Here is a 41,032-nt window from a genome sequence, read left to right on the forward strand (position 1 = left end):
CCGGGGTTTTCATTTTCACAATAAAAAGGCTGAACCAGCACCTTACCTGGTTCAGCCTTTTCTTGCTAGAAGCCGTTTTCAATTAGCTAATATATATAAGCCAAAAACTCCAATAAGAACTCTGATGGGGTCAACAAATACAAGGAAGCATGGGACGTACCTTTGCTACCTATTTACTGAAAAGTTCCATTTGATTCCTTTGTGATTTTTTGGTCACTAAAATCTCTAAATTTGTTCGTTTTTACAATTCACGTCCTGCTACTTTCTCCTGACAGCCTACGTAACAGCTACCTAAAATGCTACATTTATTCTGCTAAACTAAAGATCATTCTTAAAAGTAATAGTGTTTTTACTTTTTAATCCTGTGTCCAGCTAACCATATACTCTGTCACACTGTTCGGGATCTCTAGTCCGGGGTCTGCAATTTTCCAGTGACCCTTGATATCCAGTTCCTCACATGCCAACCCAAACTGAGCCATTGCGATGCCAATATCGAGTATTTGCATGTCATATCCTAGCCTTGTGCTGTAATTCGGGGTGTGTTCAATATAAAAATGGCACTTTTGCCGATCTTCAGACAACACTAGTCTCCATGGCTGTTTGTTCGATGCTGAAGGCCCCAGCCTCACCATCTCGATGGGAATCTCTAATTGTGCGGCATTTGCTTTATCAAGCGGATCTGCAAAACTCCCGTCAAAAAACAACTGATCCCAAGGTTTTTTATTATCGGCTTTCACTACATAACGAAGCGCTTTATCAAATACTCTTTGCTTTTGTTGAGGATAGCCTGATGGCGTGATACATGGAATGAACTCTCCTTCTGCAAGCTGAATTTCTCTTTCAAAGGAATTCCTGCTGAAGGTGCCGCCCATCCAGCATGTTCCCAGCCCAAGCTCTGTCAAATAGAGCACCAGCTTATGAAAAGTAAAGGCGAATTCCAGTAAGGAGTATTTCTTATTTTTACACAGACCGACCAGATAGACCTGCGGATTTTTAATAAATCCATAGGTTCCAAGCTTGATTCCTTTTTCTGAGACATTGTTGGTAATCTGAACAAGCTCAATTCGCCCTTTATTGCCAAAAGGTCCTATTAAATTGTCTTCAGTTGCTATGTATTCTACGATCCTATTGTAATCAGATTTAGAAAGCTTTTTTGAATCGTATGTTCTGATAGACTGACGATTTTTCATCGTTTCAATAGCCGACTTATTATTACTCATTATGCACCTCTTTCAACGTGAGCAAAGGGACGTACCTTACGCTTCCAAACAGAATAAAAGCAAGACTTCCATACTTTGTTCCAATGAAGGAAATTATCGTCTATTTGCATAACTAAACTATATGCAGATGATACGTCCCCTGCTTCTCCCTATCTTCCATTCAATCCCCAAGCATTTATTTCGCCACTAAACCCTTCAACACCAGATTCAAATTTTGCGGCCGTTCTGCCAGTCTTCTCATGAAATATCCATACCAGTCATTTCCATAGGGTACGTAGGTACAGAAGGAATATCCTTCTTCTACTAGTTCATGTTGCATATCTGTCCGGAAGCCATACAGCATTTGGAATTCAAACTTGTCTTTCGGAATATCATTTTCAATCACAAATTGTTTAACTGCATGGATGATATTATGATCATGTGTCGCGATTGAGGTGAATCCTGGATGCAGCAATCGTTTCTTGATTAGTTTCACGTAATTCGCATCGATTTCCTCTTTTTTCTGCAGAGATACTTGAGCATTTTCTTTATATGCTCCTTTTACAAGTCGCAGCCTCATATGCTTTAAATTCTCAATATCGTGTTCTGACCTGTAGAGATAGGCTTGAATGACTGTACCGATGTTATCGTATTCAACTTGAAGCTGCTTTATTATATCAAATGTCATTTGGAGATGACTGTAATCTTCCATATCTATATTAACAAATATTCCGTATTCTTTTGCTGTTTTCATTATATCGCGCATGTTTTTCAGGCAAAATTCTTGATCAACATCTAATCCCAGTTGTGTTAACTTAATTGATAAATGTGCGTTTACACCTGATTGTTTAATGGCTTGCAGTGTTTTTAGGACAGTCTCTTTGGCTTCTATTGCTTCATGTTTAGAATAAACAAATTCACCTAGATGGTCTACTGTTGCACTAATACCATGAGAGTTTAAATTCTTCACTGATTGGATCATTCCATCTGTGTCAGTTCCTGCTACAACCTTTCCCGCCCCGAGTTTGAATCCCCATTTTTTTGCACTAGCATTAAATAACTGATTTTTTGACAACGCTATGAAAAAATCTCTCGCTATAGCCACTGCACATTATCCTTTCTGTTTTTTATTGAGATGCTTCCTTATATGGTAGATACCCTTTTCATTTTCACAATAACTTTATTATTTGCTGCAATACACAAAAGAAAGCTCAGAGCATTTTATAACTCTGAGCTTCTTGTATGCTAATTTAACTTCCTAAGTACCGTCTAAATCAACTGAGAATTACTGTGCAATAAGCACTGTTAATTTGCACTTAAATGGCGAACCCTTAGTTTCTGCCACTTTCCGTTCTAACAAGCTATAAAAATGCAATCACGGCAACAAACCCAAAACCGCAAAAAAGTGCATGATCGATCCTGCTAATACAAATAAATGCCATATTGCATGGTGGTAATGAAACCCGCGCCAGACATAAAAGATGGCTCCGACTGTATACAGGACTCCTCCGATCACCAGAAATACCAGTCCTTCTGATGATACATTCTGTGTCAGTGGTCCCCAGGCGAATACTATTAGCCAGCCCATGACGACGTATAACACAGTGGATGTATGCAGGAAGCGTTTAACGAACAGAGATTTGAATACTGTTCCGGCGATGGATAGTCCCCAGACGATTCCGAACAGCGTCCATCCTAAAGCTCCTTTTACAGCGATGAAAAGGAATGGTGTATAGGTGCCGGCAATGAAAAAATAGATGGATGAGTGATCCATGATTTCAAAAAAGTCCTTTGCTTTGCCGGGCGGGAAGCTGTGGACGAGGGTTGACGATGTATATAACAGCACCATGGTCACGCCGAATAAGGTGAAACTCACGACATGCCAGGCTGTTCCGTACAGGGAAGCGAATACGATTAGGATGACGAGGGCGGCGATGCTTAACAGTCCACCGATTCCATGGATGATTGCGTTGGCGATTTCTTCTCTCTTCGTAAAGATATGTACATTGGCCATACTGTTGACTCCTTTTCTCTTGTTGTCGCTTTCTTCTATTATAGTAGAACATGAGCAGTTCATGAAGGATTCTGGTTGCTGTTCAATAAGAAAAGCGCAAGCGCCTTGGTCAGCCCCGACAAGCGCTGGAGGGCCGACCGGTGAAGTCGTTCTTTGACTTCATTGGGCGGACCGAAGCGACTCGAGGGGCTAGGCGCTGGAGCTGGACAATTCTCGAAGAAATATATACATTTTTATCTTTTAAAAAAGGAGCATTTTCTGTGAAATGCCCCTTACTGTCTTTTCTAGATCAAGGTTTGTACATAGCTTTGCTTCTTCTGAATCAATTTCTGTTGTAGTTCGTGCATCAAAGAGATGACTTCTTTTGATACTTCGGTGATTTCTTGGAGTGTATGTTCTGCTTTTAGCTTATTGCCTTCATTGATTTCTTTTACAGCTCTTCTTGCCAGTTCATGGACCTTGATATGTGGTTCTTCGAGCTTTTTGTATGCCGGTTCATGACCGATCAGCTTTTCAGCGAATCCATAATACCATTTGCCAAGGCGGCAATTTGTGTGCGAAGCAACATCTTTTTCTGTCAGATGCTCGAAGCCGAGGATCATGTTGTACACTCTCCAGCGCCACAATAAATGGTCGGTGATCGATAACTCGATCAAGTCTTCCTGGCTGTATTTCATATTTTGCGAAATGGCTGTGGTTCGGTATTTGTCTATCATTTTGCTAAGGTCATAGACAGCCTGGCCTGTTTTTCTTGCAATGGCTTCTCCTTTTTCAATGGCCTCGACAATATTCTGATTGCGATTGACCACATCATCGGCAGTTGCTGCCTGTTCCTCTGTAACTGCAGAAATTTCACTGAAGCTTACCCCAACCTTTTGCAGATTGCCATTCAGCTTTTGCAATTCTTCTTCTACATTCGTGGAATACTTGACCCCTTTATGCAGGTTTTCAGTAATGGATTGGAAATGATTCGTGATGGTTCCTGAAATATTGCTCAGATCGACAATGTCTCCGTTGATGGAAGACAAAGAGTTCTTTGTGTGGTCCGCAAGCTTGCGGACTTCTTCTGCCACAACGGCAAATCCTTTTCCGTGCTCGCCCGCCCTTGCAGCTTCAATCGATGCATTCAGCGCAAGTAAATTGGTCTGCTCTGCTATTTCATGAATGAAGGAGATGACACCCTTCATGCTCATCACTTTGCTATTCAATTCATTTACAGATTCAACCACATGGGACTGCTGTTGATCAATTTCCTTGAATGTAGATGTGACGGTTCCCAAATGGCTGATTCCCTTATTAAGATCATCCAGCTTTTCAACTGTAAGACTATTAACCTCACCAATAGAGGAGGCTATCTCTTCAGTGGACGCTGCCAATTCCTCCATGGACGCATTGATGGCCTGTGCTTCACTCACCTGTTTAGCCTGATAGTCCAGCAGTTCTTTCGTCTCGTTAATATTCGCATTGAATTCTATGATTTCAGACAACCCGTTGATAAAATCACTCGCCGTGTGCTCCATATAAGTTTCCACAATCAGCTGCTGATCGACGGTGACCAAAGCCTGGAAAGCAGCGATAGCATTAAGCATCTGCTCCGGCTTTTTCATCAGCTTCCCGGCAATTTTATCGGTGATTTCTTGGCTTAACAAATGAAAAGCTGGAATCATCCAATCCGGAGTCAAACCGATTTTTTCATGGATGTCCGCAATTGCCCGTCGCTTGAATATGTAATGTAAATCAAGATCGTCTTCAAATAGACTGATCAGATACACGTGAAAAACTTCCGTCAATTTTTCCCGGGACATTTGTTGCTCCACTTTCTCGCTGAGCTGCGGAATCTCCAGGAAACGATCGATAAATCTTGTCAGAATTTCCTCATGGTGCTGATGATAGATCGCCTGCAATTCCTTTACAGCTTCGCGATTCTCCTGTGTGATTCCCAGGAATAGAAGCTTCTCTCTGAATCTTTCATTCGTTTCAATATCCGTGATTCCTTCATTTTTAAAAAACGCTGCATTCTCTCTCTTCTTCAAAAACATCAATGTTGGCACCTCATAAAAGTATAGTGAATTCATAGGTAGTTTTTACCCGTGTCAATATGAATATCTTACCATGATGCAGTGATGGATTTAACAATTTCTTGAAGAGAAACCTTTCACATTTGTCAGAATTGTGAACAAACTGAAGTGGGAGTGTCCCCACTCTTTAGATGAATGAAAAAAGCAGTGCATACATCTCCCTGCTGCCATCCATCATAATCTTTTATTGCCTTATCTTCTTTTTCCTCTCCAAACGCCCATTTGAAAAATAATCCATGAATAGACAGTAAAAATCGATAGCGGTATGATAATCTTTTGATGATTGGACCAGAGGTTTAGGATTGTTTTATGAAGGTTGCCTGTAAGATACAGATAGTAGATATACACCAATAAGAAGGAAAGAATTAATAAGAAGACAAAGCGGAGCATACGAAAAAAAGAACTTCCATCGAAAATCGTTCTAGTAACCTTACTTTCTTTGTTAGAAAGTATTGTTTTAGCCATCAACCACACACCCCCTGCTTCATATCCATTAATATTCTTTCTCTGCAGGGCAATTTCCTTTGATTTCAGTAATAAAAGACATTTGAACACACCAATTCTTCGTACTATAATGAAGAAAACGATTACCAGGGAGTTGTACCATGGCTAAACATAAAGTCTACACAATGAGTTTCGCAAGTGTCTATCCACTTTACGTGAAAAAGGCGGAAAGAAAAGGACGGACGAAAGCAGAAGTGGATGAAATCATTACCTGGTTGACAGGGTATAGCCAGGAAGATTTAGAAGCAATACTGGAAAAACAGACAGACTTTGAGACCTTCTTTGCAGAGGCTCCTAAAATGAATCCTTCGAGAGATTTGATCAAAGGTGTGATTTGCGGTGTCCGAATTGAAGAGATCGAGGAACCAACGATGAGAGAAATCCGCTACCTGGACAAGCTGATTGATGAGCTGGCAAAGGGGAAAAAGATGGAGAAGATTTTGCGGAAATAATTAAACAGCACTGACCTTATATTGTAATGAATACAAACTGGTAAAGGCCATTGTTAATGTATGAAACCACTCGGTGCATACCTTCTTTAATGAAGATATGCACCCGCCAGTTCTAGATAAGAAAACCTTTTACATTACCGATTCATCAATGGTTATTACTTCTCCTTGCAGATTCGAATTGCTCAAGGGATTTTTCAAATCCCATTAATTTTGTATTCCTTTCTATACAATCCACAATTTCCTTTGCACATTCCACCATTGAGTTGGAGAACGTATTCACTTCAATATCATATATTTCTTGCTTATGTACAAAACTGAGCTGAGAGTTTGCCTGCCCGATTCGGCGGTCTCCTCTTAACTTTTCTCTACGTGTTAGCTCTTCGACAGGACAATGAACCCCCACAAGAAGAATTGGGTAAGATTTGAACGTTTCATAAAAATTCTGTAACGTAATGGGGTCATGGAGGATTTGATCTAATATCAAATTAACTCCTCGATCTGAGAACATTGCCACATTTTTATAATAAAAATATTCTGTTTCTATGGGTATTAGCCGCTCGTTTTCCCTATCTTCCATCTTTTCTATGACTAAATCATAATCATCCACGCTAAAAGAAAAAAAGTCAGGAAGTAACTTTGTCAGTTCCTTTGCTAAAGTTGATTTTCCTGAACTTGATACACCGTTTAAAACAACTATCATTCCTTTTTCCACAAAAGCACACTCCAATTACCTCAGATATAAACCATACTCTATAAAATTCAATGTCTATATTTAGATTCCTGCTTAAGTCAGTAACTGCTTTGTTAACAGGACCCATTGACCCCTTAGCTCTCTTTACTCCATAAACTCAATTATTCCTGCCGGGACTTGTTCAAAAATGTAAACTTCAGGATTATTATAAGGTTTGAGCTTCAAGTACTCTGAAAGAGGAATCATACTTTTCCAGTATTCTTTAATTAATTCCTCTTTTGAAGGTAATCCTTCAACAAAGTTCCCTTTACCCCCATCATATAGATCTTCAAGATGAGCGAATAATTCACTTGATATATCGAAATTAAAAACTAAAATTTTCTCACTGAACATTGGAAAGCGATAGTAAGGTTTTTCATGTGGTTCTAAATCTGCACCGAAAGCAACTTTAAAATCAATCCATTTCGGTGAATTTTCCGGCCTGAAACGTTCTGTCAGTTCTGGAAAGAAATTAGCACCTCTTGAATACCATCTTGTTGCTGTTGTACGATTTAATCCTTCTTTTAAAACCCTTTGCGGGCGTATACCTAAGTCATCATCATCTTTAATAACCCTATGGTATAAAAACAATAGCTTACCTCCATTCATTAATACAAATCTAACCAATACCCTTACAACACTTTAATAAATTCGCTAGCAACTCTGGTCGTTTACCAGGGATAAAAACATCTTCAATTGGCACCACTGCATACCACGGACGTTCGCTTCTGCCAGTTAATACGGTTTTGTCATAAACCAAATGAATTCTTAAGCGTTTATCGATTTTTATCGATGCAGATAACTCTTTGTAAACCTCTTCCATTCTATCCAAGTCAAACATGCCCTCAATGGCCATCTTTCCATATAGCCCGTTCCACCAGGCTAAAAAGAACTTCACACTTTCTGAGTAGCCGAAAGAACCCGATTCATTTTTCTTAAACAACTTTTGATATATCGCTTTATCAAATTCAAGTGCTCCATTGTGGTCATACATATGATTCTGAGAGTTCTGATCGACAGCTTCCTGCCAAACTGCAGCAAAGGTCTCTTCAAAATCTTCCTCGAGAATCCCCCAATTTGAACTATCAACATAGGGAAACAAAGGTCTTTCACTCTCTTTATTTTTGCTGTTTAAGTACAGGTTTTGAATAGTCATTAAATAATTTAACGAATAAGGTGCCGTAACTTCCATTTCAAATCCGCTATTGTATACTTCCTGTATATCTGGCATTTGCCTATTCCTCTCTTATTTCTTTTATTGTTATGACCACTCCTGGCTAAATCCTCAGAGCGCCAATCCTTTTTAATATCCCAAGACACTTCCGCCTTAAATCACTACACCACTCACTTTTGAATGCCTCATCAAAGCACCAAAAGAAGAAAGCAGACAATACCGCGTAAAAAAATAAGAAACCATTGTTCCGTATACTGGTGAGCCAGTTTGATTGTTCTGTAGCAAATATCAAAGTTGGCACTACAACAAATAACGCCCCAAGGAACACATGAAGCAATCCTGCAGCAGCCATTCTTTTTAGCCCACCTGTTCTTCTGGTAAGAAAATCAGACAAGATCGAGGATGGAATTCCATAGATTAATACAATGGGCAGGATGTACATCCCGAAAAAAAGCCCTACCCCGGACTGATCAAGTACTGACAACAAGATCACCATCACCATCGTTGCGCCAAAGGCAGAAATCAATTTTCTTAGAATCATAGTCATTCCCCCATCCTCATTCATCTTTTGCAAAAAAATGGTCCGATCCATCCTCTTTCATGGGTGACAACATATGTCCATTTATACTCTTGTTCAACAACGTATAAATCCGCATACTCCCCATCGGCCAGTAAAAGGTCTGCCGTATTCAAATCATATGCATTCTCTACTAGTAATACATCATCAGAATGCTGAAAGAAAATCAGGCAAGTATCTTTATATTGTTTTTCGAATGCCAGCTCTGCCTGTTCTTCCTTTTCACACTTTCTTTTATCATAGCTGAACACATGCCACAAATACCCGCTCGCTCCACTGCCTGAATGCAAATAGATTTGCTTTTTTTCCAAAGGACTTAAATGCGATGCAAATACATCTTCCCACTTCTTTCGCAAATCATATCCGAAGTCATCTGTCTTACTGACTACTATTTTTTTGCTTTTTAGTTTTTGATAGAAGTCCATACTCCGCCTCCTCTGAGACTACCTTATTATTGATTCTCCTTTATAAGGTTTTATTCCTTTAAATCAGTACTTGTCATAAGCATAAGATTGTACCCTGAAAAATCAAAGAGCTCCCGGCTTGGAATCGGAAGCTCTTTTGACAGCTAGATGATTCAATTGAAGTTTCCATTAGAAGAATTTAGAAATCACCTGCACAATGATAGCTGCAGGATCGCTCTTTTTTTACGGAAAAATACTAACGCAACCGAGAGTTAACGATTTTGAAGTTCGATAATGCTTTTTCCGCCTAAAAAGGCATGGCCAGTCTTCAGTGTCATGACTGTATCAAAACCATAGCGATTATATACCTTTTCAACCCTTTCATTAATAGGAAACACCCATAGGTTCTCAAAGCCCTGTTTTTCTACTACTTGTTGAATATGTTGAATGATGTAGCCAATTAACCCTTTTCCTCGGTATTCCTCTAATGTCGCTACACTCTCCATTCGCGCTTGTCTGCCATGAGCGAAAATACAGGCAGTGGAACAGGCGACACCATTGTACCTTAATAAGAAATGTTGATATGCAGGATGATCGAATTCTTCCTTTAAAGCCTTTTCTCGAACTTCACGGCCGCCAATCTCTTTGATGCTGCATTCGATTTCTAATGCTTCTTGATAGTTTGCTTCCGTAACTTCTTCAATCGCAATAGCATCATTTCTCTCAACGTTCATCACTTTTTGATCCCATAATTGGACAGGGCTTGGCAATTCCTCATATCCAAATCCTTTTGATTTTAATTCGCGCAGTAAAGCAGGTTGTTCATCTGGACTGTAAATGTAAAACCGCGGAATGATGTTCTTTTCCTGATAAAAGGAAATAACTTCTTCCACAACATTTGCTGGATGTTCAACTGGTTTGCGAATATGGGCATGATTCGCATCATAATAGGCAGGCTGATTTTCATTTAAAAATAGAAAACCCCACTCCCGGTCGTGACGAGTAGTAAAGGTAGCAAGGTAAGCAAAGTCCAACTCAAGTATTTTATCTAACATGTAACTCATTCCCCTCATTCAATTGTCTGAAAAACGCAGCTATCCAAGATTGATTTTAGCATAAATATCCAAGTTCAGAAGTTGTTTCATTATATAATAGTATAGGACAATCAACACATAGCTCTTTACTATCCGGCTCTTGCAGGATTGGACTAAAGTAAAACTGATTCAGTTATTTTTTTGCAAAAAATGAAACCAACATACCCTTTTTGAACGACATACTAGTGAAAATAACTTATGGAGGTGCCCAGTGAGTGAGGAACAGAAATTAATAAAACAAATCCGGACAGGTAATGGAGAAGCGTTCAGCCAGCTGGTTGAAAGTCTGCTTTCTTCGGCTTACCGGACGGCTTATCTCATACTTGGTTCACGGGAGCTGGCTGAAGATGCTGTCCAGATTGCCCTCGAAGACTGCTATCTAAGTATTATGCGAGATGTCGAGATTCGCCATTTTAAAGCATGGTTTTACCGGCTCGTCTATACTCGTTCGATCGACGTTTATCGAAAGCAAAAACGAAATCATGTTATTGATATAGAAGATAATCCAGAAGCGATCGACAAGATGAGATCAGAGTCAGCTCAGGAAAAAGCTGAAGAAATGGAAACAAAGCAGGAACTGTTGCAGCTAATTACCTCTCTAAAGGATGACCAGCGAGTCCCTTTACTGCTGTTTTATTACGAAAACTTGTCGATAAAGGAAATCAGTCTCATCCTCAATGAAAACAGCAATACGGTAAAAACAAGGCTGTCACGTGGCAGGAAAAAGCTCGGAGAAATGGTGAAAAAGAATAAGCACTTTCAAATGGAGGAGAATTCATATGGGATATGATAAGGATAAAAGGCAGATCCCTGATTCGCTGCAGAAGTTCACAAAAGAATTGCCAGGGAGATTTGCAGCTGGTGAATTTGAAGATGAGCGGAGCAATCGAGTTGGCCGTGATCTTGAAGGGTTCAATAAAGCATTAAAAAAGCAGTGGACATTTTGGAAAAAAGCAGGTGTAACAACTGCTGCGATCGCAGCCAGCTTCATGTTATTTGTTGGTTCAGGGTTCGTTTCCCCGACGATGGCTAAAGTGGTATCAAAGATCCCACCGTTAAGCGCAATTTATAATGACCCCGAGCAGGACTTGTCAGAAAGACTGACTCAGGCCTTGAAAAAAGAAGGATACCCTGTGAAGCAAGTGAACGAGTTTGTCGGAGGTGGCGATGAAGGCATCATAATTATATTGGATACCCCAGAAAAACAGTATCAGGATATGCAACATAATGTTTTAAAAATCGGATATGAAATGGTTAGGAGCAAGGAATTCAAAGGGACGAGAATCGAGGATTATTTTGTAAAAGTAAAACCGCATCGCGAACCTTCTGAAGAATGGAAACAGGAACAAGCTGAAATCGAAAAGGAAACGGACGAAGTGTTCCAAATCGTCCAGGCGGCCCTGGAACCATTTAATTATCAGCACTCTGTCGGTTATATGAAAGATGAAGTTGAAATTGAAATCCCCAATAACGAAACCCAGGAAAAAGTGGATCAAATCAAAAAAGCTGTAGAGAATGCCCTCGCAGCAAACGGCAAAGATCATGTTGGGGTCAAAATCAGGAAGTTTGATGTAGTCAAACGAGACCAATACGCCCGCTGGAGTGATGCAGTTTCAGGAATGGGACATGAATTCATGACCTATAAAAAATACAAAGTCTCCGGCGTCGGCTATAAAAGTAAAGATGGGTTGATGACTATTTTCATCACCATGAAAATGAAAAGCACCGACAAAGAAGCAGCCTCTCTCGCCACAGACCTTTATACAATGGCCGAGGAATTCATCAAATCAGATGAAATATGGCCAAAAGTAAAGCAAGACCCATATAGAATCGTTGTAAGGACAAAGGATAAAAAGGAATTTAATATGGAGGAAAAGCAATTTAAATAAAAAAAGCAAAGGGATCATTCCCTTTGCTTTTTTTGAGAAGTTTAATGTTTTACAAGAAGCTTAAGGTACGTCCCTGTGCTTCCCTCTAATAGACAATCACTCCGTCTTTTATCATCGCTTCCCTTAATAAGCGCGTGCAAACCAGACTGTGTGTTTTGATTCGCTGCCACAGTGGATGCAAGTGTGTTTTTCTGCTGGTGGGTTGAATGGGATGTTTCGTGTTGTGAATTTTGTTTTTTCTTTTACGCTTGCTTCACAAGCATCGTCTCCGCACCAGCCAGCTAAAACCCATCCAGGGATGGTTTCATTTGCCTGTGACTCTGCAATATGCTGTTCGAGCTGTTCAAGGCTATCGATATGAGTATGTGAATTCTGCTCACGGAACGCTTTTGCTTTTTCGAACAGACGAGTCTGCATTGTTTCTAGTTCGTTTTTGACTTTTTCGACCATGGATTCTAAAGGCACAGAAACTTTTTCATCCATATCCCTAGCCTTCATCAAGCCTTGATTTTGATCTAAATCGCGCGGCCCTAGTTCAATCCGGACAGGAACACCTTTCAGCTCCCACTCATTGAATTTATATCCTGGTGATTGATCTGAATCATCAAGTCGAACGCGTATGCCTTCTGCTTTTAAAGCGGCAAAAATCTCATCCAATTTCTCGATGATGGCCGGGTTCTTTTTCCACGGGCCAACTGGGATCAGGACCACTTGAGTTGGCGCGATTCTTGGCGGCAGTACCAGACCCTGTTCGTCTCCGTGCACCATGATAACGGAACCAATCAAACGAGTAGACGTCCCCCATGATGTTGTATGCACAAATGTGTGTTTGTTTTCTTTATTCAGGTATTTAATATCAAATGCTTCCGCAAATTTCGTACCCAGGAAGTGGGATGTTCCTGCCTGAACGGCTTTTCCATCCCTCATCATTGCTTCAATTGAGTAAGTATCAACAGCACCAGCAAATCGTTCAGACGGCGTTTTTTGTCCGTCATAAACTGGAATGGCAAGCAATCCTTCGACCACTTCTTTATAAATATTCAACATTTGCATCGTTTCCTTGCGTGCATCTTCCTCGTCAACATGAGCTGTGTGACCTTCCTGCCATAAAAACTCAGAGGTGCGGATGAATGGAAGTGTTTTCTTTTCCCAGCGGAATACATTTGCCCATTGATTAATCAATACTGGAAGATCCCGATAACTCTTAATCCAATTAGAATACAAATGCCCAATCATCGTTTCAGAAGTTGGCCTCAATGCCAGACGTTCTTCTAATTTCTCTCCTGCAGCTTCCGTAACCCATGGAAGTTCTGGCGAGAAGCCTTCAATATGATCCTTTTCCTTCTGGAAGAAGCTTTCTGGAATTAACATTGGGAAATAAGCATTTCGGTGGCCTGTTTCCTTGAAACGCTTGTCCATTTCCGACTGAATGTGCTCCCAGATTTCATAGCCATCCGGCTTAAAAGCAATACAGCCGCGAACCGGTGTGTAATCAAATAGTTCGGCTTTTTGGATCGTATCAATATACCATTTTGTAAAATCATTTGTTTGCTGTGACATGTTCTTTTCCTCCTGAGTATTCAAATGTAAAAATAAAAAAGCATAAAGAGTCCTTAATAAGGACGTCTTTATGCTAATAGACGTGGTACCACCTTAGTTCGACATTCATAGAATGTCCTCTAAAGTTTGTATCGGAACGACCCGGTTAGTTTTTCACTAACATCTCCGTGGCAGGTTTCAATAAGGAGGGGTGATATAGCTTTCAGCCAAGGCTATATTCTCTGGAATCACAATCCTTATTTACTTGATCACATCATAGATTTCATATTTATTAATAATATATCAAGTTTCTTTCAGGAATTCAAATAGAAGTGCAGGGACGTATCTTTTGCTTACAAACCATGACAGCAGTAACTCCCAACGGATGACAAGTTAATAAGAGGCAGTTTTCCCGAAAAAGTATACGTTCCTGATCAAAGGCGACAGTTCTTCAACTGCCGCCTTGTCTGCAGGTGTTTATTTTTCATTAGCCAAAATGGCCTGCTGTACTGTTCCATATGTGTTCAATTTCGAGAAATCGACTCCCGTGTTGATGACATCGACTGCAAGTTCTGGGCGAATGCCGGTCAGCATTGTCTCAATTCCAATCAGCCTTAGGACTTTATTGATATTGAAGATGCGCGCTGCGATTTCTGCATCGATCATGGCGATTCCTGAGAAGTCGATGATCAGTTTCTTGATTCTGAGTTCACTGATCTTTGGAATGACATGGGTCATGATATGGTCGCTGCGTTCGAAATCGAACTCTCCGATAAGTGGCAGAATGGCCATGTCCTGTTCGAGCGGAACGATTGGCGATGACAGCTCGGTGATGATTTTTTGGTTCCTTTTGTTCTGCTCGTTTGCGAGCTTTTCCCGCTCCATCATTGTTTCCGTGATACTTAAGTCGAGCAGGTAGCTGATTCGATTATTGACAAAGACCACTTCTTCGGTGGACAGACCTTCACCGACTGAAATTTTCGTCAGCATTTCAATTAGCTGAAGGCGTGTTTCCGCGTATGGCTTCAGAATACTGGCGAGCTCCTCATAGCTGAATTGATATTCTCGTTGATTCTGTTGTTTTTCTTTATGCCAGGCAATGAACCTCTCAGCCACATCATCCTTAGAAAGGTTCAGTGTATTACCGAGGAATTCCATGAATGCTTTATTCGTTTCCCTCGATTGTTCGATTATTTCTGCAGGCAGATCAATTTCAAGTTTTCTCAAATTATAATCGGTAATCTCTTTACTAATTTTATCTGCATTATCTTGAAGATATTTAGAAAATCTTTCGATTGGATTCACAAATTCAGCTCCTATAAACAGATCCGTTTTTTCTTTTTATAAATTATACCACTTTTATTTGGATATATATAATTTCAACCATTGAGATCAACTTATTGGCATAAAAACAAAAAAATAAAAAACGGCAGTTATAACTACCGTTTAAGTTTTCATATAAAGTTAGCACTAAACTAGTGTGATGCTTCTGCTTTTGCATCATGTCGGGAAGGTATAACCTCCGCTTTTTCTTCCCTTCCCTCGCTCCACTTAAAGACAATGGCTCCAGCTATTATGACGAGTACACCGAGGAGTTGCTGGAAGGTAAACGGTACCTTCTCCAATCCCATCCAGCCTAATGAATCCCATAATACCGCGAAACCGAGCTGTGAAGTCAACACGATTGAGATTGCGAAGGTCGGCCCGAGATACTTTATTGCCTGGACGATGCCAGCAACGACCCCGATTCCAAGCAAGCCGCTGAACCAGTACCAACCTTTCATTTGCTGCAAATCGAACATCTTGCTTCCTTCAAAGAACAGGCCGAGGATGAATGATGCCAGAAATCCTAACCCTAATACTAAAGTCGTTGTCGTCCATGAACCCGCTTTTTCATTGACCTTGCTGTTAAAAATATTCTGCAGGCCGACAAGCGTGCCAGCTATTAATGCAAATACTAAGCCTAAAAGCATGGTTTTCCCTCCTATTCATAAAGATCTTCTTTAGCAAGAGACTTGAGTCCTTCCAAATCCTTGATTACGATTGCTCCTTTGTCCCGCTCCACCAGGCCATTCAAGGAGAATTCCTTTATCACCCGGTTAAGATGGCGGTAGCTCGTGCCAATTAAATTGGCAATGTCGGTGAGATTCGATGTACTGACCCTCCCATTGACCAGCGCTTCATTTTCATCATAAGCGACAGACACGAGATAGCTTGCCAATCGTGTCTCTACCGGGTACAGAATGTTATGGCGCATGAATTGTGATTTGATATAGAATTTCCTTGTAATGATCTTCAGCAAAAATTGCAGGAATGGAGCGTGATCTTTTAAAAATCTCCGCAGCACACTTTGCCGGACTCCAATCATGACGACAGGAGAAACAGCCTCAACGGTGTTGATCGTATCAATTTCCTGCACATATTCAATATCCCCTATCACTTCAAGCGGTGTTTTAAAAGAAAGAATCAATGTCTTACCCTCTTCACAAGTGGTAAAAATCTTCACTTTTCCCTTAACCAGTATATATAAATACTCAACAGCTTCACCCTGGGAACAGATTTGCTCTCCTTTTTCAAATTCAAATAAAGTGAGGTAGGGAAAAATCTCCTCAATAAATAATGATTGTATCTGGTGAGCTTGCAAATACGCTTCTATCTGTTCTGTTGCTTTTAATTCTTTCATTAGCTTTTCCTGCCCCTTCGATCTTGTTAATCCCTTCGATTACCAACCCAGGATCATCACACCTGCTACCATCATTGTAATCCCAATCAGCTGCGGCATCCTCATTTTTTGTTTTTTTACCCCGAACCATCCATTCCGGTCAATCAGGAACGTCATCCCAAGCTGGGCGATCAACATCGCAGAAACTGTCAGAGTGACACCAATAAAATGGATCGCAGTAACGTTACTAAAAACAACAACCGCCCCAAACGTACCGCCAATCAAATAAAGCGGCCTCACTTTTCTGAGCCCTTGCCATTGTCCTTTTACAGCAAAAAGCAAGACCAAAAGAGCAGCTAAAAACCCGGTAAGTTGGGTAATCGAAGCCGTCTGCCATGTACCGATATCCTGGCTGATCCTCGCATTAGCCACACCCTGAAGCGTGATAAAAGCTCCCCCTAAAAAAGCAAAAATTAAACCTTTCATTTCTCTCTCCCCAAATCTAATGTTTGTATTAATTAAATGACAGAACAAGAGGGTTCGGGAAGGACATATGTCCTAAAAAAAGCTATATTTGTTTTTTACAAAAAAAACACCTGTACAATGACAGGTGTTTTCCTCACTACTAATTATTATCCTCTTCACTAGGCTCTTCATCCAAATCAGGTTCTTCTTCGTCTGGATTTTCTTCACTAGGCTCTTCAGTTACGTCAGGTTCTTGGTTATCTTCCTGCTCTTCTATGTTTTCCATGTTATTTTCATCTTCCGGTGGCGGCTCTTCTTCCGCGGCACAGCCGGCCAACAAAATTCCTGCACCTAGTGGGATCGATAATAATGCATTTTTTAGTTTCATCTACTATCATCTCCTATTCTAAGTTGTATGTTCCTTCATTTCTTTCCCTTTACAAGAAGAACATAAACTTGCTGCATTAATCGCGTTTGTTTGAAGAGGTGTAGCAGAAAAGATTAATAGATTGTTCACTTCAAATTGATTGCGTAGAAAGGTTACAGAACTATATAAAAAAGCTGAACCCGGAATTTTCCAGTTCAGCCCTATGGTTAATTCTTTTTCACCAATTCATACCCGTTCTGCTGGATAGCGTATTCAACGCCCTGCTGCAGGTTTGAGAAGGATTGGATACCCTCGATTTTAACATTAGAACTTAAGATTTGGATGCTTAGTTCCGCTGACACACCGACAATAAAACATTGACCACCAATCAAGCGGACTGACTGGATTAATTTTTGAATACCATGAATTGTGTACGGGTCGACCTGCTTAATACCCGTTAAATCAATTAATAAGTATTTAGCTTTCAGCTTGGTGAGTTCCACTAATGCTTTTTCCATCAAGTTGCTGATGCGCTCTTCGTTATATTTACCAATCAACGGGATGACGAGAATGCCATTCAGAACCGGGATAACTGGAGATGAAAGCTCTTGTACCAGAGAGTTCAACTCTTCCGTCCGCGCCTCTACCTTCTTTTCTAATTCCATGATGCTTTCCTGTTCTTTCTTTCTTGCAAGTTCATGGATGTTATGCGAAATGGTCACTGTTGATGGATAGATCTCAATTTCATCATATTCATGGCCCTCCTGCTGGCTTTTCGTCATTTTATACCACATGTCTTGTTTGAATAATCCGCTGAAAATGCCGGCCCAATGGCTCGGCAGCAATACTCCGGCCTTATTTTTACCAGCCAGCTTGAATATGCGGTGTTCCCAGCTATTGCGGATTCTCACGACAGCTCTTTTCTCTTCATAAGAGTAATCATGAATTTCAAATATCCCCCAGCCCGCGCTTTTGTAGATATCACTATATTCATTCAGCAATTCGACCACATCGGTCCTGCCCTCATAGTAAGAGCTGACAAGATGACCCATGCGGAAGCCGGTAACTTCATATACCGTAGTTGATACATCACTTCCGGAAATTTCTTCAATCGTGTTCAGGAATAACTCAATCGCTGAATCCCAGAAAAGCAAAGCCGGGGCTCCATCAAATGTAAGCTCCCCTTCCTGGCTATTCCAAACAAACTCATTTTTGTTCACTTTTATCTGATGGTTAGAATGTCCCATTTAAAACTCCCTCAATAGTATGAATTAGTTTCATTCTAACTAAAACGATAATAGAATGCCAATTTGCTGGTTTAAAAAACAGATGGAAGGGATAAGTACGTTCCATTAATCTAAATTAACTAGCTTCAATGAATTTTCTAACACCAGAACACTTAGTTAATTTCTGATATTTCACTTTAATTTATTTCAACAAATTAGCGATCATGATAAAGAGGATCGATAGAGTGAAGAAGCCAATCATGAAATAGCCAAAATACCTTAAAGGCTTAGGCAACTTCTTCAGATTTACATCAGTTGGGATTCCTTCAATTTTGCTCATATGTTCCATTGCATCATTTATAGGCTTTTTATCCGACATGTTAGCCCTCCTAGATATATAAAGTTCCCCATCAAGTTTTCGACACAGCTTAAATTTCAAATGACACATCAACGATAAACTCAACTACAATTTATACTAAGAATACGGCAATTAAAATAATGGATATCCCTGCAATAGTAAGGACATCCTGTCGCTGACTGCTGCCTTGATTTTGACCGATTTGTTCTTTCTCGTATTGTTTGTGGATCTTATGATGCAGATGTTCATCGCCAGGTATCTCGGGGGACTGCACACCCATTAGCCCTCTACCTCCGAAGTAAACGAGCTTGTGAAAAGGCAAGGCAGCAAATAAGAGGATAAAACCTAATATGAATCCGCAAATCCCAACCATATTACCATCAAATTTCCCGAGCATAAGAAATGATATTAGGAAAAGAGCTGTATAACTCCCGGCCACTATATAGAAGCTGAGCTTTAACCTTTTCTTCATCTGAATTCACCCCTTTTTACATACGACATTCCTCTGCAAAAAGTTCCTAATTCTTTTTCAGCGAACAAGGGAATTATTGTTGGTGAATCCAACCGAGTGACTTGCAAATAACGTTTAATCTAATTAAATTTGCTGATCAAATAACAAGTCCTATAACAATAGCAACCAGTGAAGACTAGTTAACTCTCATTACCGTAGAAAATCGCCAACCCTTTCTTTCATGGCCATATAGAAGTACATCTTATATGTATGAATGAAATTACTGTTGGAGGTAGAATTAACATTACCCTGGATAGAAATGAATGATAATAAACCTTTCTCTTTCGCCTTTAACTACTCGGTGCATATCTGCTTTTAAGATACGCACCCTATAGTTTAGCCTTTTAAACGAATATTCTTTATCACTTTATAAATGAGAACAATAGCTAATATACCCACAACAGAAAATACAATGGTTTTATTAAACCCTTGTTCTCCATCAAAGAAACCAGCAAAAGGACTTCGCAGTTCATATTCAGCTTCTCTAAATGCCTTTATATATTGACCATCTGATTTCTCAACTGCTATTGCTTGGTCTGTATTTATTCCCTGAATTGAATAGTATTTAGTACCCTTCTTATAAGCGTTAGAGAAGTTACCAGAATACTGTTTCATATCCGAATGCCTTGTGACATGTCCAATTTCATTACCAATATCCGTTACATATTCATCACTTATGACATAAATATATCCATCCCAAACTACGAACGAATATGCCCAAGAAGTTGATAATGTCTTACCGGGGTAAAAGGAAAATAATAAAACAAATAAAACTACAATAGAAAGTAAATGCTTACTTTTCATACAAGTCCCCCTTTCCTTTAATTTGACGGTTGATATTTAGTATAAGTTCCAAGGTTTTCCATGTAGAACTATTCTGCATCTTTACTTCAATAAGTAAAAAAGCATTTTAATTAAGAATACCCCTTGCTCTTTCACTAATATATCTTGATCTATGTGTTTCACCAGTGCACTTGGAGTTTATTTCCATTTAAATCGAAAAAGTGGAAATAGGCATGTCCGTTATCTTCTTTTATATCCTCAACTTTTACACCATTTTCAATAAGGTGTGTATGAAACTTAGATAATTCTGGACTTGTAAAACCAATGCTAAAGGCTGGGACATTACCAACTGTAAAATGTGCAAATGTATCATCTTCAGTAGGAACTAAGATAAGCAAAAATGGTCCCTCATTAACTTTTAAAATGGCAAATGGATCCTCAGTAATGGTTAATAATTGAAGCCCTAATATATCTCTATACCATTGTGCAGACTGCTCCAAATTTTTTACCGGAATTCTAATATAATGAACTTGTTCAATAAATGATTTACTCATAACCAACCTCTCCTTTATATAGTATGGTTTCTCAAGTAATTCCCTTTTTATATCCCTTTCCCCTTCCGATTTATTGAAATAGCCAGCCCGTTTATTTTGTAAGGATTTAATAAATAAGAAGTCCTTTTATATTTATAGGAGATATTTTCTAATCTATTTTATAGATTAGTAAGTTATCTTTTGGTATTCTGCCAGCACGGAATGAACAATATGTAGGGAATCCCATTCACCGGAGGAAAAGCGAATTATAGGATATTTTTTAGGAAAGAGTGTTTCATTAATTTGCTTGGGTGTCCTGCCCTCATCATACAGCTTTAAAATATTTTCCTGCAGGTCCAAAAGATACTCCAGCTTTCGCTTTAACGCAGAACGGCCATCATTCAAGTAACCAGCATGGCTGCAAAATACATCAGTAAAATCATGGGTTAGTACTTCTTGCAATGACTCGATAATGTCCGGAATGCTTTCTTCCTCTAAGATTACCTTTGTCTTCTCCTGGCAATAGAGATCGCCTGTAAAAAGCTGACCGGTTTCACTGTTTAAAAATGCCAGGTGATCTTGAGAGTGCCCCGGGGTTCTAATCACATTCCATATGGCCTTTTCAGAGGCAAACGAATCTCCAATCGATTCTGCCCGGAACGGCCTGCGCCTTCCCCAGTATAATTGGCGATACAGCGGATAATCCGCCCTCTTCGTGCAATATTCAATCATCTTGTCATTCATCAAAAGCGGCACTTGAAGCTCTTTCTGCAATAAAGCGGCACAGCCGGTATGATCCTCATGATAATGCGTCATCACTATTTGCTGAATTTCTAGTTTCTTAAAAAATGGGATAAACTCCTTCTCCAATGACCTTGCCCCGGTATCAATGAGCACTCCGTCGAGGGAGAAACAATGGACATTTAGTTTTACACCTTGAAATAAGATGGATCCATTGCCCATCCGCACTCCATTTACTGATTCTTGGGTAAAGTTCTTTTTAAACAGCATAGTTTCATCCCCCTCTGATGTCTTTGTTGAAATTTGTTATCAGGATACGTTCTCCTAATCTCCCTTATGTATAAGAACAAGCTCGATGAAACAGTAATCCTTCCGGGATTCTCACACATCCTACTTTAAGCCAAGTTTTTTATACTATTAGCTCATGGACGACGCCGCCTAGATACATAAATAAGCCTATTAAGGCCAAACAAAAACCTATAAAAAAAGTCCATGGATTGTCTTCTTTTTCTCTATCATAAGTTCCATAAGTTAAGAAACAAAAAATGATCGTTATTATGGGAAAAGCAACATAAATAGGTCCAAAGGCAAAAGATATCCCACCTAAAAGCATTGATAAGATACCGAAAGGGTTTTGTCCCTTAATACGACTTATATATTCCCTATCTGCTTCTGTAATCCCCGCGCGATCTTTATAAAATAATTTTTCTTTTAGTTTGGTAGTTCCAAAGAAATCACTTACTTTGTTAAAGAATTTCATAAGTTCCCCCTAAATCTTGAAGCTTTAGATTTTTAACCCTGGCCATTTTAGTTTAAATTTCTTTATCTCGCATAAATACTCTCCTCTCTTCAGCTATATAAAGTACACTATTTATTACGCTAACTTGCATCGGTAGTTCAACATATAATCACCTTGTATTTAGTGAAAAGTTTTTTGCAATTATTTTGCGTTATCTAAAAAACTGTTTTCCCATCATGCTTATTACAGAAAGTTTCTTCATTCACCTGCTTTGGTTACATAAAAGAAAAAGCATTTATCCGTCGCTGGATCAATGCTTGTTAATTGCTTTTATTAAATTCGGCGCACCTTTTTTAACTGTTGAACACTTATCATAAGACCCGTGAGTCCAGCAAAAAGTGAGGGAATCATGCTATATATTAAATAATTCCACTCTCCAGTCAGCAGAGAAGTAATTAGAAAAATAACTGGAAGTCCTGCTAATACCATTAAAGATACAGATAATCCAAGCTTAGGATTATTTTTCATTTAACATCACCCCGGCCCTCTTTTATTATCCATATTATACCATACTTACTAACTTAATAAAATAACCCATTTTGTAATTAGAAGGATTTATATAGTCTAATAAATATTTTTAATTCATTAAAGGAATTTACTGGAATCTGCTACAATAAAGTTGATTAATCGTCTAATTAGAAAAAGGAATAGTTGTCAGGGAGGTAATCCAATGACCCAAAGACTTATAACACTCATTTTAATGCTAACAGTTATCTTACTTGGCGGTTGCATGGAGGAAGTTAGTTCGAAGCTTGGAGGCGAAAGATTGAAGTTTAATATAGAAGAAAGTCTTGTAATCCAAGAACTTATTAATCAAAATCAGGGTGAATATCAACAAATCAAAGAAATTACTGATAAAGAAAAAGTGGAAATTTTCTTTAGCGTCTTAAATAACGCAAATTGGGAAAACGATAGCGGCAAAAGTAGTTATCCCGATTTGATGATAAACAATAAGTATTCGATATGGATACTATCTCCTGACAATAATATAAGGATCGGGGTTAATAACCTCGAAAAAAATACTTTTCTTTCCGAGAAAGACTCAAGGATAATTTATAAACTCATTGTCGATGAAGATTAATTGATTGTTCAACCAATCTCCGTTTGTGAAAAAAAGGTCGTTAATCAATTGGGATCAACAAACCAAGTAGTTGACATAGATTGTTTTTTTCTTACTTAAAAGACTCGGCTATTTCAACCATACTATCCTTGGTCCCATTTTCGTCTGAATAGGATGTCAAGATGTAATGATAATCGCCATCAGTCCAATGAATCGAGGATCCAGGCCCATCCATAAAGAAGCCTTTGTTTCCATTAACTGTAACATCCTCTTCCTCATCATTGATGTATTCAACCGGGGGTGGTTGGATCGTCAATGAAAACTTCATTCCTCCATCTTCCCCATTGAATATCACCTCGTGTATATTTGACTCATGAGGAGGAATAACTCGTTCGTACCCTGCTATGGCCATTGGAAATTCCGTCGGAAGCTTAGGTTCGATCCCTTCCTCTTTCAATTCATCTTTAAGTGCCGTATGATCAAACCTTTCCTCATTTTGACTGCATCCCAATAAGAGCATAGGAACTAATAATAACAACATAGACAGTAACTTTTTCATGAACATCCTCCTTCCTTATAAAATTAATTACGTTTTATTTTATAAGATGTTTCAGTTTCATACAAAAAATTACAGATTTTTCTCCTTTACTTAAAATTAAAACAAATATTAAAGAATAATTTTAAATTAAAAATCGTTGCAACCACAATAAAAGCGCAAATGTAAAACACTCCTATAAACGGTAATAAAATATAAAACAACCCAGAAAAAGCAGCATATTTTTTAACCACGATGTAATGAGTTAATACATAAGCTAATCCATTTGCAATTACAACAAATACTACTGCTATATATGCGCCGGCAATTCCTCTATTTATATAATCTCCATCAGAATAGAAATAAGAGTAAACAAAGATACTCGATAAAATAAAACTTCCAAATAGGTATATATAAAAACCTGGAAGTAATTTTATTAAACTAAGTTTCTTAGTGACTAACAATAAAAAATACGAAACCACACTGATTATAACAAGGGTTATTAAGTAATAAACAAAGAAACCCAAGACATCACCCCCTTTTTTCAAACTAATCAACTATTGTTATTCCACAAAAAAAGCGCTAATCCTTCCTGGATCAACGCAGCATGTTTGTTAGCAATTAGTTTTTTGTATACAACAAACGGACTTTTGTAGGTAAATTAACTTTTTGTGCTAGGTTTCCGATCCGATTACCCATAATGGACTTTTTTTATTCAATATATAGAAGGTTTATTTTCTTACAGGAGTACCTATTTTATTTTGTATCAACTAATTGATGTCCACTTGGAAAGGTGTTTCTTTTCAATGAAATTTGTAAGCCAAATGTTAGCGGCAAATACAAATAAATAAACCAAAAAGGATAAAAACAAATTCCAGCCGGTATATGTAAAAACATGAAATTTAACAGATATCCATTCTATAATTATGGCGACTCCTGACCAAAAAACAATATAAGAAAGATTCTTTAAACCTTTGGGTTTTTTATATTGATAAAAGTTTACTACAAAGTAAGGCAGAGTTGGGTACGTTACAAAGTGCAATAATACATCAAATAGTTCATGGGTTTTATGGTCGATCGTAAAGTATAATTCATAAGGTTTTACACTAAGGGTTATGTCAGCTAACAAAGCAAGAAAGATGTTAAATGTCCAAATGATAGTAATGGTCACAGCAGACAAGTGCCTAGGTAATTTGAACATAAAGGCAAAAGTAATCAAAGTGGAAGAGATTATAAATATTTCATTTGCGTCAAAATTCTCAGGAAGAGGTAAAATCATATCGTTTTCACCTCTTTGCCTTTATTAATCAGTTTTTCTAAATAAAAGGAATAGATAGCCAATAAAAAAATAATAAGACTATATCTCAAATATGAATAAAATATATTCCAATTTACCCATTCCAAATAATTAATATGAACGAAATATATTTCAATTGAAATTAGTGCAGTTAAAAGGATGAATGAATAGATTGATTTACTAAAAATAGATCTATTAGAGAACAAAATATAAATTAACCATAAAAGTAAGGCTGGCTTGAGTGTTAACTCAGGTATTTTTTGTGTCCAAAATATTAATTCACTTGATGGGTCTTGTTTTGTTAGCTTTAAATTTAAATTAATGATCAAACCTGTATTTGTAATAAGGATATTGGATAGAAAATAACAGCCCAAGAAGTTTGTGACATTCATTTTTTTTATCAAGAAATACAAGGAAATAAGTGATAATATTGCTAAAATCAAAAAAATCCCAACCGTTTGCATATAGTCACCATCTTTAATTGTTTGTATTAACTTATGCATAAATGACTTTAATACACGGTACTTATTAGTACGCACTCTTAATAAGTTACAGAATATCCAATACAATATAACTCATCCAAAGTTGACGAGTTTTTCGAATGTTTTTTACCAATTCATATAAATCTTATAAACAAAATAAGCATCTATTGTGACCCATGCTTAAATTCTTTTTTTATTTCTAAGTAATTCTCTATCAATGGATTGGGGTGGCTTTTCAAACCATCCGTGTTCAATTAAGATTTTTGTACCTTCCTCTGCATATCCACCAACCTTAAGGATATACTCCTCATATTTCACGGTTAAATCTTTCCGAAGTGATGCAGCTATGGCAAGACCAAAGTCCCCAATACCGATGGCACTTTGAGCATTCGTATGGAAAAGCATTAATTTATCTGAGAATGGTGCATCAGTGCTATTTGTAATAGTAGAATCCCAGGTTGAAGGATAAGAATTATCGTCTTCTTTTAGTTTGATCATAAAATCCTCAACCATTTTCTTTCCTATATCATATCCACTTTTAAAGTAGTCACTAATTTTTTTGGACTGAGCGACTTGACTGAACCCCAATAGAAAAGTTTTGGCTACATTTGCAACTTCAATATTAACCCCTAAATGGGCAATTTCCACCCCAAGGAGCGGTCTGCGATGTCCTATTAGCCCACCGAGGAACTTTCGGTCTGTAACAAACTCTACTTTATCCGGATAAGAAATATAAGGAGACCGGATAAAGACGCCTTTTTCTTGCATCAGTTCTGTATTCTGGTCATACAAAGTTTCTACTTGATTTAAAAAACGCTTAAACAAGTTACGGACATCTTTACGAGCAGATATAGACTTTGCTAGACTATATGAATTTAATCCCGTTCTCCCCATATGGTGCAAGTAACGCTGGTACGTCACATCAGAAAAAAGTTTCTTCGCTTGTAAATTAACATCTTGTTCTCCAAACCCTTTAGGAAGAGGAATCCCTTCTTTTGAAAATAAATCTGATATTTGAGCAACATGATCGGTTGAATAGTCCAGCGCAAGCTGAATGATAGGTTTAATATCCTCATCCTCACAAGTATGTAAGAAATGTTTTAGCACACATATAGACATGGTGTCACCTATATAAGTACTCCACAACATCGAAATTTCAGCAGATGTTATCTTCGGTTTATGTTCTACCATACATTTTCATCCCCATCACATATTTTCTTTAAGTATTACCATGATTATGGGGAAAAATGTAAATTAACCTCATACATTCGATCAATTACCGATTACAAAAACCAAAGGATGGAGGTTAAGGTACACTGATATTGGAATATGTTTTGTTAAATCTTCAACTAATCCGCGTTTAATGCTGTGTAGATATATTCCACACACCTATGTATAATTTTTTCAATTTACTTATTGGCCAGTCTAGCAAACATCAGTACCTATGGCAGGATTCTACAGTTTAATCCCTCTCTTATATACGAAAATGGGGCGCGGAAAGTCTAGTTTCCACGCCCTTCTATTCCTGAGTTTTGCACAGGTCTCAACCGTCTATTTTTTTAAAAGCAAATACACAAAGTACGGTGCACCAATCAATGCGGTCATGATTCCTGCCGGTATGCCTTCTGGTTCGAGGAGATTGCGGCCGATGGTGTCTGCGAACAATAAGAGCCAGCCGCCGATCAACACTGCGATTGGCAGGAATAATTGATTTCTTGGACCTATCAGTGCTTTTGCAAGATGCGGGGCCATCAATCCGATGAAAGCAATCCCGCCTGTTACCGACACGGCCGAAGCTGCCAATGCAACTGCTGTTAAAAGAAGGACGATCCTTTCTTTTTCAATCGATACTCCAACGCCAATCGCGACAGGATCGCTCAAGCTCAGAAGGTTTAAACGATTGGCTTTATAAAGCGTAAATGGAATCAGGATCAGCAGCCATGGCAGAAGTGCCAGTATGAACGGCCAATCTGTTCCCCAGATATTGCCGGCAAGCCAGCGGGCGATGAAATCGACTTTTTGCCTTTCTGCTGCTGAAATGATGACGATCATCGCACCGGACAGTGCCATTGAAAAACCAATACCGACAAGTATCAGTCTGACAGGCTGAAGTCCGATCCCTTTTTTATAGGAAAACAAATAAATCAGGATCGCGGTCACCAGCGCACCACCGAACGCGACCAGTGTAAGCATATACGCAAACGAAGCGGCATCGATTGGGAAGAAAAGAAAGAACACGGCAATTCCCAATCCAGCCCCAGAGTTTATCCCGATGATTCCAGGGTCTGCCAAATCGTTTCTCGTTAACCCCTGCAAAATCGCTCCGGATAGTGCCAGGGCCATCCCAGCTAGAACTGTCACGATAATTCGCGGCATTCTGATCGAAAACAAAACAAACTCTTCTTTAAATGTGCCATTTCCAAGTATGGTCGGCAAGATCCGGTTATACGATACGGAGGAATAGCCCAGTCCCAGACTGACTAAGATTGTTAAAATAATTAAAACAAACAAGGTCAACACAATATATCTCTGTTTCTTGATAATAGACGGGTGGATCATGTGAAGCTCTTCCCTCCTTTGCGGACAATGAACAGGAAGAACGGCAGCCCGAGCATGGAAATAATCGCATAAATCGGTGTTTCATATGGAGCGTTGATGGTTCGCCCGAGCGTATCTGCGATCAGCATGAACGACGCGCCGAATAAGGCTGACATCGGCAGGACGAATCGATAATCGGTGCCGACGAACATTCTGACGATATGCGGGACCATCAGCCCGATAAAGGCCATGTTCCCTACTAGCGCAACCGAAGACCCTGCCAGTAAAACAATAACAATGAATAATACCAATTTAATTAAGTTTGTCTTCTGGCCAAGTCCTACTGCTACTTCTTCACTCAAGCTCAAGATCGTCAGCTGTCTGGCTAGGTAAAAAGCAATCAGCATTCCAACCAGGATAAACGGAACAATGATTTTCAGCTGAGTCCATGAAGTTCCCATCAGGCCACCTGCTGTCCACATCGAAACATCTTTTGAAATTTTAAAATACAAACCGATTCCCTCAGCTACAGCGAACAAAAAGGCGGAGACCGCGGCTCCGGCAAGGACGATACGCAATGGGGAGAATCCGCCCTTCTTCAAGGCACCAATCCCAAACACGAGGATAACGCCGACAGCTGCGCCGATAAAACATGCAAATGTGATGGCAAGGTAACCGGCCGAAGGACTGAGCGCCATAATCAGTGCCAATGCAGCATTTGCTCCAGCCGTCAAACCAAGCAAGCCCGGGTCAGCGAGCGGGTTTCTCGTCAAGCCCTGCATGATCGCACCAGCAACAGAAAGGGCAGCACCTACAAAAATTGCCGCAACCTCCCTTGGAAGCCTGATTTCCCTGATCATGGTGATTGTTTCTGTTTTAACGGTGGAAGTAATCGCAAGCCAAATCTCCTTGACGGATGTATCTGCTGCTCCGAAGACCATTGCCGTCATGAAGCTTGCGGACAGAATGAGCATCCCGGCAACAAACCTGGCAAGCATAGAGAGCGAGCTGTTTTGGTTGATCATAATGCATCTCATCTTTCTTAAAGCAAGAAGAGGAATCCATAAGAATTCCTCCTGCTGATTTTTATTGTTCTAAAAATGATTTTTTAAAGAATTCCAGCTGATATTCAAGTGTTAGAGGATCATTGAAATAGAATTCCTTCGCATTCACTTCGAATACACGGTTATTCTTTACGGCAGGGATATTTTTATATGTCTCGGTTTGCTGGAACGATGTATCTCCCTCTGCATTCTTGCTGAATACCACATAATCACCAGCGTATTCAGACAGTACTTCTGGAGAAATCGCATAGTAACCAGGTTTTAGAGCTGCTTCCTTCACTTTTTCAGGCATATTCAAGCCCATTTCCTGATACAGGATTTCCGTACCCCTTGCCCAGTTGTCGCCAAATACGTAAAGTTCCTTGTCGAAGTTTTCGATAACAGAAACAGTCGCGTCTGCACCAATTTTCGATTTGATTTCTTCGCCAGCCGCTTTAGAGTCTGCCTTGAAGTTATCAATCCACTCTTGGGCTTCTTTTTCTTTATTCAGAACCTTGCCGATTTCCAGGTGCTGCTCCAGGTAACCAAGTTTACCGTATGTAAAAGTAACAGTAGGCGCGATTTCCTTCAGCTTATCGACATTTTTGATATTAGATAGACCAATGATCAGGTCTGGATTTAATTCAATGATTTTCTCCAGGTTTTCATCTGTCACTTCTTCCACGTCCTTCAGTTTTTCAAAACGCGGATTCATTTTCGACCATGCGTCAACACCGACCATGTTCACATCTAGAGCCATTACATTACCGGCAAATGAAGAGAGGACAATGACTCTTTCTGGATTTGCAGGTACTTCTACAGCACCATTTTCAGATTGGTAGGTAATCGTTTCTGGGGAATCTTCTTTCTTTGTTTCTTTTGATTTTCCAGTGGTTTCTCCGCCTCCGCACGCACTAAGAACGAGCACCAGCATAAGCAGGAATGGCATAAGTAATTTCTTCATTTTCTTCTTCTCCTTTTAGTAAGTTGTACGTGATGCAAATCGGTTTATTTGTACGTGGATCTCTCCCGATTTCAGCGTCAATCTGGAATACTTTCCTGAGAACAGGCTTGTTGATGACTTCTTCGCTTGTTCCTGTTTTGACAATCCTTCCTGCCTTAAGGGCGATAAGGTGGTCAGCAAACCTGGCTGCATGGTTTAGATCATGGAGCACCATGACAATCGTCCGGCCCTGCTCCCTGTTCAATTTTTGCAGCAGTTCGAGAATCTCAAGCTGATGTGCCATGTCCAGATAGGTCGTTGGTTCATCAAGGAATATCATTTCCGTTTCCTGCGCGAGAGCGAGTGCGATCCAGACACGCTGCCTCTGCCCGCCGGACAAGGAATCGACGGCCTCGTATTTATAACTTGCCGTTCCTGTCACTTCAAGAGCCCAATTTATGACCTCCATATCCTTTTTTGTCAGCCTCCCAAATCCTTTTTGATAAGGAAAGCGTCCATACGACACCAATTCCCCTACCGTCAGGCCGGCAGCACTTTCAGGTGTTTGTGGAAGAATGGCCATCTTCCTTGCCAGGCTTTTCGTATCTTCATTAGAGATACTCGAACCATCCAGGAATATCGAGCCAGACTGATGGGGAATGATACGTGACATCGATTTTAACAAAGTCGATTTCCCGCATCCATTTGGGCCAATGATAATCGTCACTTGCTGATCGGGGATTTCTAAGGTCAGGTTATTCACGATTGTTTTTTCCCCGTATCCCACGTTCAATTGGTCTGTGTATAAGCGGACCATACATCATTCCTCCAAAGTTTTTCACTTTCTCGTTGATAATGATTATCAGTATCGTTTACAATGTATACTATAAAGCTATTAATTTATTCAGTCAATGACAGATTCGTGAATTATCTATTTTTCCATCCGATTTTTTGAAAAATATCTAACTCAATACACTAATAGGAGTGTTTCCCATGGACAACATTGAAAACTTTGACCTTACCATTATCGGTGGCGGGCCTGCCGGACTTTATTCTGCCTTTTATGCCGGCCTTAGAGAAATGAATACGAAAATAATCGAAGCCCAGCCGGAACTTGGCGGGAAGATTCATGTCTATCCGGAAAAAGTAATTTGGGATGTTGGCGGAATCGGTCCTATCACCGGCGCGAATTTAATCAAACAGTTAAAAGAACAGGCGATGACTTTCAGCCCTGAGGTTGTCTTGAATGAAAAAATCGAATTCATCATCAAGGATCGGGATTTATTTTTACTAAAAGGAGCTTCGGGAGAATTTCACTATTCGAAATCAGTCATCGTTGCGATTGGAAGCGGAATCTTAAAACCTCAGAAACTAAAACTTGAGGGTGCGGAAAAATTCGAGGTGTCAAACCTTCACTATATGGTCAATTCTCTCAAATATTTCAAGGATCGGACGATTGTCATCTCCGGAGGCGGCAATTCGGCGATTGATTGGGCGAACGCGCTCGAACCAGTTGCTAAAAAGATCTATCTCGTCCACAGAAGAGATTGCTTCTCTGGCCATGAATCTCAAGTGACCCAGCTGATGAGCAGCTCTGTAGAATATGTGTTTCATTCAAGCATTACCAACTTAATTGCAGACGAAAGCCGGACGTCTATTTCCGAAGTCGAAATAACCAATCAGAATACAGGCGAGGTCCTTCGTCTTCCTGTTGACGACGTTCTCGTCAATCATGGTTTTGATCAGGACGCATCCTTGCTGCAAAATAGTGAGCTTGAACCGAAGTTGATTGATGGTTTTTACATCGACGGAACAGCGACAAGCGAAACCTCCGTCCCCGGCCTATATGCAGCAGGAGATATTTTAAAGCACGAAGGAAAATTGAATTTAATAGCAGGGACATTTCAGGATGCAGCCAACGCAGTCAATAAAGCAAAACAGTTCATCGAACCTGCAGCCTCCGAAGCGGCAATGGTCTCATCGCACAATAAAGTATTTTCAGAGAGAAACAAGGAAATGATTCTTGAGCTGATCAAGTGATCTAGAACAGAACATCCACCTGTTGATTGCGGGTTTCCAATTCTGGTTCGATTTAATTCCATTCCCATTCAAGGACTTTGAAGGACATACCATTAAGGGGTAAAATGGTTATAAAGAAAACAAGGATGAGGAGACTTTTATGTCTAAATATAAAAAACAGCAACGTCAAGACCGCTGGGATCATAAATATGATTCGCTCGATCTGAAAAAGCTGCTGACAATCCTGAAGGAGAACCGGAGGAACATCCAGAGTAATCAGCAGCTCTATTATGATCCAGACCAGGATGAACTGGATATCAAGGAATATTACCGTGGCGCACAGAAACTTGATTTGTCTGGTCTGGCTCTTTTCTACAAATTCCATACAATCGTTTTTCAATCTCATAAAAATCAGCTGCCCTACTTCCTGGCAAAGGATTTGTATCTGTACACATGGGTCGATTTATATCCGGACGGTTCCGCGAAGAGTGTCTATTCCAGCCAGAAGAAGGATCCGGAGTCATTGTTGATTGAGGATAACGAAACACTTAGGGAAAAATACGATGAATTCAGGCGGCGATCACGCAAGATTCAGGTGAATGGTTTTGATTCAATCAAGGATTTGAAGGTTTTTGAGGACCATTTCAAGATGAACACCGAGCATATTGTGCCGCAGTCCTGGTTTGAAGGTGCCGAACCGATGAAAGGTGATCTCCACCACCTGTTTGTCTGTGAACCGGATTGCAACATCTCCCGTTCCAACTACCCATTTGCCGATTTTGATTTTTACAACCCGGAACGTCAAGATGAACCTATTCAGAATAACTGCGGAGTCACAACAGGCTTCGAATTCGAACCTGAACACGGCAAGGGAGTCTCCGCTCGTGCCATGCTTTATTTTTTCCTGAGGTATCCTAAAAGAGTAAAGAATGAATTCAAAAAGAAGGTGAATCTCCCGCTGCTCGTCCGCTGGAACAAAGAATTCCCAACACTCTACGAACAGCACCGCAACCAAGCCATCTACTACATCCAGGGAAACCGCAACCCGTTCATCGATTTTCCAGAATTAGCTGAGATAATTGAGTTTCCATGGTAAAGGCTGAGCCAGCATGTTGTGGTTCAGCCTATTTATCTTTTCTTCCTAATTTCTCTTAACAAGTCCAAAAGATTAAGATGATGAATCAATTCTGTTCGCGTTTCCTCTTTCCCTTTGAAACCAAAATAGTTCTCCCAATCAAACGATGGATCATAACTATCACCGTTTTCCCAGTTATAAGTTTTTTGCTGCTGTTCGACCAGCAAATGAACTGCCAACTCTCTATTCCTCGAGTATAGCCACTCATCTTCAAAATCAAATTCATCGTCATCGATAATAGAGTCTGTCCAATCACCTTCAACCTCAAGCTCAAGCTCAAGCTCAAAAAATTGAAAACGAAAATCGAGCTTTTCTAACTTCTCGATTTCTGCCATTTCTTCGTATTTTACACCGAATGGCACTCCACCTTCCGTGTAACCAGCAATAAAAGCAAAATTCTCATCAGACTCCATTTCAAATTCGAACGGGGCTTTTTCCCTCTCCCCTTTTCTCTGTCTGCAGACTTCCTGTCTTCTCCGCTTCTCTTTTTTAGTCTTCCTTCTTTGCTTCGCCAAATGAACTACCTGCCAATACTATTAATCTTGCAACCAATGAGCATATTCTATTTTCTCATCTTCAGTTAGCAGATTTAATTCCTTTTTTGCCTCTAGCACGAGCAAAAAGTCATCCCACCCATTATAGTTAAACTTGCTCCAAATTTTTTGATTCACCTTATGAAATTCGTGGATTTTTTCCGTTAATTCATAATAAGGCATATCACCGTTTTTCCAACGCGTGAAATCATCGAATAAACCCTGTAATTCCTCTTCAGTCACTTTTTTATGATAGCTTTCAACCACTTCCCGATTCCTTATTCTTTCAGCTTTTGAGATTTTCTTTTTATTCATATTGACATCCTTTCCTTAAATTTCAATATCGAAAGAAATCCGCTTAGAATGTTTGTCTCCATAATATAAAAATACCACAGCACCAGGTACTGTGGAGGCAAAAACTTAGTGCTTTTCTTATCTAAAAGATTGTACCAACAATTCTCAGGGCGAGCATGTATTGTTTATTTAGAAATCACTTTATGATAAGACTCAACCAGCTTAACACAATCCTTCATACCCTCTTGATCATGACATACTGGAAGTTGAGTTGCGTTGACTGCATAGGTAAATTTATCAGCGGTTTTCATTGGTTTTTTACCATCAACAATCACTTTCTCGTGGGGCAAGTAGATTGTTATTAGATGGGTATATTTTCTGTCGATTGATTTAACTTCTTTAATCCAGACACGGACATTTTCCGGCATAGGACCTTCCATTTCCACACTTTTTCTAGCGTTATATTTTTTAAAATACAAGTCTGACGCATCTTGCGTCAACCATGGGTCCAGCGTCTCATAGATAAAGATCTTTGGTCCGCTTTCCTTCACCTCTACTTCTTCCCCTGTTTCTATGAATTCCGTCGCAGTTTCTGCATTACCGGCAGGAACTGAAGAAAAAGCAAATATGATAAGTCCTATTGAGAGCAGGTATTTTTTAATCATTAAGATTCACCTCGATTATATTTTAATTGAATTAGCTATCTCAACTAATACATCTGGAGTCACTTGTTCTGCTACTCTTTTATCAATACTCAGAATATACTGCCAGCCATCTCTTTCAAAGACCAACAGATTGAATCCTGAGACATTTGTATATATAGCCTCGTTTCCATTCTCTAATTTAATTACGTTCTTAGCCTTGAATGGAATCTTATACTTAACAGGACGAACATTGATTATATAATGATGTTCAGCCGACATATCACTAATTAATTCGATTTCTAAAGAGTCATTAATCTCCCCTTCTAAATCATTGAACCTTCCAAAATGGTGCGTAAAGTCTATAGGTGGTACTCTCAAAGGTAACTTTATATCCTGATTGAAATGATGTTCAAATTCTTGCACTGCCTCTTCAACCGATTTATAGCCTATTTCTGAAAAAATTTCTTCCAATGGTCTTGGCTTATCATTACCTGCATTCGCTGTTCCACTATGTATCCAAAATAATATGATACTAAAAATGAAAAACTTCTTATGCATCTACATCACCCTAATTTATATTTGGGTTATTTTTTCCCGATTTAACCGTATCTATCCCTGTTCAGAGCTGTCATTATAAAACTTTTGCGCCACTACATATTTTCATACATTTATCACATTTACACCTTATTATTGTTGAGAAATTAAATGATGAATGGAGTCATAAATTTATGAAGAAAACATTTTTATTCCTTATATCGATCATGGTACTAATGACGGCTTGTTCTGTTGGCCAGGAACAGAAAGACGGTTCGCTAGATCATCCACCGGAGCTACTGGAAGTTTCAATTATCACTCCTGAAAAAATCGAGACCAGTCAGGAGATCACCATCATAGCGGAAGTAATTCAGGGTGAGGAGAAAGTCATTGATGCCGATGAGGTGAAATTTGAAATTTGGAAATCCGGTCAGGAAAACCATGAAATGATACCTGCACATAACGAGAAGGACGGCACCTATTCCATTAAGAAAAAATTCAGTGAAGGCGGGAATTATTTCATCGTGGCTCATACGACGGCAAACCGGATGCACAGTATGCCAAAGAAAGAAGTCATTGTAGATGGTGGCGAATCAGGACACAGCCACACTCATGATGAAGAAAATGAAAACCAGGACCAACAATCTGATCACGATCATAACGACCACCATAATAGCGAAGTATCCTTCGATTTCCATGCTCCTTCAACGATAAAAAGCAACCAGCCAGTTGAGTTATCAGTCAAGCTTTCCCAGGGAGACCAGTCTATTTCTGCTGCAAACGTCCGTTTTGAAATCTGGCACGAGAATGATACTAAGCATGAGTTCATCGAAGCGAAGGAAACCTCATCTGGCACCTATTCCGCAGATTACAGCTTCCCTGCCAACGAGCATTTTTATGTAAAAATCCATGTCGAAAAAGGTAATATACATGATCATACTGAAATAACGGTCGACGTAAAATCTTAATGACAGGAAAAACAAGCAGAGCAACTTGCACCCTCCATTTTATGGTAAAATCATCCTATCTTAACTTGGAGGAATTTTAGGTATACAACTGAAACTTGCGACACCGATGGAGCATTTACACTTATGCGGCCAATATTCTTCACCCTGCTGACTGTATCAATCTTGTTAATTATATTGATTATTTCACGTAAGTTACCTGAAAAACTTCTGAATGGTTTCAGCGTAATAAGCCTGTCGATCGTGATCGGTGTCATCACAGTTCAAGTCACCTATTATGATGCGATTATCGTCGATGAAATTGGACTAGGCGGAGACCCAACGATTTTCTTCCTCGCTTTCGCCATTTTAGGTTTGAGTGTGCTGAATCCGATGTTATTTTTCTGGCTGAATTCAAAAAGCTGAACCAATATCATCATTGGTTAAGCTTTTTTGTATGAACTAATATATTTTCATAAATATTTATAGTGTTAAGGACGATTTTATACGTTAGGGCAATTATATCTCCAGTTGAAGTGAATATATCTCCAGTTGGAGCAATTATATCTCCGGTTGAAGCTAATATATCTCCAGTTGGACGCTATTTCTATACGTTTAGACTCTATTTATAAACAGTTAGCATTATTAGCCAGATAGCTTAGCTTGTTTATTGATCGGATACTCTACTAGTCGCACTATTCTAGACCAACTTCCTCGTTCTATAACCGATTTTGGTCCCACATGTGTTTTTCGGAAAGACCTTACCTCAATCCAGCTTGTTTTTCTTGTGACCAATTATAATCCCCGTTGGAATTTTTAACTGCCAAAATTCTAGGAATTCAAACCGTCACGACTAAGATAGGCTAAGACCGTAAGTATCGTGCAAGCCCCTATTAGTTCGCCGTCTTCTCATATTCCAGCACAAAAAGCGGTTCGTTCTCCATCCATTCCGCAAATATCACGTCTTCAAAATGGTGGATTTTTTGCTTCTCTAATTCATTTTTCAGCCACTGCTCGTCGAACCCGGCTTCTTTTAGGTTTTCGGTAACCACTTCCCCATCAAGGATCATGTTGATCGGCAAGTTCGGATCTTCTGCTTTGATTTTCATATCGCTATTTTTAGGTGTGTCATAATCCGCTTTCGGCAGGACACTGACCATTCCATTCGTTTCGATGATTGCATATTCTACTTCGCGTAGTGAAAAGTAGCCTTGCTGTCTGACAAGACTCTGAAGCTGATTGATATCCAGCTTTGCTTTTTTCAAAGCCTCAAATTTAATCTGTCCTTTTCGGACCACTATGTTCGGCTCGCCCTCGAGCAATTTCCGTGAACCGAGGAATTTTTGTGTGATTGTCTCTGTGACATATACAAGCACTCCCCACAAGGTCACGGCAAAAGCGATTTCCCCGATTTTCACTTCATGGTCATAGATGGCATTCCCTACTAGCTCACCAAGGATGATCGCTGAAATAAAGTCAAATGGCGTAATCTGGGAGAACTGCGTTTTCCCTTGTAATTTTGTCATGATAAAAAGAAATACAAATCCACTCGCCAATTCTACTGCAATTGATAAATAATGATTCAACACTCCCACTCCTTCCTTACCATTATGGGAAGATTTGCAGAAGTTGAATCGCTTTTTTCAAAAAACCTCCATAAAACGACAAATAACTTGATTATTTTGTCATACGATTCTCTTTCCATATAACGGTAAAGTATGTAACTTTTATGAGAAAAAACCGTTTATAAAAGTGATAATACTTTTCCTATATTGCACGGCTGTAGACCTTTTGAGAAAGATGGTCCTGCATATGAGATCAAGGGGGTTGGGGAATGAAAAAGTTGCTGGTTTCGATGATGCTTCTTTTATCGCTGTTGTTCTTTGAGGCACCTGCAGAGGCCGCTGGTGGTGACATGATCATCATCAACAAGTCTAACAATCAACTTGCTTATTACAAAAATAATAAACTCGTAAAAACATTTAAGGTGGGAACTGGGCGGAAGGCACCTTATACACCCGAGGGCAAGTTCAAAGTCGTTAACAAAATCAAGAATCGTCCTTATTACAGTGGCAATATCCCTGGCGGAGACCCACGAAATCCGCTTGGCGACAGATGGCTCGGCATAAATGCGCGAGGAACATGGGGAACAACGTATGCCATCCACGGCAACAATAATCCCAAATCAATTGGCGGATATGTGAGTGCGGGTTGCGTGCGGATGTATGATAACGAGGTGCAGTGGCTTTATGATCAGGTGAAAGTCAATACTCCGGTTGTCATCACCTCTTCCAAAAAGTCCTTTAACGCGATCGCTTCCGCTAACGGATATAAGGTTACAGGCCAGGCTGCTGTTCCAGTCATCGCTGCACCAACAAGCACTGTCCTTAAAAAAGGTATGAGAGGTGCAGAAGTGAAGCAGCTACAGCAGGCATTAACAAACAAGGGCTACAGCACAAAAGGGATCGACGGAGTATTCGGCCCAGCCACAGAAGCCGCTGTAAATAAATTCCAAAAAGCGAAGAAACTGAAGGTAGACGGAATCGCCGGGCCTGCCACAAAAAAAGCGCTGGGAATGAAATAGCAAAAAGACGGTCCTCCCTTATATAGGAAGGACCGTCTTCATTTTTTACACACCCTTGACTAATTCTCTCATCGAATTCAGCTTTTCAGAAAGCTCCAGGAACCATTCTTCATCGCCAGTGGCAAGCGCCAGATCAATAAAGTATTGAATTTGTTCTTTGTTTTTCACCTTCGGATCAGGCAGTTTTTTGACTTCATTTGTAGAAATCGGAATGGTTTTGCCAAGCATTGATTCGTCATCACTTGATGTAATTGTTGCATTAACCTTTTCGTCCAAAATATCAAGTGACTCTATATATCCGATGAATAATTCTCCATCCCGGGATTTCCCCTTAATCCAATCGCCTACTCTTAAAATACTGTTATTATTGGAAAACATATAAGTCACCTCATTCATTTAATCTGTAATATTTTTCATTACATTTATCAGCCAAGAAGTTGTGAACTCCTTAGTCACAACAGTTCGTTTCCTTTACCAGGTCCACTATTTCTTTGATCGAATAATGCTTCAAGTATTCTCCCAGGTGTTCTTCGGCACCAAGGAAAATAGCAAACAGGACCTTGTGCATATTCGCTCCGACAACACATTCTTCATTAGAGTCAGGACACTTTGGCTGCAGTGCACCTTCGGAGGTCAGTTTATATATATCCCAGAGGTTTACTTCATTTAGATCGAGCGCAAAAATGAAGCCGCCTCCGGTACCTTCTTTTGATTTGATAAAACCATGCTTTTTTAACAAGCCCAGCACTTTTCTGATCCGCACAGGATGAACCCCTGCACTCTCTGAGATAGCTTCGCTTGTCGACATTCTGTCCGGCTGCAGTGCAAGCAGGGTTAAACTGTGAATGGCCAGGGTAAAATCGCTGTTCATTGCCTGCCTCCTAACAACAGTAACTATTTGTTATGCTATATATTACCTTTCATCCAGTCGAATTTAAAGAAAAAGCACCTAGTTCGCGATATTATCTAACTCTAAGCCAGTGAATGTACGCAGCTTACGCGGCAAGAAGCTGCGAATTTCTTCTTCATTATAGCCAACCTGCAGGCGTTTATGGTCCTGGATAATCGGGCGGCGCAGCATTTGCGGATTTCTTCTAATTAGTTCATACAATTGATTCAGCGGAAGCGAGTCAATATCCATTTCCAGCTGCTTATAGGTTTTTGAGTTTGTCGAAATGATCTCTTCCGTTCCATCCTCAGTCAATCGAAGAATCGATTTGATTTCATCAACAGTAAGTGGCTCAGATACAATATTTCTCTCAATAAAATCAATCTGATGTTCCTGCAGCCAGGCCTTTGCTTTTCGGCAAGACGCACAGCTTGATGTGATATATAAAGTAATCATTGATCAACAGCTCCTCCGTCTAACTGTAAAAATAAAAATTACAGATAAACAACAATAGAATCTTTTTAGATGTAAAATTACCGATACTGTAATATTAAACTTTACAGTTAGCATTGTCAATGGTAATTTCAAGAGCTCTCCCCTTTTCAACACCCATTTTTTCCATTATCTAAAATTAGGCTTATCCGTTCGAAACTCTGTTGAAATGATCTCGTCAAACTATTTGAGGTGATAAAATGAAGAAAACGAAACGTTTTATACAGCTTGGGTTGGGCATCTTATTGATGGTTTCATTACTCTTTTTCGCCAACGGGTTTGGTTATGCAAATGATCATTCCCTGACTGTTAAAAAAGGTGATACACTTTACAGCATTTCAAAACAACACAACCTGACTGTCCAGGAGTTGAAGGATTACAACGGGTTAAAGAACAATACCATCTATATTGGCCAAAAGCTGCTGCTCCCTGGAGTGACAGAATCGGAGCCGATGTATGCAGTTGTTGGTGGTTCTTTTACCAAGAAAGACAATGCAACGAAGCAAATAGCTAATCTGAAAAAGAAAGGAATTGAAGCTGGGGTCGTTACAAAGGTCATTAATGATAAAACTTATTACCGTATCCAGGCTGGTGTTTTTTCCAAAAAAGCCAATGCGGATAAGCAAAAAGATTTATTGCGCAAAAACGGAATTAAAGATGCCTACATTGTAACAAGCCACAATCTTCATATTCATGGTGTACACATTGGCTCCACATACAGCCAGCTTCTGCAGAAGTTCGGAAAGCCTGTAAAAACCGAGGACCAGCTGAATGTCAGGTCTCTCTATTACAATGGCGAAGGTGCAGGAGTTCGCGTGAATTTTAACATGGAGAATGGTTCCGTATTTGGACTGCAAGTCTATCCGGAATATTTAAAGCTTAGCTCCCTTCCGAAAAACAAAAGCCAGGTTATTGATGTATATGGATACCCTAATGAAGTAAAGAATGTATTTGGCAAGCAAAAAAT

General features: G+C 39.5%; 53 protein-coding genes and 1 other annotated feature. Of the genes, 11 read left to right on the top strand and 42 right to left on the bottom strand.

Annotated elements, in window-relative coordinates:
* Nucleotides 1-356 precede the first annotated feature (356 nt).
* From J7E32_RS21845 to trhA, 3 genes are all read right to left on the bottom strand, one after another.
* The gene (locus J7E32_RS21845; protein WP_214911676.1) at nt 357-1,220 is read right to left on the bottom strand and encodes a nitroreductase family protein; all 864 of its coding nucleotides are present in this window, start codon (nt 1,218-1,220) and stop codon (nt 357-359) included.
* A 175-nt stretch (nt 1,221-1,395) separates the two neighbouring features.
* Nucleotides 1,396-2,298: a proline dehydrogenase family protein gene (locus tag J7E32_RS21850; protein WP_483297630.1), complete on the bottom strand. Its 903-nt coding sequence runs from the start codon at nt 2,296-2,298 to the stop codon at nt 1,396-1,398.
* Nucleotides 2,299-2,574: 276 nt separating this feature from the next.
* Nucleotides 2,575-3,213, bottom strand: coding sequence for a PAQR family membrane homeostasis protein TrhA (gene trhA, locus J7E32_RS21855; RefSeq protein WP_214911678.1), 639 nt, complete (start codon nt 3,211-3,213; stop codon nt 2,575-2,577).
* A 140-nt stretch (nt 3,214-3,353) separates the two neighbouring features.
* Between trhA and J7E32_RS21860 the strand changes: the two genes are divergently transcribed.
* Complete coding sequence (locus J7E32_RS21860; RefSeq protein WP_214911679.1) at nt 3,354-3,551, top strand: hypothetical protein; 198 nt, start codon at nt 3,354-3,356, stop codon at nt 3,549-3,551.
* Here the strand turns inward: J7E32_RS21860 and J7E32_RS21865 are convergent.
* Both J7E32_RS21865 and J7E32_RS21870 read right to left on the bottom strand, forming a co-directional pair.
* Complete coding sequence (locus J7E32_RS21865) at nt 3,498-5,288, bottom strand: methyl-accepting chemotaxis protein (protein WP_483297629.1); 1,791 nt, start codon at nt 5,286-5,288, stop codon at nt 3,498-3,500. The genes J7E32_RS21860 and J7E32_RS21865 overlap by 54 nt on opposite strands.
* A gap of 195 nt (nt 5,289-5,483) precedes the next feature.
* Nucleotides 5,484-5,756, bottom strand: a complete 273-nt coding sequence (locus J7E32_RS21870; protein WP_214911681.1) for a hypothetical protein — start codon at nt 5,754-5,756, stop codon at nt 5,484-5,486.
* A gap of 140 nt (nt 5,757-5,896) precedes the next feature.
* Here J7E32_RS21870 and J7E32_RS21875 point away from each other — a divergent pair, with 140 nt between their 5' ends.
* A complete protein-coding gene (locus J7E32_RS21875) occupies nt 5,897-6,247 on the top strand; it encodes a DUF2200 domain-containing protein (protein WP_214911682.1) in 351 nt (116 codons plus the stop codon).
* Between the two features lie 145 nt (nt 6,248-6,392).
* On the opposite strand, the gene J7E32_RS21880 is transcribed toward J7E32_RS21875, so the two are convergent.
* The 6 genes from J7E32_RS21880 to J7E32_RS21905 form a co-directional block, all read right to left on the bottom strand.
* Nucleotides 6,393-6,959, bottom strand: coding sequence for a chloramphenicol phosphotransferase CPT family protein (locus tag J7E32_RS21880; RefSeq protein ID WP_214911683.1), 567 nt, complete (start codon nt 6,957-6,959; stop codon nt 6,393-6,395).
* A gap of 123 nt (nt 6,960-7,082) precedes the next feature.
* A complete protein-coding gene (locus J7E32_RS21885; RefSeq protein ID WP_214911684.1) occupies nt 7,083-7,568 on the bottom strand; it encodes a hypothetical protein in 486 nt (161 codons plus the stop codon).
* 28 nt (nt 7,569-7,596) lie between these two features.
* Nucleotides 7,597-8,208: a group-specific protein gene (locus tag J7E32_RS21890; protein ID WP_214911685.1), complete on the bottom strand. Its 612-nt coding sequence runs from the start codon at nt 8,206-8,208 to the stop codon at nt 7,597-7,599.
* 46 nt (nt 8,209-8,254) lie between these two features.
* Complete coding sequence (locus J7E32_RS21895; protein ID WP_214911686.1) at nt 8,255-8,692, bottom strand: hypothetical protein; 438 nt, start codon at nt 8,690-8,692, stop codon at nt 8,255-8,257.
* A 20-nt stretch (nt 8,693-8,712) separates the two neighbouring features.
* Nucleotides 8,713-9,153 (bottom strand): DUF4275 family protein, encoded by a 441-nt coding sequence (locus tag J7E32_RS21900; RefSeq protein WP_214911687.1) that lies wholly within the window; start codon nt 9,151-9,153, stop codon nt 8,713-8,715.
* Nucleotides 9,154-9,404: 251 nt separating this feature from the next.
* Nucleotides 9,405-10,187, bottom strand: coding sequence for a GNAT family N-acetyltransferase (locus J7E32_RS21905; protein ID WP_214911688.1), 783 nt, complete (start codon nt 10,185-10,187; stop codon nt 9,405-9,407).
* A gap of 250 nt (nt 10,188-10,437) precedes the next feature.
* On the opposite strand from J7E32_RS21905, the gene J7E32_RS21910 reads away from it, so the two are divergent.
* On the top strand, nt 10,438-11,016 hold the full coding sequence (locus J7E32_RS21910; RefSeq protein WP_214911689.1) for an RNA polymerase sigma factor: 579 nt from the start codon (nt 10,438-10,440) through the stop codon (nt 11,014-11,016).
* Nucleotides 11,006-12,115: a DUF4179 domain-containing protein gene (locus J7E32_RS21915; RefSeq protein ID WP_214911690.1), complete on the top strand. Its 1,110-nt coding sequence runs from the start codon at nt 11,006-11,008 to the stop codon at nt 12,113-12,115. Before J7E32_RS21910 ends, J7E32_RS21915 begins: the two co-directional genes overlap by 11 nt.
* A gap of 123 nt (nt 12,116-12,238) precedes the next feature.
* Here the strand turns inward: J7E32_RS21915 and proS are convergent, their stop codons facing one another.
* From proS to J7E32_RS21985, 14 genes are all read right to left on the bottom strand, one after another.
* Complete coding sequence (proS, locus tag J7E32_RS21920; RefSeq protein ID WP_214911691.1) at nt 12,239-13,675, bottom strand: proline--tRNA ligase; 1,437 nt, start codon at nt 13,673-13,675, stop codon at nt 12,239-12,241.
* Between the two features lie 55 nt (nt 13,676-13,730).
* Nucleotides 13,731-13,941 (bottom strand) — a binding site (T-box leader).
* Between the two features lie 190 nt (nt 13,942-14,131).
* The gene (locus tag J7E32_RS23235) at nt 14,132-14,959 is read right to left on the bottom strand and encodes an STAS domain-containing protein (protein ID WP_214911692.1); all 828 of its coding nucleotides are present in this window, start codon (nt 14,957-14,959) and stop codon (nt 14,132-14,134) included.
* A gap of 170 nt (nt 14,960-15,129) precedes the next feature.
* Complete coding sequence (locus tag J7E32_RS21930) at nt 15,130-15,627, bottom strand: DMT family transporter (RefSeq protein ID WP_214911693.1); 498 nt, start codon at nt 15,625-15,627, stop codon at nt 15,130-15,132.
* Between the two features lie 11 nt (nt 15,628-15,638).
* A complete protein-coding gene (locus J7E32_RS21935) occupies nt 15,639-16,337 on the bottom strand; it encodes a Crp/Fnr family transcriptional regulator (RefSeq protein WP_214911694.1) in 699 nt (232 codons plus the stop codon).
* 39 nt (nt 16,338-16,376) lie between these two features.
* The gene (locus J7E32_RS21940) at nt 16,377-16,802 is read right to left on the bottom strand and encodes a DMT family transporter (RefSeq protein WP_214911695.1); all 426 of its coding nucleotides are present in this window, start codon (nt 16,800-16,802) and stop codon (nt 16,377-16,379) included.
* A gap of 139 nt (nt 16,803-16,941) precedes the next feature.
* Nucleotides 16,942-17,169, bottom strand: coding sequence for a hypothetical protein (locus tag J7E32_RS21945; RefSeq protein WP_214911696.1), 228 nt, complete (start codon nt 17,167-17,169; stop codon nt 16,942-16,944).
* Nucleotides 17,170-17,375: 206 nt separating this feature from the next.
* A complete protein-coding gene (locus tag J7E32_RS21950) occupies nt 17,376-18,395 on the bottom strand; it encodes an STAS domain-containing protein (RefSeq protein ID WP_214911697.1) in 1,020 nt (339 codons plus the stop codon).
* A 181-nt stretch (nt 18,396-18,576) separates the two neighbouring features.
* Entirely contained in the window at nt 18,577-18,753 is a 177-nt protein-coding gene (locus J7E32_RS21955) for an amino acid transporter (RefSeq protein WP_156972586.1), read from the bottom strand.
* Nucleotides 18,754-18,844: 91 nt separating this feature from the next.
* Nucleotides 18,845-19,204 carry a hypothetical protein gene (locus tag J7E32_RS21960; protein WP_214911698.1) on the bottom strand — a complete coding sequence of 120 codons (360 nt, stop codon included), beginning with the start codon at nt 19,202-19,204 and terminating at the stop codon, nt 18,845-18,847.
* Between the two features lie 375 nt (nt 19,205-19,579).
* Complete coding sequence (locus J7E32_RS21965) at nt 19,580-20,047, bottom strand: hypothetical protein (protein ID WP_214911699.1); 468 nt, start codon at nt 20,045-20,047, stop codon at nt 19,580-19,582.
* A gap of 158 nt (nt 20,048-20,205) precedes the next feature.
* The gene (locus J7E32_RS21970) at nt 20,206-20,580 is read right to left on the bottom strand and encodes a VOC family protein (RefSeq protein ID WP_214911700.1); all 375 of its coding nucleotides are present in this window, start codon (nt 20,578-20,580) and stop codon (nt 20,206-20,208) included.
* A gap of 165 nt (nt 20,581-20,745) precedes the next feature.
* The gene (locus J7E32_RS21975; protein ID WP_214911701.1) at nt 20,746-21,570 is read right to left on the bottom strand and encodes an MBL fold metallo-hydrolase; all 825 of its coding nucleotides are present in this window, start codon (nt 21,568-21,570) and stop codon (nt 20,746-20,748) included.
* A gap of 139 nt (nt 21,571-21,709) precedes the next feature.
* Nucleotides 21,710-22,060 (bottom strand): cell division protein FtsK, encoded by a 351-nt coding sequence (locus J7E32_RS21980; RefSeq protein WP_214911702.1) that lies wholly within the window; start codon nt 22,058-22,060, stop codon nt 21,710-21,712.
* 312 nt (nt 22,061-22,372) lie between these two features.
* Complete coding sequence (locus J7E32_RS21985) at nt 22,373-22,567, bottom strand: hypothetical protein (RefSeq protein ID WP_214911703.1); 195 nt, start codon at nt 22,565-22,567, stop codon at nt 22,373-22,375.
* A gap of 202 nt (nt 22,568-22,769) precedes the next feature.
* Between J7E32_RS21985 and J7E32_RS21990 the strand changes: the two genes are divergently transcribed.
* Nucleotides 22,770-23,180 (top strand): hypothetical protein, encoded by a 411-nt coding sequence (locus J7E32_RS21990; RefSeq protein WP_214911704.1) that lies wholly within the window; start codon nt 22,770-22,772, stop codon nt 23,178-23,180.
* A gap of 91 nt (nt 23,181-23,271) precedes the next feature.
* Here the strand turns inward: J7E32_RS21990 and J7E32_RS21995 are convergent, their stop codons facing one another.
* From J7E32_RS21995 to J7E32_RS22035, 9 genes are all read right to left on the bottom strand, one after another.
* A complete protein-coding gene (locus tag J7E32_RS21995) occupies nt 23,272-23,718 on the bottom strand; it encodes a hypothetical protein (RefSeq protein ID WP_214911705.1) in 447 nt (148 codons plus the stop codon).
* Between the two features lie 86 nt (nt 23,719-23,804).
* Entirely contained in the window at nt 23,805-24,221 is a 417-nt protein-coding gene (locus J7E32_RS22000) for a hypothetical protein (protein ID WP_214911706.1), read from the bottom strand.
* Nucleotides 24,222-24,460: 239 nt separating this feature from the next.
* Nucleotides 24,461-24,973: a hypothetical protein gene (locus tag J7E32_RS22005; RefSeq protein ID WP_214911707.1), complete on the bottom strand. Its 513-nt coding sequence runs from the start codon at nt 24,971-24,973 to the stop codon at nt 24,461-24,463.
* Nucleotides 24,970-25,494 carry a hypothetical protein gene (locus tag J7E32_RS22010; protein ID WP_214911708.1) on the bottom strand — a complete coding sequence of 175 codons (525 nt, stop codon included), beginning with the start codon at nt 25,492-25,494 and terminating at the stop codon, nt 24,970-24,972. Before J7E32_RS22010 ends, J7E32_RS22005 begins: the two co-directional genes overlap by 4 nt.
* 159 nt (nt 25,495-25,653) lie before the next feature.
* Complete coding sequence (locus J7E32_RS22015; protein ID WP_214911709.1) at nt 25,654-26,664, bottom strand: DUF3231 family protein; 1,011 nt, start codon at nt 26,662-26,664, stop codon at nt 25,654-25,656.
* A gap of 360 nt (nt 26,665-27,024) precedes the next feature.
* Nucleotides 27,025-28,032, bottom strand: a complete 1,008-nt coding sequence (locus J7E32_RS22020; protein WP_214911710.1) for a FecCD family ABC transporter permease — start codon at nt 28,030-28,032, stop codon at nt 27,025-27,027.
* Nucleotides 28,029-29,009 (bottom strand): FecCD family ABC transporter permease, encoded by a 981-nt coding sequence (locus J7E32_RS22025; protein ID WP_483297631.1) that lies wholly within the window; start codon nt 29,007-29,009, stop codon nt 28,029-28,031. Before J7E32_RS22025 ends, J7E32_RS22020 begins: the two co-directional genes overlap by 4 nt.
* Nucleotides 29,010-29,097: 88 nt before the next feature.
* Complete coding sequence (locus J7E32_RS22030; protein WP_214911711.1) at nt 29,098-30,018, bottom strand: iron-hydroxamate ABC transporter substrate-binding protein; 921 nt, start codon at nt 30,016-30,018, stop codon at nt 29,098-29,100.
* The gene (locus J7E32_RS22035) at nt 29,969-30,814 is read right to left on the bottom strand and encodes an ABC transporter ATP-binding protein (protein WP_214911712.1); all 846 of its coding nucleotides are present in this window, start codon (nt 30,812-30,814) and stop codon (nt 29,969-29,971) included. The genes J7E32_RS22030 and J7E32_RS22035 overlap by 50 nt, the downstream gene beginning before the upstream one ends.
* Before the next feature lie 176 nt (nt 30,815-30,990).
* Between J7E32_RS22035 and J7E32_RS22040 the strand changes: the two genes are divergently transcribed.
* Nucleotides 30,991-32,037: an NAD(P)/FAD-dependent oxidoreductase gene (locus tag J7E32_RS22040; RefSeq protein ID WP_214911713.1), complete on the top strand. Its 1,047-nt coding sequence runs from the start codon at nt 30,991-30,993 to the stop codon at nt 32,035-32,037.
* Between the two features lie 139 nt (nt 32,038-32,176).
* On the top strand, nt 32,177-33,112 hold the full coding sequence (locus tag J7E32_RS22045) for an endonuclease I family protein (protein ID WP_214911714.1): 936 nt from the start codon (nt 32,177-32,179) through the stop codon (nt 33,110-33,112).
* Between the two features lie 32 nt (nt 33,113-33,144).
* Here the strand turns inward: J7E32_RS22045 and J7E32_RS22050 are convergent, their stop codons facing one another.
* The 4 genes from J7E32_RS22050 to J7E32_RS22065 all read right to left on the bottom strand — a co-directional run bounded on the left by J7E32_RS22050 (nt 33,145) and on the right by J7E32_RS22065 (nt 35,180).
* Nucleotides 33,145-33,666, bottom strand: a complete 522-nt coding sequence (locus J7E32_RS22050) for a hypothetical protein (RefSeq protein WP_214911715.1) — start codon at nt 33,664-33,666, stop codon at nt 33,145-33,147.
* Nucleotides 33,667-33,687: 21 nt separating this feature from the next.
* Entirely contained in the window at nt 33,688-33,999 is a 312-nt protein-coding gene (locus tag J7E32_RS22055) for a hypothetical protein (protein ID WP_214911716.1), read from the bottom strand.
* Between the two features lie 164 nt (nt 34,000-34,163).
* Complete coding sequence (locus J7E32_RS22060) at nt 34,164-34,643, bottom strand: hypothetical protein (RefSeq protein ID WP_214911717.1); 480 nt, start codon at nt 34,641-34,643, stop codon at nt 34,164-34,166.
* 15 nt (nt 34,644-34,658) lie between these two features.
* Entirely contained in the window at nt 34,659-35,180 is a 522-nt protein-coding gene (locus J7E32_RS22065; RefSeq protein WP_214911718.1) for a hypothetical protein, read from the bottom strand.
* A gap of 170 nt (nt 35,181-35,350) precedes the next feature.
* Between J7E32_RS22065 and J7E32_RS22070 the strand changes: the two genes are divergently transcribed.
* Nucleotides 35,351-36,124 (top strand): FixH family protein, encoded by a 774-nt coding sequence (locus J7E32_RS22070; protein ID WP_214911719.1) that lies wholly within the window; start codon nt 35,351-35,353, stop codon nt 36,122-36,124.
* A 123-nt stretch (nt 36,125-36,247) separates the two neighbouring features.
* Nucleotides 36,248-36,526: a hypothetical protein gene (locus J7E32_RS22075; protein ID WP_214911720.1), complete on the top strand. Its 279-nt coding sequence runs from the start codon at nt 36,248-36,250 to the stop codon at nt 36,524-36,526.
* 467 nt (nt 36,527-36,993) lie between these two features.
* Here the strand turns inward: J7E32_RS22075 and J7E32_RS22080 are convergent, their stop codons facing one another.
* Nucleotides 36,994-37,686, bottom strand: coding sequence for a DUF421 domain-containing protein (locus J7E32_RS22080; protein ID WP_214911721.1), 693 nt, complete (start codon nt 37,684-37,686; stop codon nt 36,994-36,996).
* Between the two features lie 248 nt (nt 37,687-37,934).
* Here J7E32_RS22080 and J7E32_RS22085 point away from each other — a divergent pair, with 248 nt between their 5' ends.
* Nucleotides 37,935-38,684, top strand: coding sequence for a L,D-transpeptidase family protein (locus J7E32_RS22085; RefSeq protein WP_214911722.1), 750 nt, complete (start codon nt 37,935-37,937; stop codon nt 38,682-38,684).
* 45 nt (nt 38,685-38,729) lie between these two features.
* On the opposite strand, the gene J7E32_RS22090 is transcribed toward J7E32_RS22085, so the two are convergent.
* From J7E32_RS22090 to spxA, 3 genes are all read right to left on the bottom strand, one after another.
* Nucleotides 38,730-39,062, bottom strand: a complete 333-nt coding sequence (locus tag J7E32_RS22090; protein WP_214911723.1) for an IDEAL domain-containing protein — start codon at nt 39,060-39,062, stop codon at nt 38,730-38,732.
* A gap of 70 nt (nt 39,063-39,132) precedes the next feature.
* Nucleotides 39,133-39,555: an RrF2 family transcriptional regulator gene (locus J7E32_RS22095; RefSeq protein WP_214911724.1), complete on the bottom strand. Its 423-nt coding sequence runs from the start codon at nt 39,553-39,555 to the stop codon at nt 39,133-39,135.
* Nucleotides 39,556-39,633: 78 nt separating this feature from the next.
* Complete coding sequence (spxA, locus tag J7E32_RS22100) at nt 39,634-40,029, bottom strand: transcriptional regulator SpxA (protein WP_214911725.1); 396 nt, start codon at nt 40,027-40,029, stop codon at nt 39,634-39,636.
* 236 nt (nt 40,030-40,265) lie between these two features.
* Here spxA and J7E32_RS22105 point away from each other — a divergent pair.
* The coding region (locus J7E32_RS22105; protein WP_214911726.1) for a LysM peptidoglycan-binding domain-containing protein at nt 40,266-41,032 on the top strand (767 nt) is incomplete at its 3' end.

The sequence above is a fragment of the Bacillus sp. ISL-55 genome (assembly GCF_018613155.1).
Classification (GTDB): domain Bacteria; phylum Bacillota; class Bacilli; order Bacillales; family Cytobacillaceae; genus Mesobacillus.

What these genes read in the sequence shown, in the direction of transcription:
- J7E32_RS21915 (WP_214911690.1), top strand. Translation starts at nt 11,006, where the DNA reads ATGGGATATGATAAGGATAAAAGGCAGATCCCTGATTCGCTGCAGAAG.
- J7E32_RS22095 (WP_214911724.1), bottom strand. Translation starts at nt 39,555, where the DNA reads ATGAACAGCGATTTTACCCTGGCCATTCACAGTTTAACCCTGCTTGCA.
- J7E32_RS21870 (WP_214911681.1), bottom strand. Translation starts at nt 5,756, where the DNA reads ATGGCTAAAACAATACTTTCTAACAAAGAAAGTAAGGTTACTAGAACG.
- J7E32_RS21900 (WP_214911687.1), bottom strand. Translation starts at nt 9,153, where the DNA reads ATGGACTTCTATCAAAAACTAAAAAGCAAAAAAATAGTAGTCAGTAAG.
- J7E32_RS22085 (WP_214911722.1), top strand. Translation starts at nt 37,935, where the DNA reads ATGAAAAAGTTGCTGGTTTCGATGATGCTTCTTTTATCGCTGTTGTTC.
- J7E32_RS21930 (WP_214911693.1), bottom strand. Translation starts at nt 15,627, where the DNA reads ATGCTTTTAGGCTTAGTATTTGCATTAATAGCTGGCACGCTTGTCGGC.
- J7E32_RS21975 (WP_214911701.1), bottom strand. Translation starts at nt 21,570, where the DNA reads ATGCTGTTTAAAAAGAACTTTACCCAAGAATCAGTAAATGGAGTGCGG.
- J7E32_RS21895 (WP_214911686.1), bottom strand. Translation starts at nt 8,692, where the DNA reads ATGATTCTAAGAAAATTGATTTCTGCCTTTGGCGCAACGATGGTGATG.
- J7E32_RS22070 (WP_214911719.1), top strand. Translation starts at nt 35,351, where the DNA reads ATGAAGAAAACATTTTTATTCCTTATATCGATCATGGTACTAATGACG.
- J7E32_RS21950 (WP_214911697.1), bottom strand. Translation starts at nt 18,395, where the DNA reads ATGGGACATTCTAACCATCAGATAAAAGTGAACAAAAATGAGTTTGTT.
- J7E32_RS21980 (WP_214911702.1), bottom strand. Translation starts at nt 22,060, where the DNA reads ATGAAATTCTTTAACAAAGTAAGTGATTTCTTTGGAACTACCAAACTA.
- J7E32_RS22010 (WP_214911708.1), bottom strand. Translation starts at nt 25,494, where the DNA reads ATGCATAAGTTAATACAAACAATTAAAGATGGTGACTATATGCAAACG.
- J7E32_RS21965 (WP_214911699.1), bottom strand. Translation starts at nt 20,047, where the DNA reads ATGAAAAGTAAGCATTTACTTTCTATTGTAGTTTTATTTGTTTTATTA.
- J7E32_RS22005 (WP_214911707.1), bottom strand. Translation starts at nt 24,973, where the DNA reads ATGATTTTACCTCTTCCTGAGAATTTTGACGCAAATGAAATATTTATA.
- J7E32_RS22045 (WP_214911714.1), top strand. Translation starts at nt 32,177, where the DNA reads ATGTCTAAATATAAAAAACAGCAACGTCAAGACCGCTGGGATCATAAA.
- J7E32_RS22025 (WP_483297631.1), bottom strand. Translation starts at nt 29,009, where the DNA reads ATGCTTGCCAGGTTTGTTGCCGGGATGCTCATTCTGTCCGCAAGCTTC.
- J7E32_RS21990 (WP_214911704.1), top strand. Translation starts at nt 22,770, where the DNA reads ATGACCCAAAGACTTATAACACTCATTTTAATGCTAACAGTTATCTTA.
- proS (WP_214911691.1), bottom strand. Translation starts at nt 13,675, where the DNA reads ATGTCACAGCAAACAAATGATTTTACAAAATGGTATATTGATACGATC.
- J7E32_RS21985 (WP_214911703.1), bottom strand. Translation starts at nt 22,567, where the DNA reads ATGAAAAATAATCCTAAGCTTGGATTATCTGTATCTTTAATGGTATTA.
- spxA (WP_214911725.1), bottom strand. Translation starts at nt 40,029, where the DNA reads ATGATTACTTTATATATCACATCAAGCTGTGCGTCTTGCCGAAAAGCA.
- J7E32_RS21945 (WP_214911696.1), bottom strand. Translation starts at nt 17,169, where the DNA reads ATGAAACTAAAAAATGCATTATTATCGATCCCACTAGGTGCAGGAATT.
- J7E32_RS22015 (WP_214911709.1), bottom strand. Translation starts at nt 26,664, where the DNA reads ATGGTAGAACATAAACCGAAGATAACATCTGCTGAAATTTCGATGTTG.
- J7E32_RS22040 (WP_214911713.1), top strand. Translation starts at nt 30,991, where the DNA reads ATGGACAACATTGAAAACTTTGACCTTACCATTATCGGTGGCGGGCCT.
- J7E32_RS22030 (WP_214911711.1), bottom strand. Translation starts at nt 30,018, where the DNA reads ATGAAGAAATTACTTATGCCATTCCTGCTTATGCTGGTGCTCGTTCTT.
- J7E32_RS22055 (WP_214911716.1), bottom strand. Translation starts at nt 33,999, where the DNA reads ATGAATAAAAAGAAAATCTCAAAAGCTGAAAGAATAAGGAATCGGGAA.
- J7E32_RS21970 (WP_214911700.1), bottom strand. Translation starts at nt 20,580, where the DNA reads ATGAGTAAATCATTTATTGAACAAGTTCATTATATTAGAATTCCGGTA.
- J7E32_RS21960 (WP_214911698.1), bottom strand. Translation starts at nt 19,204, where the DNA reads ATGAAGAAAAGGTTAAAGCTCAGCTTCTATATAGTGGCCGGGAGTTAT.
- J7E32_RS21995 (WP_214911705.1), bottom strand. Translation starts at nt 23,718, where the DNA reads ATGAAAAAGTTACTGTCTATGTTGTTATTATTAGTTCCTATGCTCTTA.
- J7E32_RS21845 (WP_214911676.1), bottom strand. Translation starts at nt 1,220, where the DNA reads ATGAGTAATAATAAGTCGGCTATTGAAACGATGAAAAATCGTCAGTCT.
- J7E32_RS21865 (WP_483297629.1), bottom strand. Translation starts at nt 5,288, where the DNA reads ATGAATTCACTATACTTTTATGAGGTGCCAACATTGATGTTTTTGAAG.
- J7E32_RS21905 (WP_214911688.1), bottom strand. Translation starts at nt 10,187, where the DNA reads ATGTTAGATAAAATACTTGAGTTGGACTTTGCTTACCTTGCTACCTTT.
- J7E32_RS21875 (WP_214911682.1), top strand. Translation starts at nt 5,897, where the DNA reads ATGGCTAAACATAAAGTCTACACAATGAGTTTCGCAAGTGTCTATCCA.
- J7E32_RS21890 (WP_214911685.1), bottom strand. Translation starts at nt 8,208, where the DNA reads ATGCCAGATATACAGGAAGTATACAATAGCGGATTTGAAATGGAAGTT.
- J7E32_RS21940 (WP_214911695.1), bottom strand. Translation starts at nt 16,802, where the DNA reads ATGAAAGGTTTAATTTTTGCTTTTTTAGGGGGAGCTTTTATCACGCTT.
- J7E32_RS22020 (WP_214911710.1), bottom strand. Translation starts at nt 28,032, where the DNA reads ATGATCCACCCGTCTATTATCAAGAAACAGAGATATATTGTGTTGACC.
- J7E32_RS22075 (WP_214911720.1), top strand. Translation starts at nt 36,248, where the DNA reads ATGCGGCCAATATTCTTCACCCTGCTGACTGTATCAATCTTGTTAATT.
- J7E32_RS22065 (WP_214911718.1), bottom strand. Translation starts at nt 35,180, where the DNA reads ATGCATAAGAAGTTTTTCATTTTTAGTATCATATTATTTTGGATACAT.
- J7E32_RS21935 (WP_214911694.1), bottom strand. Translation starts at nt 16,337, where the DNA reads ATGAAAGAATTAAAAGCAACAGAACAGATAGAAGCGTATTTGCAAGCT.
- J7E32_RS22035 (WP_214911712.1), bottom strand. Translation starts at nt 30,814, where the DNA reads ATGGTCCGCTTATACACAGACCAATTGAACGTGGGATACGGGGAAAAA.
- trhA (WP_214911678.1), bottom strand. Translation starts at nt 3,213, where the DNA reads ATGGCCAATGTACATATCTTTACGAAGAGAGAAGAAATCGCCAACGCA.
- J7E32_RS22090 (WP_214911723.1), bottom strand. Translation starts at nt 39,062, where the DNA reads ATGTTTTCCAATAATAACAGTATTTTAAGAGTAGGCGATTGGATTAAG.
- J7E32_RS21955 (WP_156972586.1), bottom strand. Translation starts at nt 18,753, where the DNA reads ATGTCGGATAAAAAGCCTATAAATGATGCAATGGAACATATGAGCAAA.
- J7E32_RS22060 (WP_214911717.1), bottom strand. Translation starts at nt 34,643, where the DNA reads ATGATTAAAAAATACCTGCTCTCAATAGGACTTATCATATTTGCTTTT.